We start from the raw sequence: 57671 nt of genomic DNA, 5'->3' as shown, positions 1-57671 counted from the left end.
TTGCACAAACAGGGAAGGAAAACTATTGCCACCGATTGAGCGTGCAAATTGGATTTCAGCTAATAGGGCTTCTTGTGTCGTGTCATGCTGCAAGTCTGTGCTGAATTTAGTCTTATCTAATCCAAGAGTGTCGGCTAAATCGATTAACACAGGGTTGTCACTAGGATTACGTGCCTGTAGGTAATAGGCCTTTTGTATGGCATTTAACATCAAGATTTCAGCCTGTTGGGCGCGAGCGGCGAGTATGGCTCGGCAGGCCGGATAGGTTGCGCGTCTTGGTGTGTTGAGCGTCCAAAATTCGTGATTAAATTCAGTGCCCAGCAGGGTTTCTATTTTGTGCCAATAAGCGGCAATTTGCTTTTGCATCGCAATGGGCATTGGCTGGTCGCTATCTGGCGCAAGTCCGCCAAGCAGATACACTATTTCGATGTCACCTGATAGCGCTTGCTCGATTTTCTCCCAGGTTGGTTTGAATCCCCAGCACCAGGAGCACATAGGATCGTAAACATAATACAATTTATTCATATCAGGTGATTTATCTTCCGAAATAAGATGGACACTATCAAGATTCAAAGCCATTGAATTGATAACAGCTTTGCTGCGAATATGCGAGCTAAGCTTATTGTTAATGTGGGCGCAATACTCGCGTGCCACTATGATAGTCAGTATATGATAGTCGGGAATGATGGTCGGGAATGTTAGCCGAGAATGACAGCCGGGAATAATAGTCGGTTTTCGCTATAGGGATGAACAGTCCGCCGCTGCTCATCGATTCGAATCGACATTCTTCTTACCTAGGCTAACACTGTCTCTAACATATTCTTTTATTGAGTTTTTTCTCATGCAGCCCCAGACAGAGTCTGCTTTACTCTAACTGAGGGCACGTGAGTGGCTTTTTCGGCTAGGCTGCGTGGGGATAAACCCTGGGACATTCGCGGCTCCTGGGTTCACATCCAGGCTGAGTCGGGGTAGAGTACGCGGCATTAAGTAGAGCCTGTTTGCAGGCGGATAAGATGAGAAGCAAAGTCATGAGTGATGATAAGACTGTAATCGATAACCTGGACGATTTAGCCAGCTTTCTGTTGGCGGTGGAGAATGGTGGTTTGGGACTGGAAGGCGTAGAAGGTGTTGGCATGGCGACGAATAATGCCGATGGCCGTCATTTTGTGGCCATATTCGATAAGAACCACAAACTCTTGCATGCCCGCTGGATCACAGATGAAGTGTTTGAGCAGGGTAAAGAGATGGTGCGTAAAGGCGTCTCACGTCACTAAGATGTTGGTATAAAAAATTAAGCCCGCGGCATGACACCGCAGGCTTAATTAAATGGCCCCTGTATGAGTTTTAGGGGCCTCTCAGAGGTAAACCATCATGCCCAGTATTTAAGTTATTAGTATCGATTTAGCTACTTAAACAAAACCACAGGCATTTTTATTGGTTTACCAGATCTTCACGCGTTGATCTTCAGGCAGGTACAGGGCGTCTCCTGGCTTAACATCGAATGCCTTATACCAAGCATCGTGGTTACGCGGTGCAAGAGCGCGGTAACGTCCAGGCGCATGGGTGCCGCCGCGAAGCTGGTTAAGCATGCTCTGTTCGGTGCGCTTCTCTTTCCATACCTGAGCCCACGCTAAGAAGAAACGTTGATCGCCGGTCAGGCCGTCGATAACGGGAGCTTCTTTACCATTAAGGCTCAGTTTGTAAGCGTGATAGGCCATCGCCAGACCACCCACGTCACCTATGTTTTCCCCTAAGCTGTTACGGCCATTAACGAAGTTGCCTTCGATTGGCTCATACTTGCTGTACTGGGCCGCTAGTTGATCGGCTTTGGTTTCAAATGCTGCGCGATCGGCATCTGTCCACCAGTTACGTTGGATACCGTTAGCGTCAGACTTAGAACCCTGGTCATCGAAACCGTGTCCCATTTCATGGCCTATCACAGCGCCGATACCGCCATAGTTAACGGCTGGATCGGCATTAGGATCGAAAAATGGTGGTTGCAGAATGGCCGCAGGGAACACAATTTCGTTAAACGAGCTGTTGTAGTAAGCATTAACGCGCTGTGGTGTCATGCCCCAACGGTTGCGATCAGTTTTTTGCAGCTCTTTGGCGACGCTGTCTTCACGGAAGAAGGTTCTTAGATTCTTAATGTTACCCACTAAGTCGTTGTTGCTGATGGTCAGGCCATCAAACTCTTGCCAAACATCAGGGTAACCAATTTTAGGATTGAAAGAGGCCAGTTTTGCGTGAGCATTGACTTTGGTTTCTTCACCCATCCAATCTAAGCCATCGATACGCTGCCCCATGGCGGTGCGCAGGTTTTCCACCAGCTCAGCCATCTGCTGCTTCGATGATTCTGGGAAGTAACGTTTGACGTAAACTTTACCTATGGCAAAGCCTAATGACTGGGTACCTGACATCTGCTCTACTGCGCGCTTCCAGCGTGGACGAGGCTCTTGCTGTCCGTTTAATGTCTTGCCGTAGAAGTCGAAGTAAGTGGTGTAGATCTCATCTGACAAGAGTTCGGCGTTATCACTGACGGCGTGGAATGTCAGGTAATCCTGCCAAACCGTTAACGCCTCATTATTGATCAGTTCGATCATCGCCTTAATCGGTTCTGGCTGAGAGATGTTAAGCTGAGGGACTTTGTAACCTGTCTCTGCGAAATAGATATCCCAGTTAAAACCTGGATACTCAGTGCTGAGTTGATCACGCTTGATCTGGTTTAAGGTGAGGTCGCGGTTACGGCGTTTCTCACGTGGCCAATGGCCTTCAGCGATTTTGGTTTCTAACGCTAAGATAGCCTCTGCACGAGGAGCCGCATCTTTAACACCAGCAAATTCAAGCATTTTGATGATGTGGGCTAAGTAAGCTTCGCGAATCTTGACGAAACGTTCACTGTCTTCCAAATAGTAAGAGCGATCCGGGAGACCCAAGCCACCGGCACCGATAGACATCTCATATTGATCAGGATTGAGGCGGTTAAACCACATACCACCACCAATAGGCGCGCTAATTCCCTCTAACCAGGCATTACCAAAGACTTTAGTAAGATCATCGGTCGATTTGATAGCGGCAATTTGATCTAAGGTTGGCTGAACCGGGCTGATACCCAGTTTGTTGATGGTATCGATATCCATGTAAGCCTTGTAGAAGTTAGCGATTAGTTGCTCTTCTGCATTAAGCTCCTGACGGCTGGCGATATCATCAATAATCTCTTTTACCTGAACTTCACTGCGCTCAGCCAAGGCATTAAAGGCGCCGTAACGGGTTTTGTCAGCCGGCATGACGAAGTTGTCATACCAAGTACCGCTGGCATACATGAAGAAATCGTCGCCCGGTTTGACATCAAGGTTACGGGCTGTGAGATCGACACCAAAACTGCCTAATTCGGCTTTGGCCTGAGATGGGGCGACCACTTCTGATGAAGCAGCATTGTTAGAACGGGTATCTTGGTTGCTGCAGCCACCGAGAACGGCGGTGGTTAAGGCTATAGCGATTAGGGATTTTTTCATTGGTGCTCTCTTCCTTACTGAGTTATTTTTTTGGTTTTAAAGGTACGGCGGTAGAAGCTTACCAAGCTGAACAACAAAGTTAAAACGGTTATCAGCGAGACAATTGTAATAAAAGAATACACAGCTTAATGTCAGGCTGGCCGAAATTGGAAGTTACCGCCCAGTTTGAGGCTGAGTATCTACGCAGAGATGTCTTGGTGTTGGTCTTGGCGTTGGTCACAGCCTTAGATGACAAGATAAGTTAGTCTAAGAGCAATGCCCGCCCTGTTAGGGGGCGTTAGGCTTAGAACTGCAGGATATAGAGAATAAGGAGTCGCTATGCAGGGCGCGGATTACTTCATTAAAGAGCTTGAGTTAGAGCAGCATGTCGAAGGGGGTTATTACCGCTCTTCCTACCGGGCGCTGGAGCAGTTTGACGACAAACGTCAGCTGTGGACCAGTATCTATTTTCTACTGCGTACTGGCGAAGTGTCTCATTTTCACCGTTTGACCGCCGATGAGATGTGGTATTTCCATGGTGGTGAGCCCTTGACCATTTATATGATCGATGAGGAGGGCTGCTTAACCACGGCTCAGCTGGGGCTAGATGTCGCCGCTGGGCAGCGGCCACAATTTCTGGTGCCTAAGGGTTGTATCTTCGGCTCGGCCATGAATAACCCGGGGTTTTCCTTGGTAGGTTGTATGGTATCACCTGGGTTTACCTTCGAGGATTTTGAGCTGTTCGAGAGGCAAACTCTGCTAAATGCCTATCCCCAGCACAGACAGATCATCGAGCGTCTGACTCGATAAGTCATAAAGGACTGCTTAAAGGCATTTTTGGGGATTATTCCCACATCACATTCTGGTTGTTGCTGGCCGCCGATTCGAATAGCTCGATAAGGGGCAATGCGCGCTGCCTGAGACTGACAAAGGGCCCTTGGTCTTCATCGTCTTCTGCCTGTGGTGGCTCTGTTGGCGCATTGGCTACCGCTTGTTGCAGCCGGGTGAGGGCGGCTGGTACATCTTCGGCACGTATCGCGCCCGGCACAGATGTACTGTGGCCGAGTATTGTTAAGAAGGTTTGTGCTACATCGCCAAACAGTGTGATATCGGCGTAGTGCTTGGTTTTAAAGGTGACTAGCATTGTGTTATTCCTTATTTGGAGTTGCATTTGGCGCTGAGTTCAATCCTCTAAAGGAGCCTTGGCTGTATGATTTAGCCTGGGAGATGCTAGCTTGAAAGGAGTGATCCAGTATATCAGATCTCGTGTCATTAAAATTATAACCTATTGTCTCTTGGCCTGACTTTTACCGAGCAACTTGATAACGGCTAACCAGGATAGTTAGCCCCTCTGTCTGAAGGGCTAAATCTAACTAACTTAGGGCTACTACTTAATTTTCGTCTGCTTTAGCTTGGCCATGGCTTGGTAGCAATAGGGCTTGGTAGCAATAGGTCTTGGTATTAATCGTTGACGGCTCTGTGCTCAGCTGGCTGAGTTGGGCTTTGGGTTTCGGCCACGACTCGGTTTCGGCCGCAGTGTTTGGCCTGATAGAGGGCATTGTCGGCGCGGTTGATCAGCGACTTGGTGGTGTCATCACTCCTTAATGCAGATACGCCGACGCTGATGGTTAGCGACTGGGCGGCAAACTTTTGGCTTGCCACATCTTGGCGTAATTGTTCAGCCAGTTTCATTGCCTGGGGCAGTGTGGTGTCTGGCAGTATGATCACAAACTCCTCTCCACCCCAGCGGGCAAGAAAGTCACCTTGACGGATCAGGCTCTTAAGGCTGTCGGCCAGCTGGCACAGTACCTGATCCCCAGCCAGGTGGCCGTAGGCATCATTAATCTGCTTGAAGTAATCTACATCGAGAATCAGTAGGCTAAGGGGCATTTGTTGATGATGGCTTTGCTGTACGCCTTGCTCTAGCGTTAAGTCGAGCTTCTCCCTGTTGTAGAGACCGGTCAGCTTGTCGGTTTCCGCCAGCTTCTGGATCTTGGCGTTGCGCTCGGCCAGTTGACGATAGGCCGAGGAGCGGGTGCCCTCGTAGAAACGAAACAACATAATATGGGCAATCGATACCTCGATAACATTGAATAGCGAGCCCATGCCGAAGGTGACGGGCTTAGCCTCCTGGATCTGGCCATAGACTATATAGGCGCACACACCGAAGGCGATAAGGCAAATTAGGCTGCCTCTTTGACGGCCAAGGAGGAAGAAAGCGAACGGCGGGATCAGGGTGGCCCAATAGAGAGAATGGGCATAGCCACCCACCGAGGCAACAAATAGCAGGATTAATCCCGTGACCATCAGGGTCACCGCCCAGGAGGCGAGGTTAACGTTGGCGGTTCTGTTAAAGAACAGCAGGATCGATAGGGAGATTAGGAAGCCGCTGGCGTCTAAGGCGGCGTACTCATAGCTTTCAAAATAGAAGATATTGAGCAGAGTCAGCACCAGGAAGAAGGAGCTGCTAAGCAGCAGAGTATGACCTATTAAACGAGTTCGCCAATAGTCTCTGTGTCCCGGTGGATATTGGGCAAAGTCTTTGTACCAATACTTGAGCATGATGTCCCTTTCTTCTTTGCGTATGAGAATTATTACCCAAATTTACCGCGATTAACAGTGGCTTATCTGGTGATTTCCAGTACCTTTTTAGTTAGGTAAGCTTAATTTTGCTGCAATTAGGGAGTGTGACGCCTTGTTTGAGTCTATGTTAGGGTTAGCGCACAGGAGAAGACGTTGATTTTCTGGCAGTTGGCGTTTTAGCTTTATAGAGGATGAAAAGCAATGACAGCATTCTTACTACAGAGGTGGAGTGAGGATTAACGTTGGCAGTTGGCGTTTTAGCTTTATAGAGGATGAAAAGCAATGACAGCATTCTTACTACAGAGGTGGAGTGAGGATTAACGTTGGCAGTTGGCGTTTTAGCTTTATAGAGGATGAAAAGCAATGACAGCATTCTTACTACAGAGGTGGAGTGAGGATTAACGTTGGCAGTTGGCGTTTTAGCTTTATAGAGGATGAAAAGCAATGACAGCATTCTTACTACAGAGGTGGAGTGAGGATTAACGTTGGCAGTTGGCGTTTTAGCTTTATAGAGGATGAAAAGCAATGACAGCATTCTTACTACAGAGGTGGAGTGAGGATTAACGTTGGCAGTTGGCGTTTTAGCTTTATAGAGGATGAAAAGCAATGACAGCATTCTTACTACAGAGGTGGAGTGAGGATTAACGTTGGCAGTTGGCGTTTTAGCTTTATAGAGGATGAAAAGCAATGACAGCATTCTTACTACAGAGGTGGAGTGAGGATTAACGTTGGCAGTTGGCGTTTTAGCTTTATAGAGGATGAAAAGCAATGACAGCATTCTTACTACAGAGGTGGAGTGAGGATTAACGTTGGCAGCTAGTGTCTTGGGGGGATGAAGAAACTATGACAGCATTCTTACTACAGAGGTGGAGTGAGGATTAACGTTGGCAGTTGGCGTTTTAGCTTTATGGGGGATGAAAAGCAATGACAGCATTCTTACTACAGAGATGGAGTGAGATTGAGTGGCAGCTTGATGTCGCTCAGGTGCTTGCCATGGCATTGCTGGCGCTTTGGTTGTGGGCTATTTGGCCCAGTGAAGATGTGAAGAGCCTGCTTAAAGACAAGGCTCTGCAAACTCGGCTGCTGTTGGCTATCTTCTTCATCAACGCCCTGTGGCTGATTGATGCCAGCATCACGCCGGGAATTCACGCACATTTTCTTGGTCTGGTGACCCTAATGCTGATGTTTGGCTGGCGTTTGGCCACCTTAGCACTGCTGTTACCCGTGGCCTTTTTTGCTACTTTTATGCTCAAACTGCCGCTGGACTTTGCCATCTATGGCCTGGTGGCGATAGCTCTCCCCCTGTTTCTCTGTTATGTGGTCTACAGCCAGGTATTTAAGTATCTGCCGCACCACCTGTTTGTCTATATCTTTTGCGGCGCCTTTCTTAACGCCTTCTTATGTATCATCTTTCATATTCTCTGTTGGTCGACCTGGCTCTATCTCAGTACAGACTATGATTGGGCTTACCTTGTCGATAACTATATTTTGCTGATCCCTTTATTGGCTTTTCCTGAGGCCTTGCTCAATGGTATGGCGGTGACCTTGATGGTGGTTTATCGCCCCGAATGGCTTTATGACTATTCGGATAGAACCTACTTTTAGATTGATTTTCAGACCTATTGAGTGTCATCTCTCTGTCGCATTGGCGGGGTAAGTTAGGCTCACGGATCAGCAGTGTTAACCTGGGGATATGAGCCGGTTTTCCTTCGAGCATGCTTTTGAAATCGATACCCTTAAGCGGTTAATCGCCCAACATCAGGCGCATTTTCGTCATCGCTCCTTACTGGATTTCTATTATCGTGGCGAACCGCTGTCGGTGACCGCAATCGAGCTGGGTTCACAAGAGAGTCACGCGCCTTGTGTACTGTTTGTAGGCGGCGTACACGGCGTCGAGCGCATCGGTGCCCAGGTGGTGCTGGCCTTTCTGGGCAGTTTACTCAATCGTCTGCCATGGGACACCCATTTGCAGGCGCTGCTTAACAAGGTGCGTTTGGCCTTTGTCCCCATAGTGAACCCTGCAGGATTTTTACGTGGCAGTCGCGGTAATGGTCAAAATGTGGATTTGATGCGTAACGCCCCTATTGAGGCGCAGCAGAGCGTCACCTTTTTGGTTGGCGGCCAGCGTATCTCAAAACATTTACCTTGGTATCGTGGCGAGGGGATGGAAGGTGAGACTCGGGCGCTGGTGGATTATGTTAAGGTACTGCATAGTCGCAGTAGCAGTTTGCTGGCCTTAGATGCGCACTCGGGTTTTGGTCTTAAGGATCATCTCTGGTTCCCTCATGCCCACACCTGCGATCCCTTTGGCGGTATCGGTTACGTGTATCAATTGCATAAGTTGTTCGAGACCAGCTATCCCTATCACGGGCACTATCAATTGGCGCCCCAGAGTCATTTTTATACTACCCATGGGGATATTTGGGATCATCTAGTGGCGAGTTCTGACTGCAAGGTGCCTTTTGTGCCGCTAACCTTAGAGATGGGGTCGTGGGCCTGGGTGCGAAAAAATCCTCGCCAGCTTCTGAATTTCGCCGGCTATTTTAACCCTCAGGCATCCCACAGGCATCACAGGATCTTGCGCCGTCATCTGGTGTTAATGCAGTTTCTGCTCAATGCCGCTTATGGCGAGGTACTTGAGCAGATCACCCCGCCTGAGCTGATTCGACTGACCGACGAAGGGTTAAGGCTTTGGTTTAATCGAGGAGTAAGATGAGAACCTTAGTATTGCTTAGAGGCTTGATGCGTGACGAGCGTCACTGGCAAGGGTTCGCCGAGCGATTAATGGCTGCTGGCGAGCAGGTGGTTTGTGTCGATCTCCCGGGGAACGGCCGTCTTGCCGACGAGATTAGCCCGATGACTATCGACGGCTATTGTGACAGGGTGTGGTCTCAGGTCACGCCTCACATCAGTCCCTTTAAGGGCAAGTCTGTGGTGCTGATTGGTCTTTCTATGGGCGGCATGACGGCGCTCGCGCTGGCCAGGCGTTACCCTGACTGTATCCGTCAGGTGGTGCTGCTCAATAGCAGCGCGGCTAACCTCTCGCCTTGGTATCGGCGCTTTCGTTTGTTGCCGCTGCTTGGGGCGTTGCTGGGAGCCATACGACTCAAGCTGACACAGTTGAGCCGCCGCCTCAGCCTGGTGGAGACCTGTGTGCTGCAATACACCAGCCACTATCATGGCGACAATTTGGTATTGATCGCTAACTGGAGCCGCTGGCGAAATGAGCGACATACCAGCCTGGTAAATGGTATTCGCCAGCTTATCGCCTGCGCGCGTTTCAAGGCGCCAAAGTTTGAGAGTATTCCTGTGGTGGTGCTGTGCGGCGCCGAGGATAAGCTCGCCGACCCAAGTTGCGCCCGTTCGCTGGCAAGTTTTTATCGCACCCAAGCATTGGTGTTGCCCGATTGTGGACATGATATGAGTTTGGATGCACCCGAGGTGTTACTGGCCTGCTTGCAGTCCAAACTGCTTTAAGTCGGCCTGCGGCAAATTGTCATATTAATTAGGTCTAACTGTCATCTGTACTGACTAGTATCCCTGCGCAAATATTGTTAATTGAGGGGATAATCGAGTGCCAAATCAAACAGCTAATCTTATGGCCTTAGCGGGCATACTATTGGGCAGCTTTAGCCTGACAGCATGTAACAGTAGTGATGATGACAATCAGGTCGAGAACAATCCGCTCGCCGCCGTAATGGGGATCGACAAGCAGGTGTCGGCTCAGGTGGGACTCAGACCTCTTTTTCTGGTGGAGCAGATGGTCGATGGGGAACTCAAGAGCCAGCTGGAGCAATGTCGTCAGGGGCCTTTCTATCGTAGCGACTTTTCTATTGGGCATCGCGGTGCCGCCATGCAGTTTCCAGAGCATACTAAAGAGTCTTATCAGGCCGCCATCGATTCAGGCGCTGGCGTAGTGGAGTGTGACGTGACCTTTACTGCCGACAAGGCGTTGGTGTGTCGCCACTCTCAGTGCGATCTGGCGACCACTACTAATATCTTGGCCATCGATGATATCGCGGCTAAGTGCAGCGTACCCTTTACCCCGGCCGATCCTGTTAATGGCGTGAGTGCCAGCGCAACCTGTTGTACCAGCGATATCACCCTGGCGGATTTCAGGCGCCTCAAAGGCAAGATGGATGGCGCTAACCCCAATGCCACCACGGTAGAAGCCTATATGGCGGGCACCGCCAACTGGCGCACGGATCTCTACGCCGGAGACGGCACTCTGATGACCCATGCCGAGAGTATCGCGATGTTTAAGGCCGCCGGGGTCAAGATGACTCCCGAACTCAAGGCGCCGAGTGTGGCTATGCCGTTCGATGGTATGACACAAGAAGATTATGCTCAGATGATGTTGGATGAATATCAGGCGGCTGGAGTTTCGCCATCAAGCGTCTATCCCCAGTCTTTCAATCTGGCGGATGTAAAGTATTGGATTGCCAATGCGCCTGAGTTTGGTCAACAGGCGGTTTATCTCGATGACAGATACGATTTGAGCGATTTCGATCCGCAAGACAGCGCCACCTGGTCGCCGAGCATGGACAGCCTGGCGGCTGATGGCGTGCAGATCATCGCACCGCCACTGTGGGTATTGGTTACGCTGGACGATGAGGGCAAGATAGTGCCTTCTGAATATGCCAAGGCCGCCAACGCCGCCGGGCTAAAGATCATCACCTGGACTTTGGAGCGCTCTGGTCTGCTGACTCAAGGGGGTGGCTGGTACTATCAGAGCATCACCGAGGCGATCAAGGATGAAGGCAAGGCTTTCGAGTTGTTGGATGTGCTCGCAAAAGAGGTTGGGGTGATCGGCGTATTCAGTGACTGGCCGGCGACTGTGACCTACTACGCCAACTGCATGGCGAAATAGCTAGGATTATCTATGGCGAGATAAACAAAAGGCGCGCTCTTGATTGGGCGCGCCTTTTGTTTCTGTGGGGATCTTTATCGGGGAGGGGCCCCTTTAGCCGAGCGACAATTCCCTTGCCCTACGTGCTGCGCTATCCATTGCCCTGGCGACTAACTCATCTAGCTCGCCGTGCTGAAAGGCCAGTACGGCCTGCTCAGTGGTCCCTTTAGGTGAAGTCACCTGATGGCGCAGAGTTGACAGGTTTTCCTGACTGGCGATCGCCATAGAAACGGCGCCCATAGCGCTCTGCAGCACCGCCTTGCTGGCGGTTTTTGGCGGTAAGCCCTGTGCAATCGCGGCCTTTTCCATCGCTTCTAAAAACAGGAAGAAGTAGGCGGGTGAACTACCGGCCGTCGCCACTATGCTGGACATCTGGCTTTCATCATCGAGCCAAACTGTGTCGCCAACGGCGTTCATCAGTTTATCGGCGTCGCTAAACGCCATCCTATCTTCCTGGTTAGGAACAAAGAGGCCGGTTAACCCTTTACCTATCGCCGTCGGTAGATTAGGCATTGCGCAGACTAGCTTGGAGCCCTGAGGCAGCTTGTCTGTAATGCTGGCATGGGTCAGCCCTGCCGCGATAGAGATGAGCAGTTTTTGCTGACACAGCGGCGCCAGTGCCGGGCGCAGTTCATCACACACTAAGGGCACGATAAAGGGTTTTACCGCCAAGATAATGATGTCGGCAAAGGCCACTGCAGCACTGTTATCTGAGTGCACCTTGACGTTAAAGCGTTTTACCAAGGCGCTGCGGGTTTTCTGGCTCGGCGCACAGACGAGGATCTGCTCGCTACGATGGCCATGTTTGATCAGGCCGCGAATAATGGCTTGGGCCATGTTGCCACCGCCGATGAAGGCGATGCGCAACTGGGGATTTAAGCCTGTGTCTTGATAAGAGATAGAAGGCCTCCTCTTGGTGAGTTTGCTCGTTGGGTTTATCTTAGGCGCGGATCTGTCCGTCGCCTTCGACCAGATATTTTTCTGTGGTCAGCGACTCCAGTCCCATAGGGCCATAGGCGTGTAGCTTGGTGGTGGCAATGCCAATTTCGGCGCCTAAGCCTAACTCGCCACCATCTGAGAAGCGTGACGAGGCATTGACCATGACCACAGAGGCATCAACCGTTCGCTGAAAGCGTTTGGCCGTCAGCTCATTCTCGGTGCAGATCACCTCGGTATGGTTACTGCCGAAACGGCGAATATGATCGACGGCGTGGTCGAAATCGCTCACCTGGCGCACGGCAAGTTCTAGATCCAGATACTCCTGACCAAACTCCTCCTCTTGCAACACCTGGGCATCACTGAAGTACTGCTGAGTCTCATGACAGCAGTTGATCTTCACCTTATGCTTAGCCAGTGCCGTCGAGGCCATGGCAAGAAACTGAGGAGCAACATCTCTGTGGACTAACAAGCCTTCGAGGGCGTTACACACACCGGTACGCTGGGTCTTGCCGTTAAGCAACAGGGCCAGGGCCTTATCCAGATCGGCATCTTTGTCGACATACAGGTGACAAACACCTTTAAAGTGCTGAATAACTGGGATTTTACTATTCTCAGTCACAAAGTTAATCAGGCCTTCTCCACCTCGGGGGATAATGACATCGATAAAATCACGCTGCTGCATCAGTTCCATCATCAGATCTCTATCTGGATCGGGAACCACGGCGATTAGCGCCGCTGGCAGGCCATATTGCTTAAGGACTTTTTGTAAGATGGCGGCGATCACCTTGCTGGTATTCAGCGCCTCTTTACCACCCCTTAGCACCACGGCATTACCGGATTTAAAACAAAGTGCTCCGGCATCGGCGGTAACGTTAGGTCGCGCCTCGTAAATCATGCAGACCACCCCGAGAGGAACGCGCATCTTGCTGATGTTCAGTCCGTTAGGACGGGTACTCAGTGGACGCTGCTCGCCGATCGGATCGGGCAGTGAAGCTATGTTCTCAATCCCCTGGGCCATAGCCTCGATACGCTCGACATTAAGCGTGAGCCTGTCCATCATGGCTGCGCTAAGTCCAGCTTTTTCGGCATTGGCAAGATCGATAAGGTTGGCACTACGGATCTCAAAACTGTTGTCGCGTAGGGATCGCGCCATATCCAGCAGTATGGTGTTTTTGGTCTGGGCGTCGACTAGGGCCAGTGCCTGTGCCGCCTTAGCGGCATCTTGTGATAACGTTTTAATAATGCTCATATTTACTCCAATATGGCGATGTTCTTATCGCTGAGGATCGGGCCGGTTTGCTGTTCCACATCGTGGGCAAACTCCCTGTCTTCCTGTTTTGCGATGAAATTCAGTAAACAACTGCTGTAGTTGGCTTGTGCCTTGGCCAGTTTAGTGCCATCGCCTTTGCGCACTAATACTGTATCGCCGACGGAAAAGTTGCCTTTTACGGCCACTACATCGTCACTGGTCAGTTGTGTTTCATGTTCGTCCAAGGGCCCATCGAAGTTATTTTCGACAATCAGTTCCCCCTGGGCCTGTGAGGTATGGGTCATCCAGTGCACATGCTCTTGCATTGGCTGTTCAAACGGGGTGAACAGCGTGCCCGGGTTTTGCCCCTTTAATAGTTGGTTAAAGGCATCTGGGTCGAAGCCATTGACGATCACCGTCTCAATGCCGTGGGCGATCGCCTTTTCGGCCGCCTCAATCTTAGTGCGCATGCCGCCGGTACCGACCTGACTGGTGGCGCCGCCTGCCATGGCGTAGATATCAGCGTTGATCTCTGTTACCTGCTTGATCAGCTTGGCATCGTCGTGCAGCTGAGGGTTCTTGGTATAGAGCCCCTTAACGTCCGAACAGATGATTAAGGCATCGGCATCGGACGCTGCTGCAACCATAGCCGACAGGTTGTCGTTGTCGCCCACCCGTAAGGTGTCTGTGGTCACTGCGTCGTTTTCATTGACTATGGGCAATAGGCCGTGATCCAGCAGGCTGAATAGGGTGTTTTTAATGCTGATATAGCGCTCGCGGTCCCTGAGATCCCCGTGGGTAACCAGTAGCTGGGCCGAGGGAAAGTCAAACAACTTATCCCAAGTGGCCATCATGTCAGCCTGACCGGCGGCCGCCATCGCTTTCTTTTGCGATACGCTAGGCTGGTCGACATTGCCCAGCCTGTGCCAACCTGCAGCGACAGAGCCTGAGGAGACCAGGACAACCTGGACTCCCTGGGCGCGACAGTTCGCAATAAATTGGGCGATACCCAGTAGGTAATGACTACTGCATCCTTGTTTGTGGGGAGCAATCAAGGCACTTCCCACCTTAACGACGATGCGTTTCCAGTGTATGTTTGCCATGTTTGCCTCGCTTTATCTTTGTTCTGCTAGTTGTCGTCCGGCTTCATCGAAGGTTTCTATGGTGTCTTGGCAAGGGTCGCCATCTAAGGCGCTCACCACCCAGATCATCAGGCTGCTGGTCATAAAGCCAGGGATCATCTCATAGAGGACTGAACTTAATGCCTTACCCTCAGGTAGCACTGGCGCATAAATCCAAAACAGTACCGTGGCTGCCCCCGAGACAATACCGGCAACGGCTGCCTTGTGGGTAAGGTTCTTCTTGTACAGACTAAATAGTACCAGCGGACCGAAGGCGGCACCAAAGCCTGCCCAGGCATTACTTACCAAGGACAAGATGCTGTTAGAGCGATCCAGTGCCAGTAGACTGGCGACAATGGCTACCCCGGCAACACCGAAGCGTCCAAGTTTCACCATCTCCTCTTCGCTGGCCTCTTTTTTCGAGACAACGCGGTAGATATCTTCGGTCAGCGAGCTAGATGACACCAACAGCTGAGATGAGATAGTACTCATGATGGCTGCTAGAATCGCCGCTAACAGGAAGCCACTGATCAAAGGATGAAATAGTAGCTCTGAGAAGACGATAAAGATGGTCTCAGGATCGGTTAGTTTCATATTAAACTTGTTTGCATAGGCAATACCTACAAGACCTGTACCCAAGGCACCTATGATGGTGACCGTCATCCAGCTCATGCCGATATTCTTAGCGGTCTTGATATCAGACACGCTGCGGATCGCCATGAAGCGCACTATGATGTGGGGCTGACCAAAGTAGCCCAAGCCCCAGCTGAGCGCCGAGATGAGTCCCAATAGGGTGACATTTTGCATCGCCTCACCAAAATGGGGGATAGACTCATAGGCAAAGTTCATCATCTTGTCGGCACTTGTAAACTCCTGATAGGCCACCACGGGTACCAAGATCAGCGCGACAAACATGATGCAACCCTGCACAAAGTCGGTCAGGCTTACGGCCAAAAAACCGCCCAACAGGGTGTAAGACACCACGACACCTAAGGTGATCGCCAGTCCCAGCTCGTAATTAACCTCAAAAGCTGACTCAAACAACTTACCACCGGCCACTAGACCTGCCGAGGTGTAGAGGGTAAAGAAGATCACTATGATCGCCGCCGATATGATGCGGACATTGCTGCTGGAATCGTGAAAACGCTTGGCAAAAAATTCAGGGATCGTCAGGGCGTTGTTAGCCACCTCGGTATAGACCCTAAGCTTTGGCGCCACGACCAGATAGTTAACCAAGGCACCCAACAAGAGGCCTAGCGCGATATAGATGGTCTCAAATCCCACTAAAAACATTGCTCCGGGTAACCCCATAAGCATCCAGCCGCTCATGTCGGAGGCGCCAGCGGAAAGTGCCGTGACCTGAGGGCTTACTTGTCTGCCACCTAAAATGTAGCCAGAAACATCGCTGGTTGAGCGGCGATAGGCAAACAGACCAATGGCCAACATCGCCATAAAGTAGATAGCGAGTGAGATGTAGGTTAGGTAATGCATGTGTTTAGTGGCCTCCTAACGCTTTGTTATTATGAATCCCGCCGGGTTTCAACATGACAAAAAGATAGGTACTTAAGATGGCGAAGAGACAGGTTAACTGCATCGCATAAGTGGCCTTGCTCTTTAGCTTGCGCCACATTAGTGAGATGAGATTTTCTTCCGTTGCATTGTCTGACGACATTGTGCCCTCCTGAGCAGTTATAAAAAATTAATTAGAAAGCTGATAGTTAGTGCTCGAACTATATTAGCATCGTTTTGATCCATTTTTCCACCCCAAATCAGGCTTAAGCGACTGTGTTGCCTGTAGTTTGTGGGCTTGTATCCATTGCTGTTACTGGGCTTGTTGTAACTTGATGTATGCAGAAAATAAAATTTAAAAAAGGTAATAAGCCTAATTTAATTAAGGTTTATAACGAGTTTTTTGTATGATAAATCATCAGTTGATGTGAGGATTTTGCATGAGTGCACTCAGTTTTGGCGCTGATGTCAGTCATAAATACGCCTATATTAGGCATTGGGTTAAAACCGTTTTTGGTTATACCTGTAACTACCTGTTGGCGTGTCTTCTTGTTGTGCTTTTGCTAGTTGTTGGTATACCTAAGTCAGGTCGCAGGTGCTCAGTAGGGTTAGTAAAGGAGGTGGCGGTTTTAAGTAAACCGCTAGACGCATGTTGAAGTGGTCGCTGCGTTGCAGATGCTAATTATTGCAGTGTTAGCGAAGTGTTTGAATTTGATGCCTAAATCACGCTTTTCGTCCCGACTGTTATACTCAATGAATGGCAAGTATTAGGGGGAATGGCATGAGCTGGCAGGATATTAAGGAGATCTTATCTTTCGTTCTTTTCACCTATGGTGATTCGTCGATCACTGTGTCTCAGGTGTTGCAAGTGCCGCTGCTTCTTTTGCTGGCCTGGTTTATCGTCACCCGAATCGGCAAACTTATCCGCCGTACCCTGTTAGTGCGTAAGGTCGCCCCTGATGCCGTGCATCTGTTTTCCCGTATCTACCTGGTAATCGCAATTGCCATCATCTTGGTTACCAGCCTTGAGATCCTTAATATTCCTATCAAAGCCTTTGCCTTTGTGTCGGGGGCAGTGGCTATTGGTGTCGGTTTTGGTGCACAAAACATTATCAACAATTTCATCAGCGGCTGGATCTTGATGTGGGAGCGGCCGATCCGTATTGGTGATTTTCTGGAGATTGGCGACACCAAAGGGGTAGTGGAGAGCATCAATACCCGCTCAACCCTGATCCGCCGTAATGATGGTGTGCATATGTTGGTACCCAACAGCCACCTGCTGGAAAATACCGTCACCAACTGGACCCTGATCGACAATACTGCCCGTTCCACCGTTAGGGTTGGAGTTGCCTATGGTTCCGATGTGGAGCGAGTTGCCCAGATCATCAAGCAGACCCTAGATGATCATGATGAGATCTTAGATACGCCCGCGCCCATTTCCATCTTTGAAGATTTTGGTGACAACGCGCTGATCTTCGATGGCATCTTCTGGGTGTGCGCCAATACAGAAGCGGATATTCGCCGTATTCGCAGCGATATCCGTTTTCGTATCTACAAGCTATTTACTGAGGCGGGTATAGTGATCGCCTTTCCTCAGCGGGATCTGCATCTGGACGGCGAGCTTAAGATCACTAGCACGCCGCCAAGTACCTCTGAAAAGCAGGCCCTTGAGGAGTAGAGCTTAAAGAATCAGCAGGGTTGCCAATCCTAAGAAGGAGAAGAAACCCACCACATCTGTGACCGTGGTAAGCACTACACCGCCCGCCAATGCAGGGTCTATTCCTATGCGCTTAAGTAGCGGTGGTATGCTGGCCCCCGCTAATACGCCAGTGATCAGGACAATGATCATGGCGAGTCCAAACACCAGCCCAAGTTGCCAATCACCAAACCATTTAAGCGCGATAACGGCGACCAGTGATGCCCACAAGATGGCGTTGAGTGCGCCAATACTGAATTCATGACCAATCAACTTAATAATGTTATTACGATTAATCTGATTCAATGCCAGGCCTCGTGTGACCAGGGTGAGAGTTTGACTGCCAGCGACCCCGCCCATGCTGGCGACCACTGGCATGAGCACCGCCAAGGCCACAATTTTTTCGATGGCGGCCTCGAATAGACCTATGACCCAGGCCGCGAGAAAGGCCGTCAGTAGGTTGATACCCAACCAAAGTGCACGTCGGGTGGCACTTTGGACTATGGGGGCAAACATGTCGGGATGATTGTTCAGACCCGCCTGAGAGTAAAGCGCCTTGTCGGCTTCATCTTGAATCACGTCGATCACATCATCCACCGTGATGCGGCCTATTAATCTGTGTTCATGGTCCACTACGGGCGCGGATAGCAGATCTTTGTCTTTAAAGGTTTGGGCGACGCTGGTGGCGGGCATTTCGGGGGTAAAGCTAGTGACCTGGGTTGACATGATCTCCCGCACGCTGGTGTCCATCTCGGTGGAGACCAATAGGCTTAAGGGGACTATGCCCAGTAGGGTATTGTCTCGGTCGACTACCATCAAGCTATCCAGGTGCTCTGGCAATGTGCCCTCGCGTTGGCGAAGGCGGCGCAGAAAACGCAGCGCGGCTTTTATCGATACGTCGGCACGCAGAGCGCTGATATCCACATCCATCAAGCCGCCAGCGCTTTGGTCTGGATAGTCTCTGACCCGCTCGTATCGCTGCCTGCGTTGGGCGTCCATCGCCTGCACCATGGCCGACACCACAGGGATGGGGAGATCGGCATCGATATCCGCCAGTTCATCCATCTCCATCTGGCTGAGGCCGATAATCAGCTTAGCTTCATCGGTTTGCTCGATCAGCGCGCGGCGCAGTGGCTGGGGGAGCGCCAACAGTACCTTGGCGCAGCGTTTAGGAGTGACCTGAGGCCAGACTCTCAGACGTTCTCTAGGTGGCAGCGACTCAAGCAGACGCGCAGTTTCAGCGCTGCTCGCCTGGAGCAATATTGCTTGAATGACACTCTGATCGCCTTGGCTGATGGCGTTGTCGAGTCTGTCTGCAAGCTGCTGAAATTTATCGGTCATTCAATATCCTTAACTACATAGGCTGGGCTATTCGGCTTGTCAGGTTGGGGGCTCAAGCAGGCATAGCAATTGTTAACCTGGACCTTCCAAGCTTAGTTTACTCTAACGAATTTAGATTCTTAGTGACAGTTACATTCTTTAAGGTCTCAGTTAAAGGTTTCAACTAAAGGTGCTAGTTGGTGGCCTTAGTAAGGACATTTAAAGTGAGATGAAACATGATGAGTGGAGCACCTATATTGCCTCTCTCCAGTCGAGGTGTACACCCGTAAGATTGGCGTTAAGGGCAAGCGCGATGTTTTTATTGTCTAAACTCATCTGCCATATATGGTTGGATGTAAGGCTCTAATAGCCTGAGCCAGCTGCGTGAGATGGCTGAGTATTATTCGGATGCAAAGCTCGGCTCTTTCTTCCCCTAGCAGCCCTTCCCTGACGATGGCGACATACTTGTCGGGGGCGCTGCCGTAGACGTGACATAGGGTTGTAAATGTTCCCGACATTTATCGGCATTTCCTCCTTCCGTGGAGGTCAGATGAAATCGTAGAGCGGCCAAGGATGGTTTCACAGCGTGTCATAGGCGTATCTGCACATCCCTCGCCGGGCAGGCGATAGGTCACATTGAAGGTAAGAATTTCAAATCGGTATATAAGTCTATTAGGACGTTTGTTTTATATCGAATAAGGAAGCTTTAAACCGGTTGGCGGAGAGGGTTAACAATCACCCCCTTTGAACACTTAGGCCAGATCTTAGCATCACGTCCGATACAAGACTTTCACCACATGCCAGCCGAATTTGGTCTTCACCAGATGAGGTGTGATCAATTCGCCGGTGAAGCAAACCTTATCGAAGGCGGGCACCATCTGACCTTTCTTAAATTCCCCCAGGCTGCCGCCTTTCTTACCCGAGGGGCAAGTGGAGTGTTTTTTGGCGAGTTGGTCGAACTTAGCGCCTTTATTCAGCTTGTCGATGATCTCTTCGGCGAGTTCTTTATGTCTAACGAGTATGTGAAGCGCCGCTGCGGTTCTTGCCATCTAATGTTGCCTCTTGGCCAGTAGGTTGGATCTCATGCTGGTTATTATACTGTGTTAGCTCGTGTGCGCCCAAGGGGGATTAAGTTTCAGCATAATTTTAGCTGGTAAGGCTGTTTGCAGTCGTTGGCCAAGGGCCTTCGGGGTGAAGGCCCTAAGTCTGCTCAGTGAACAGATATTCAGGCGGTGGAGAGTTAGTCAACGGAGCGCAGGTTTACTTTTCGATGCGCATAATGATTATTGATTTGCAGATTTTCAGATAGGGTCATGGCGGCAGTCGACACCAGCTCACCATCTTGTTGAAACTTGTTGACTTTATTATTAACAAAGTCAACAACATAAACTGATTGGCTCTCTTGCTTGGCAAGTACCTTAGTGGCTTGCTGCTGCGCAGCGGCTGCTGAGCAATCATTACATTCAACGGCATTTAAGTTAGCGTAAGTTGCGCCTGAAAGTGTCGATGAGAGCAGCAGGAGCAGGGTAGGGGCCATCTTTTTCATTATTATCTTCCTTATATAAATGTGATGTGCGTCACATTTATATTGCTGTGCAAATTATCGTTTGTCTAGTTTTTGTCCTAAAAAACCGTACCTTGCTTGGTGCTAAATTAGTGATTGCTATAGGGTTGTTGATGGGGGCAATGAAGCTCAGTGCACAAGTTAGGGATAGGAGATAAATTAAAGCCTTGGGGGTGGCGGGGCCTAATGGCTAGCATTTATCGGTGCTGATGAGGAATTTATTGATTGAGCGCAAGCTTAATGAGGTAAGATAGCTACCTGACACAGTTGGTTTTGTTATAATTCCTATCTATTTCTAATCGGTTTTTTCGAGGCTTTTGATGGCGCGTAGTCTAGGCACAGAACTTGAGCTCATCCATCTTTTTGTGCACCTGGTCAATGCGGGTGGTTTTTCCCAGGTGGCTAAAGAGCTGGGTATGCCGGTGGCGACAGTGAGCCGTAAGCTGACTAAGCTGGAAAGCTTGCTTGATACTCAGCTGATCATGCGAAGCACCCGCAAGCTGAGATTGACCGAAGAGGGCGCAGAGCTATTTAGTCGTTATCAAGATGTGGTCGCTCAGTTTGATAGCTGCAGTGATACTCGTATCGAAAAACCCGAGGGGACGCTGCGTATTGCCGCGCCCGTGTCGATTATCTCAATGATTTTTATTGGGGTGATCAACGACTTTTCTAAGGCCTACCCGGATATTCAACTGCATATTACCCAAAATAACTCCAGCATAGATCTGATTGATGAAGGGGTCGATGTGGCAATTGTGGGCGGTGCGCAGCCAGATTCATCTTGGGTGTCTAAGTCACTGGGTGTCCTCGACTATGGACTGTTTGCCTCGCCGGGGTATCTTGCCTGTGCGGGTAGCCCCCATCATCCGGATCACTTGGTGGAGCATTCGCTGATCAAGGTATGGCCGCTGTTTAACTGGTCGATGAAGCATGTTAGTGGTGAAGATTTTTACTACGAAGGCCCGGCCAAGTTGACCCTTGGTGATTTAAATGGAGCCGTGCGAGCGGCAGTCGATGATGGCGGTATTCTCTATGGCCCCGAGCTATTTGTTAAGTCAGAGCTGGCGACAGGGGAGCTACGCCGGGTGTTGCCCGATTGGCATGGCGAGCAGCGCCGCATCTCGCTCTTATATCATCAGCGTACCCACCAACCCCTCAAGGTCAAGCTGTTCATCGAATTCATGCAAGACAGAGCCAGTTGCCTGTTCCACTAAGGAGCAAGGCGCGAGGAACTGTATCGCCTTTTCACTGGGGGATCATCAAGGTCTCAGACCACTTTCTAAGGTTAAGCTGTCATTGGCTCAATGCAAGATAGCGCTGTAACCTGTCTCATTTAGCGGTTTTCCATTTTTCAGTCAAAAAAAAGCCACCCTGTAAAAGCGGTGGCTGAGCAGTTTGAGGCTGCGAAATAGGGTGTTGCTGTTAGATCAGATACACATTCAGACTACAGGCGCCATGGGCACCGACCACCAGAGCCTGCTCGATATCGGCCGTCTTAGAGGGGCCGGCGATAAAGACGCCGAACTCACCGCTTTCCAGACCAATCTGCTTGATAGCCTGGTGCATGTTGGCAACTACCTTGTCTGCGCTCACCACCAAAAATAGGTTTTCACAGATGAAAGGGGTAACCCTATGACCTAAGTGTTGGTTGTTGACCCAGATGGCACCGTTTTCGGCAACGGCTAAGTCACCAGGGATCACCGCAAAGTCGATATCTCTTAGCTCATGAGCCGTCTCAGGCGCGTTGCGGTTACCCGTGACGCCTTCAACTTGTGAGATCACCTGCTTACCTTCTTTGACCAGTTCATCGACCTTGGCTTGCAAGGCGGCTAGACCACCTTCTTTGTGCAGAGTCCCCGCCACTGTGCCCAGGTTAGTTTCAAACTGACCAATTACATCATCCAGACGTGGACTGACATTGATTGACGGCATAGCCTGAGGTTCAACCGCGACGCTTTTTAATGCATTGAGAATAGATTGCTTGCTCGACATTTTATTGACCTCTGTTTTTGTTAAACCAAGCTTCGAAGCTGGACTTAGGCGCTACGGGCAGTTCTCTGTATTTACCCCAGGCACCCGTGAATGGCTTCAGCAGTGAGCCAGGTAGAATACGCAGCGCAGTACGAGCGACGCTCATAGAGCAGTTCAACATGGTTTCGCTGGCCATAAAGTTGCCCACAAGTGGCATATAGTTGCGCTTGCCGTAAGGCAGTTTGCCCGCCTTGGCCTTGAGGCGACGGTGATGGTGGATGATCTTATCCAATGGCACCTTAGTTGGGCAGACATAGGTACAGCTGCCGCACAGGGTACAAGCCCAAGGGATTGAGTGAGTATCATCGGCCTGGGCACCCACGGCGATACCGATAGGGCCTGGAATGGTGTAGTTGTAGCTGAAACCACCTGAGCGACGATAAACAGGACAAGTGTTCAGGCAGCCACCGCAGCGGATACATTTGAGCGACTCGGCTAGAATCTTGTCTTGCAGCATGTCGGTACGGCCGTTGTCGACGATGATCACATGCATTTCGCCGTCAGTCTGTGGACCGCGGTAGAAGCTGCTGTAGGTCGTGACAGGCTGGCCTGTGGCGTTACGTGCCAGGGTACGCAGCAGCACGGCGGCGCTGTCGAGATCCGGCACTATCTTATCTATGCCCATAGAGTGCAGTTGTAACTTGGGCAGGTTGGCGCCCATGTCAGCATTACCTTCGTTGGTGCAGACCACCACGGCGCCTTTGTCGGCGATCGCCATGTTCACCCCTGTCATGGCGGCATCGGCCGTCAGGAACTGTTCGCGCAGGTGAGCACGGGCGGCTCGGGTCAGATAGAGTGGATCAGAAGCGCCTGCTTTTGTCCCTAATTTGTCATGGAAGAGGTCGCCCACTTCCTCTTTTTTTAGGTGGATAGCCGGTACCACGATATGTGATGGTGGCTGCTTGGCCAGCTGGATGATGCGCTCACCCAAGTCGGTGTCGATCACCTCAATACCTTTGCTTTCAAGGTATGGGTTAAGGTGACACTCTTCGGTCAGCATAGACTTGGATTTCACCAGCTTTTTCACCTGATGTTTGGCCAGGATGCTGTGTACTATCTGGTTGTGCTCGGCGCCATCTTTGGCCCAGTGCACTACGATACCGTTGGCTTGACAGTTTTTCTCGAAGGTTTCCAGGTATTCGCCCAGATGAGTCAGAGTGTGTAGCTTCATCTCTGAGCCGATCTCACGTAGCTGTTCCCATTCTGGTAGGCTACCGGCGGCGCGGTCGCGTTTTTCACGCAGGGTCCAAAGCGCCTTAGAGTGCCAATCGACGCGAGCTTCATCTTTGCAAAAAATGTCGGCCTTTTTAGCGTGCACACCTGAGTTGATGGCTGTGGTTTGACTAGACATGGTCTGCTCCTTATAGGGCTGCGTTGATGACTTCGGCGATATGACGGGTCGAGATCGGTAGTAGCTGGCGGCGGATCATGCCGTCCAGATGCAGCAAGCATGAGGGATCGAAGCCAACGGCGTAGGTTGCACCGGTAGCAGCATGGGCTTGTGCCTTGTCTTTACCCATCTTGGCCGAAACGGCGCCTTCATCAACGGCGAAGGTACCACCGAAACCACAGCACTCATCGCGGCGATCCGGGTAGACGATCTCGATGCCAGGAATACGACTCAGAACGGCCTCGACCTTATTGGTACGTGGGCCCATCTGCTCACTTGGCGTCGCCAGATCCAACATACGGATGCCGTGGCAGCTAAGTTGTAGGCTGACCTTAAACTTGAATGGCTTGTTGAAAGCGGGAACTGGGGCAACGTCGTGCAGAAACTCGGTTAGTTCATAGAGTTTGTCGATCACCGCCTGGGCTTCTGGGCTGTTGTCGAACTCATGGAAGTTTTCTTTGGCAGCAACCAGGCAAGAAGCTGCCGGGCAGACGATAGCGTCGCACTCAACGCCTTTGAAAGCGTTTAGCAGTTTTAGGGTGGTCTTCTTGGCTTCATCAAAACAGCCCGAGTTAGTCATGGGCTGACCACAACAGGTCTGGCCCTTGGGCAGTATGACCTGATGGCCGAGTTTTTCGAGGAGTTCGACGGTGGCGATGCCAACATGGGGCATCATCTGGTTCACCAGACACGGAATAAATAGGGCTATCTTCATGAAGCACTCTCTTATCTGAAGGCTGCATGTGGGCGAATGCGCTGGCTTATTGTGCCGCTACAGGTGGCATAAGCTTGGTATTTGTCCCATATTGCAGGGTTGTTTGTGATGATAATTTAAGCCTATATCCACATAATAAGTAGTGCTAATTTAGTAAATATATATGCTCATTTTTTCATTTTTGAAATAGAGTGATTTTGGTCTCTTATTGTCAAAAAAAGTCTCTGATCTAGGTCAATAAAGGTCTGATTCAAACAAATATATGAAACAGGTGTTTAAATTTTTTATTTGAGCGTACACTTGTAACCTTTTGAAAAGCCAGATATTAATTTTTAGTTGTGTTTGTAACTGTAAAATAAAGCATTTTTTTACAGTTAGAATGTTTGATCTAATTTCTTTTTTGTGACGTAATGCACACTAGGTTTCCTGGTCGGATGAGTCTGAAAGATGAGTATTAGAACAACATTTAAAAAAGTACTGCCGAGTATATCTACCACTGAACAAGAGGCGCTCGATGCCGGTGATGTCTGGTTAGAGGGATCTATTTATCAGGGGTTACCAGATTTTGATGCCCTGCGTCAGATCCCAGGAGCTAGCCTGTCCGATGAAGAGCAGGCCTTTCTCGATGGTCCAGTACAGACCTTAATTGAGATGGTGGATGATTTTGCCATTCAAAACAGCCTGCATCTGCCAGACAATATTCTGAATTTCCTAAAAGAGCATAAGTTTTTCTCGCTGATCATTCCTAAAGCCTTCGGCGGTCTGGAATTTAGCCCTTATGCCAACTCAACGATTGTTGCCACCATTGCCGCTAAGAGTTCGGCAGTGGCTGTTACTGTCATGGTGCCTAACTCCTTAGGCCCTGGCGAGCTGCTGATGCATTACGGTACGCAGGCGCAGCAAGATTTTTGGCTGCCTCGTCTGGCGAACGGCCAAGAGATCCCTTGCTTCGCCCTAACCAGCCCAGAGGCGGGCTCGGATGCCGGCGGCATTCCCGATGTCGGTACTGTCACCATGGGTGAATATCAAGGCGAGCAGGTGCTTGGTCTGTCGGTCACCTGGGATAAACGTTATATCACCTTAGCCCCTATCGCGACCGTACTGGGTTTGGCCTTTAAGGTCGAAGATCCTCAAGGTCTGCTGGGCGGCAAAGAGCAGCTTGGTATAACCTGCGCTCTGATCCCTAAGTCGCATCCTGGTGTTGAGCTGGGTAATCGCCATGATCCTATGGGTTGTCGTTTCTACAACGGTACCACTCGTGGCGAGAATGTGTTTATTCCGATGGAGTTTATTATCGGTGGTCAGCAGAATATCGGTCGTGGCTGGCAGATGCTGGTGGCCTGCTTGGGTGCCGGTCGCGGTATCTCGTTACCCGCCCTAGGGGTCTCGGTGAGCCAGGCATCTTTTAAGTCGTCGGCTGAATACGCCGCAGTGCGTGAGCAGTTTGGTTTAGCGATTGGTAAGTTTGAGGGGATTCAGGAGAAGCTGGCGGATATCGCCGGTAAAACTTACCTGCAAGAAGCGATGCGCGTGCTGACCACAGAAGGTTTGGGATTAGGACTTAAGCCCTCAGTCGTAACAGCGATTGCTAAATACCATATGACAGAGATTGGCCGTGATGTGCTGAACTCCGCCATGGATATCCAGGCCGGTAAGGCGATTCAGCGTGGTCCGCAAAATACCTTGGCTTCTGGTTATATGGCTCAGCCAATTGCCATCACGGTGGAAGGAGCCAACATTCTGACCCGCAACCTGATGATCTTTGGTCAAGGGGTCATGCGTTGTCATCCACATCTGCAGAGCATGGTTGAGGCGATTCACAGCGATGATAAAGATGCCGACAAGACCTTTAATCGCATCTTCAGACAGACAGTGGGTTACAGTGTGGGCAACAGCCTGCGCGCCTTCCGCTTAGGCCTGCTGCCTTTCACTGCCGCTGCCAAGTCTGAACTTAGCGAAGTGGTGGAATATGAGAAGGCGGTACACAAGCTGGCGGCTAAGCTGGCTGTCTATGCCGATTTCTCCTTGTTGGTGCTTGGCGGTAAGCTCAAGCAGGCCGAGATGTTGTCAGCGCGTCTTGGGGATGTCATGAGCTACCTTTACGCGGCTATGGCATCGATTCGCTACTACGAGCAGAAGGTGAGTAGCGAACATCGTGCCCAGGCCAAGCCTTACTTTGAATATGCTACACGTTGGGCTTTGGTGAATGCCGAAAAAGCACTGCTGAGCTTCCTGGATAACTTCCCTTCAGCACCGACGCGTCAGTTGATGAAACTGATCACTGTTACCTATTCGCCTAAGATGAAGAAAATCAATGACGATTTAGTGCGTGAACTGGCGCATCAGGCGCAGCTCAACACTCATATCAAGCGTCAGCTGACTCATCTGGTGAAACCTGTGCCGGGCGATGGTAATGATATCAATCAGCAGGCCTACCTGGCTAAGATTGCCTGTCTGCCGCTGCTGGCCAAGGTGAAGAAGGGTCTGAAGCAGGGTTACTTTAAATCGGGTGTCAGATTTTCCGAGACCTTGGACAGGGCTCGTGCCGCTAAGATCATCACAGAAGGCGAGCACAAGCAGCTGCTTGACTATAACCTCAAGCGTGAGCGGGCCATTCGCGTCGATGAGTTTGACTTTGACATGCAGTTGGTCGATGACAGAGTGGCGTTGAAGATAGCCTAACGTTACGCTGAATGCTTAGCTAAAAGCCGCCCTCGGGCGGTTTTTTTATGCTAGATATTAATCCACAGGGAATGAAACCGCCGCAGCGCTTAGGTTAACCTGCTAATAGCTGGCGCTGCTGCTTAAGACAAAATAGGTTATGATGGCCCAAGTTATCGAGCAAAGGCAGATCAGTGCTAAAACGACATCATTATCAGCGTCAGGGGCCAGACTATCGCTGCGGCGAGCAGGTAAGCTTTCATGATATCAAAGAGGTCTTTGGCCTAAATCATATTCGTCTTGGCAGCTGGGTCGAGGAGGAGGAAAAGCATAAGGCGGCCAATCTTATCTTCGACGCCTTTGCCGACCTTGCCTTTATGCTAAAGCTGCCGCCTAAGGCCATGGGGCTGAGACAGACGCTGAATTTGGCTTTTGGTACCGGTGGGCAGATGGGCGTACAGGCGCACTACATGCCTGCGCAGCGGGAGTTGGCATTGGCCAAAAATGCGGGGGCGGGGGCCCTGGCGCACGAGTTCTGGCATGCCTTCGATCACTATATTGCCGCCAAGACATTTGATATCCCGTCGACGGGCATTGCCTTTGCCAGCCAGTGTTGGCTCGCCGATCACACACCTATTGTGCATCCACTCAACGATCGTCTGATGCAGGTGTTTGCCACCACCTTGCTGAGCATAGACGGGCAGGACAGTCATGACTATGTGCGCCGCGCCGTAGCGCTGGATAGGCAGCAGGGCAGGCAGTATTTCTCCAAACCTACAGAGCTGATGGCCAGGGCATTTGAGGCCTGTATCGAATCTCACCCGGAGATCCAAAATCCCTACTTAGTCAACGAGACTCTGGATTCGCCACTGGCGAAGGCGGGTGGTTATCCTAGCCTGGCGCACAGGCAAAGCATCTATCAGCAGCTGCTGGCTTATTTTGGCCCCCTGGGTGATGCCCTGGGACGCGAAGCCTAAACCGAAGTCGTTACTCCACCCAATGGAGTACATCGCGAATGATGGACCATCTGGGTTTGGTTTCGCTGGCCCCCTGACCCAGCATCCAGTAGTTGTAGAGCTTCTGCTGGTGGCCATCGACCTTACGCAGTTTCTGCCAGTTGTTGACATAGTTAAGCAGCGACTGGTTATCCTGGGCCACGGCGTAAGCGACAGGATATTTGACCTTATATTCCAGCGGCGCGATGCCATAGCCGGGGAAGAAGAGGGTCCAGGCGGAGCCAGCCTCGGCGCTGATCACCACGGCGTCATATTTATCGCCCTTCTGACGGAAGAAGTTTTTATAGCCCTTTATCTTGACGAAGTTGAGGTTGGGGTAAAACGCCTTGGCATCTTCTATGATATCGCTGTGCTCTACATAGGCGATGGTCACATCCTGCATCGCCTTGATTGACTGGTTGCTCTTAAATCCATTGACCTTATGGTCTTTGGTGGCAATAGCCAGGTTGAGCAGCAGTACAGGCTCCACATAGCTCAGCTTGTCCATCTGCTCGATATCCATCGCCAAGCCCGACATGGCGATATCGAAGAAACCTGCATCTAATGACGCGGCCAGCTTCTCCTTCTCAAAGGGGATAAACTCCACCTGCACACCGAGATCGTCTGCCAGACGATTCGCCATGGCGCTGTCAAAGCCCACCAGTTGCCCGGCATTGTTGTAGTAGCTAAAGGGGACATTGCTGGGGATATAGCCGACTCTCAGCACGCCCCTGCTGCGGATGGCGTTAACGTCGGCGACGGGGCGACTCGGTGTCTGGCCGAGGATCGGGAACTGCTTGTTCACCTTAGTGGGCACCTTATCGGCGACCTGCATATTGGCGATCACACCGCTGGTCACCTCTGGGCTATGGATAAACAGCCCCATACCGATACGGCAAACCAGTAAGGTGACCGCCACACTAGCGCCTATGCCTATGCCCATCTTTAGCAGATGGTGCGGCCTGAGTCTCAGGCGTTTCTCAAATAACGCTACCGTGAGTAGCGTCAGGGCAAATAGGTTCATGACGGCGGCGATGGAGTTGAACTTACCTGTGATAAAGCCTGACATCACAAACAGCTGAAACAGATCCTGAGGCAGGTGCACCAGATCCAGCATAAAGGGGATCGCCACATAGACGCTGCCAAACAGCGATAGCAGACCGCTGATGGAGAGCGACGGGAGCGCACTCAGTTCTACTGGCGTACCGTTAAACCAGCCAGCAAACAGCACGAAGAGGATAACCGTCAGTTTGCCTATGTTGGGGAAGGTGAAGGCAATAGGCACCAAAATTTCAACTAAGGTTTCGGCATCATCACTCAGGCTCTGATGCTCGCGCATGATCTGCTTACACTCTTCGACAATCACAGGAATTACGATAAAAATGTTGCCGGTGGCAAAGGCGGTGACCAGGCTGGACTTACTGATCCGCAGCGCCTGAGCGAAGGTCACCGGAGTGAGTGAGGCGACGATCCAGGGGAGCACCCAGAAGGTTAGCAGCAGACAGAGGACAAAATAGCTGATGAGATAAACCTGCATGCTGGCAAACTCATCCACTCCCATGGTGCCGGCTGCCGAGGCCGACATGGCGAAGATCCCTATGGGTAAGACTTTGACCAGCGCCTGGGTGATCTTGGAGAAGATCTCACTGCAGGTGTGCATAAAGTTGATGATCAGCTGCTTGTTGTCGCCCTCCATGCCAATCAGGGCCAGCCCCATGGCGATGGCGAAGATCACCATGGCGGGTACATAGCCTTCGGCCATAGATTGGAACGGATTGGAGGGGATATAGAGCTTAAAGTAGTCGATGGCCGCGGCTGGCTCTATGGAGCTGGTACTGAAAAAGGAGGCGGTTTCGACAAAGGGAAAGGACAATGGCATCAGCGCCACTAATACCAGGCCAACTGCCCAGAGCAATAGCATGATCACGCCTGCGCGGCTAAAGATCAGGCTGGCGGTGGCACGCTTGAGTTTGCCTATGCCGCCCACGAGAGAGACCAGAATGTAGGGCAGTACCGTCATCTGCATCAGCAGGATCACACTGGTCCCTATGTTACTCATCCAGCCGACGGACTCACCAAAAAACAGCCCCACCGCAAAACCGATAAACATGGCGACGAGCATCTGAGTCGAACTGCTCATGGAGAAAAGTTGCTTTAGCACGACAATAGTTCCCTTATGTGACACATACCTGTGATGGCTGGGCATCATAGATTGGTTATCAGATTATAGAAGGGGGGATAGCGAGGTAAAAGGCTTGATTGTCAATCTGTTGCGGTTAAGCACAGTTTTTGGTCATGTTAGTGTGATTTAAGGGATTGCTGCCAGTCGGCTCAGCTTGAGCCGACGCAGTTTAGTGGACTCTTATTATGGACTTAGAGAGAAAGCACAGTGTGTGAGGCCTTGGGGATGGCGCGTTCGGCTTCAGGGTCGAAGACACAGATGCGATCCCGTCCGGTTTCCTTCGACTGATACATGGCGCTGTCGGCGTCGTTGATCAGCCGCTCCAGTTTAAATCCTGACATCTGAGTGTCTGTGATCCCAAAGCTGGCGGTGACCTCAAAATCATGACCCGTTTCGCTGCAATCTATGTTGGCAATTGCCTTACGGCAGCACTCCGCTAGTTTGATGGCGGTTTGCAGATCGCATCCCGGCAACGCGATACAAAATTCCTCGCCGCCGATACGGGCGAAGATATCGTTCTTTCGTCCTTGGGCCTGACAAGCCTTGGCGACCTTTTTCAGTACCCAGTCACCAACGGCATGACCATATTTATCATTGATCTGCTTGAAGTTATCCAGATCGAACAGGATGTAACTTAAATCCACATCACTGCTTTCACAGTAGGCCAATGCGCTTTGTGCTACCTGAGTGAAATGGCCGCGATTAAATACATGGGTCAGGGCATCAAATTCAGCCAGCTGCTTGAGGCGCTTCTGAATGGTCCATGACTTATAGGCCCAAAACCCCAGTAGTGTGATGATGGCGATCAGCAGCGAAATAAACAGGCGGGTATTTTCCGCCTGGGTCTTCGCCAGTTGCTGCTCTGTCAGTAGCAGATTGTTTTGTCTGTCGAGCAGGGCGATACGGCTCTTCTGCTCCGCCGCTTGATGCTCGGCGAGCTGGAAGGCTAGATGCTTGGTCTTGATATCGTCTAGGTAAGCCTTGTCGGCCTGGGCGTATTTGACGTGATAATCCAGCGCCGCCTGGTAATCATTTCTAGCCAAATTCGTCTGATATAAGATGTGATAGGCGATCACGCTTGATTCATCGTTCCCCATATGCATTGAGGTTGCCACCGCTTGGGATGCATAAGTTTCTGCTTTGCTGGCTTGGTCTAATGCGTGGTAGCCTTGCGCAAGCCGTGAATACAAACGAGAAGAAACAGGTGCATAGTTAAATGCGTGGATTGTGTCTAACTGTGCTTCTAGAAGTTGTATTGCTTGTTGGTTTTTGTGTTGCTCCAATAAAAGCTCGGCTACATACATATTGATAATGGCACTTATCAGCGCTTCGTCGTTCTTTTCGCAAACAGCTATGCTGTTATTAATTTCAGGGCTATTTTCGTTTAGCTGATGTAGTTTGAGTTTGGCTTCTATGGTGAGTTGAAGAGCTAAACAAGCATTGCGATCCTCATTGACTATAGATTCGAGCTTATTCGCGTAACGCAAACCCAGCTCGTATTGGCCCAGTTGGTTGTAAAACAGTGCCGCAACCAGTAATCCCAACTGTTGAAATTCAGGTTCGGCGATCTCTGGTAACATCTCAAGGTTTTTCGAGAGGTAGGATAGACCCTCAGTCCAATTTTTAGAGATGGCAAAGATGTTGATAATAGATAAATTTGATCTGAATTGAATGATTTGGGGGCTGGCAGGGACAAAGTTTTCTTTGTAGAGTGCAACCGCCTTATCAAACTCTCCCTTAAAGGAAAGTTGGTAAGCTTTCAGATAGTTATAATAATATTTTTGTTCTTCGGATAATTTGTCTACTTCTTCATCCAAGGACGCCAGAAGTTCCCCAAATTTTTGAGGCTCGCTGCTTCGCAGTTGATCTGCCGCAACCAGTTTTTCATTTAATATATCCACCTCATCGGCCCAAGTGGGGGCGATGAGGCAGAATATTAGAATGAGTTTTGTAATTTTGATAAACAAAACGAGTGTCTCAATATCGAATTATTTTTCTTCTTGTTGGGTGTCATTCTCATCTTGTTCTTCTGGTTCATCCTCTGCAGGCAACATTGCGCAGACAACATCGGCACACACATCAAGTTCGCGGGCGAGATTTTTTACGTCTCTCTCTAACAACATCTTTTTTAAATCATCTGAAAGGTTTGAGTTGAGAACTGCTTGACTGAAACTTTCTTGAGTTTGAAGTTCAGCATTGTTTCCAATTTGCTCTAGTAATTCGATGACGTTTGACATTGTTCGTCCTTATTGTTGTTGGTAGTTAGTTTTAGTGTGTTAGGGATTACTTACTTGTTGAGCCGCTTCTAATTTAGCCAGCTTATCCAAGATGGTTGGATTCGGTCGCATTTTCTCGCTCGGCGGGATCACCAAGGTGGTGTGCATAAAGATCTCGGCATCGGCCAGTTTACCTAGCGTCAAAGATTGCTTACGTACCTTATCAATAGGGAGTACGGCGGCCTCGTAGAGGATCACCTGGTGATCTAAGGGATAAGTCTCTGCCAGCAGCTCTATCAGTACCTGACGATGGGCCTTGCCGGTGGCGAATTTGGTCATGCTCTTGTCACCGGCCAAGCCTATCTGCCAGAGGATCAAGTAACTGGAGGGGTCGAAGCGGCGCTGATAAAACATAAACTGGCTGGCTTCAAATTGCTGGAAACCAAATTGGCCTGGGTCTATGCCAAGATCGGCGATGAGGCAATCTTCGGCCGAGATGCCGGGCACCATAACCGCCTCAAAGCCTTCGGCGCGCGCCGCCTCAATAGAGCGGTGGGGCGCCTGGGCGAAAACTCCGGGATGACCATAGAAGGCGCCGACGACTTTCTTGCCTTGCCTGACTTCAGGCATGATGGCGTCGACCATCTCTCGATAGGTGATATGGCGCGACTTTCCCTCGTCGTAGAAGATCTGCAGCGAGCGCACATCAGAGTGCATCTCCTGTAGCCAGAGTTCCACTATACCGTTGGAGACACCCGAAAAAACCACGTCGGCTTGTTCAATATAGCTGCGTGCCAAGGGGCAGATGTGGGCACCTAAGGTCATCCCTATGCCTACGCAGGCTAGGCTTCCCGCCATGAAATAGAGTCCTGATAATACGTATGTTAAATAAGGGTTAAAGTTAACAGTAATTTGGTGGATATTAAACTCTTAATTATTTTGTTTGTCAGGTTTTTATCGAGGTTTTTAGACCAAGGTCAAAAAGTATTCCAATTGGCTCTCGAAGGCTTTATCTGTGCTTTCTTGAACAGGATGGCTAGATGGGCGCTGCTTGAATCCTAGCTTCTTAACAATTCTTTTTGTTGCAAGGTTTTTTGTCGAAAAAATTGCTTTAATTTCTATAAGTTGCAGTGCTTTTTTACTGTGTGCTATCAAGGCTATGACGGCTTCGTCGGCAAGTAGCTTACCTTGAGCCTTAGGGAGCATCATTATGCCAATCTCTGCTGTATCCGGTTGTGCCTTGTCCCAATTGAGTCCGATCACACCCAATGTTACACCAGAAGTCTTATTCACTATTACCCAGAGCATGTAGCTAGGTGGTGTCTCAGGGTGTTGTATTGCCTTGCTCGTTGCCTTAAGTGACGTGTCAAATGCCTTATCAGCTTCGGTTGGTGAAAAAGGCTGGCAGATATGACGCATCACCCGCTCATCACAATAGAGGCGGTGATACAACTCCCTGTCCGTTGCCGATATAGGGCGCATGGTCAGGCGCTCACTACAAAAACTGTGTTTGGGCAGATATTTGGTTAACCGTGATGGGAGTAGCGAGTTACTTGGCAAGTTGCGCCTCCGATATGGCCAGGGGGCTTTGCTCGGCAAAGCGAATCACTCCCTTGTCATCCACCGAGCGGTCAAATATCACATAGTAGCCACTCATCAGTGGTAGGCCCAAGATAGATTGATTTGGCCAGTTGGGCAGCTGTGAGAGCAACTTAAAGCAGGCCTTGCCTTTGGTTGGCGTATTGATTTGCCAGTAGTGCTGGGGCGTGACGCGGATGGCTACTGGCTCACAACCCAGCGGGCAGCTGGGGTCATCACAAGTGGTCGCCGCGTGCAGTTCGCTCCGTGGGCCAATAAAGTAGAAGGTGAGATCCGGCCATTGTTCCAGTTGCAGGGCCTCCATGTCGATGCCGGTTTGCTGAAAGGCGATCTCGCTAAAGGGGGCAATCTGCTCAGTAAATAGCGGGTTGATCGCGTCTAGCGCCTGTTTCATGGCATCAAATAGATGACGGGTGAGCACGATGGCGGAGGCGCCTGTGTCGATAATGGCGTTGCTTTGACCGCGCAGGGTGTCACAGATATGTACTCCGTGCGTGTGCAGATGTTGGCCATTGTGACATAGGGCGCTACTTGGCGGAGCCTCTTGGGTCAGTTCGTTTGCGGCCTGGGCTTGCTGTTGCGCCTGAGTTAGCAGGCTGGGGATCATCTCATTGTCGCCGATACTCAGCCCCAGCAGATTAACGTTGTAATACTTGTTTTCAATCACAGCTATGGTTTTAAACTCACCTTGATAGAGCTCGGTATGTTCTTCACCGCCCCCTAAAATCAACCAGCCTTGGTTGAGAGGATCCTGGCCTAAGAAGGCGAAGTCGTTGGCGCTGTTGGGTGCCACCACTTCTTGGCTCCTTACATGTATGCTGGAGCGGCGGGCAAAGAAGGCAAACTTATTCGGTGTGAGGCCGTGGGTGGTTAAATTGTTGAAGTAGGGCGGCAGACTATCTGTGGGCTGGGTGCGCAAGAAGCGCTTAAACTGGCGCAAATCTTCGCTGTTGAAACTCTGGTCTGTTGCCTGATGCCAAAGGATGTCCGCTGCTTGATCTATCGAGAAGTCGCTGCTGGCTTGATTGAGGATCGGGCGATAATGCTGGCTGGAGAGATGGATCTCTTCATCAAAGGGCCAGGGAAAAGTGAGCGCGGGCGCTATGCCATAGTGATTGAAATAATCTTTTAGATCATAGACCTTGTTGAGGCTGTCATAAGCCAGCCCCAGAATGCCATCGGCGTCGGCGAAGCTAGTTTCCTGAGTTAAAGAGGAGACTACGGCGACGGCGCATCGCTCCAGCACTATGGGCTGATGGGCCTGGGGGAGATGCTCGTCATGAATATCGAAATCTATCTCATCTTCGCGAATACCCACCCGGGTATAGACTACAGGGCCGTCCCAACCGCCGATGCCGTAAAGCACCTCTTGTGCCAAGCTGGTGGGGACTAAGGCGTTGTCGCGCTCTTCGACATAATCGCTGCCGGATACCACTAAGGTGCTGCTGCCCGTATCTAAGATCAGGTTCAGCGGATGTTTCTCTGCGCCGATGCGCAGTTGGGCGCTGTAACCGCCTTTGGCATACACATTGACCAGGGGAACTTTTAGGGTGCGAGGCGTGGCCTTAGGTGAACTCATCGATGACCTTTTGGGTTGAGGGAATTCGTTTTGTTTTTATATAAGCCATTGTTTTACCCTATCCGCAGAAGGGGATCAATCCAAGGTAAACCCGTGGCAAATAGCGAGGAGGAGAGGGTGTCACATTAGGTGAGAAGCATTGTTTAATGTCAGCAACAGAAAAAGAGCAGCGCGGCCCCTTTTCACATATAGGTTTTGACTGCAGGCCTTAGCCGGCGGTCACCCGAACTCTTTCTATTTCAGTTTTTGGCGCCGACATCATGAAGTCCAGTTGTACCTTGGCCTGCTTAACGCCGTTAGCTGAAGATTGGTATCGCCATTGAGACAGGGCTTTAACGGCTTCGCTGTCAAACATACCTGCCGGAGACGACTTGATCACCGAGACATTACTGACATTGCCTTGCTTGTCGATATCAAACTGTAGCTGGACATACCCCTCGATATGGTTCTCGGCGGCCTCGACGGGATAGCTTGGCTCGATCCGCATGACCGGGCTCGGCGCCTTGGTTTCATCATGGTGTTTGTCACCCGCATTAGCGCTTTGGTTGATTAAGGCTCCCGATAATCCCAGTGTCAGTGCCAGGCCTAGAATGGCAAGGGGACGCTTGGTGTGTGTTCTCTTCATTTGCATGATCCGCTCCTTGAGGATGGTCTTGTTTCCATAGTGAGTGTGTAGCATGCCCAATTGGGCCTGCTGGGAGTACGCCAGTAGCGTTTGGCTATAGGCAATTCTTTGTTGTTTATTCATCCTCTGGGTGACCTCTGCATCGCAGGAAAGCTCCTGATCGTCACGAAAGCGGCGATAGGCCAGCCAAAAGACGGGGTTAAACCAAAACAGTGACACCAGCAGGTAACCAAACAGGTTGGCCTGGATATCCAGACGCTTTTGATGATTCAGCTCATGGCTGATCACCGCCGCCTGCTGGCTTATTGCTAGATGTTCAAAACTGCCTGGTACTAAGATCACCGATTTATAGAGTCCGGCTAGCATGGGTGAGTCTATGCCGTTGTGACGCCTAATTTGTATGGGGGGATTTGACTCGGCGTTAGTGTCTAGATGAATCGGCTGACTCTCTTGTATCAGTTGTCTGAGCCGGTAGGCGTGATAGATGAGTGCGCCCAGCAGCATCAGGCTGCCCACAAGCCAGGTGCTGGTTAATGTCAGCTTGAGCCAGCTGAATTGGCTCTGAGCTAACAGCTCGCTGGCTAACACGCGGTAATGCTGAAGTTGTTGCAGTGAGGCACTGTTGATATTGCCAGGGGAGAGCTGCCCGTAAACAGTGCCAATCAGCAGCAGTGGGACGCTGCTCCACAAGGCATAGGTGTTATGGGCGCCAAGGCGTGCCAGTAGCGGTTTGTGCAGCAGTATTAGGGCAGTGCATAACAGCGTCAGTGGCAGCATGATGTTAAGCAGTAAGGTCATCATGACGATTGATCCTCTTCCCAGTGCTCGATGAGGGCCTTCAGCTCGGCAATGTCTTCTGGACTGAGTTGCTTCTGCTTGGCAAAGCCTGCCACCAGAGGAGCGACTTTACCGGCGAACACTCGCTCGACAAAAGATTGGCTCTCCTTGAGTTGGTACTCGCTCTGATCGATTAACGGGTAATAACGATAGGCGCGCCCCTGTTTTTCAAAGCCTATGGCCTGTTTTTTTACCAGACGGTTGAGCAAGGTTTTGACGGTTTTTTCGTGCATGCCCAGGCTGCTGGCTAGCGCTTCGACGACTTCACTGGCGCCTAAGGGGGAGTTGCGCCATAAGATGTTGAGTACCGATAGTTCGGCGTTGCTGATCTCTTTCATCATGTCTGTTCTATTTGTCTGTTAGTTTGATTACAGTTGTAATTTTAAATTAAGATTACATATGTAATCTAATGCGTCAAGTCATTTTTTGAACGCTATTTTTTGTAAATGGCGCAGCTTTTTGTCGTCCCTTTGTAGTAATATCTGCTGGATATCACTCTGTTTTAGTGATTTTAACTGCATGCAGGCATTGATTAGCGAGCAATTCGTTTACGTGAGCGTGTGTCGCATGGTTGAGGATGAGGTATATAAAAATGGATTTTTTACGACCCGGTTTATCTAAGATGTTGGCGCGGCGGTTAGGTTTGGCACTGCTGGTTATGCCACTAAGTGTTGCGGCTAACAATGGTGGTCCATCGGCTCCACAAGCCAGTCAATTAACGATTTTCAAACAGCAGCTCGGGCTGCATTTCCCATCAAGATGGCGCCTGGCCTACAGTGAGCAGCAGGGGGATATGTTTTCTGCCGAGTTTGTGCCAGCAGAAGAGCTATTGGCCCATTGGTCTTCCCTCTATTGTGTACAAGGGTTTAAAGGGATGGCTGGCCGTATCGGTCCCGAAGATTTTCTTGATACTTTTGCCGAGCAATATCGCAATATCTGTGAGGGAGAGATGCAATATCAGAAGCTCGGGGCAAGCGATATTAGCGGCAAGGCAAGCTATAGTGCCATGCTGACCTGTGACAAGATACCTCTGACGCATCGCGGTGAGGATGGGGTGAATAAGCCTATAGGTGAGATTGGCCACTACACAGTTATCGCCGGTGAGGAAGATCTGTTTCTGCTGCATCAATCGGCTCGGGGAGAAGCATTATTATCTCTCTCTACCTTGCCGACAATTGCGCCGCCAATAGAGCGCGTTGCCAATATGGCGAGTCTGCGTTAACGCCACCGCAGGTCTCTAGATTTGCGAATTCCCGATAACCCTGGTTTACCAGGGTTTCTTTTCTGGTTGTTTTTACAACAATTTGTTGTCATGTTATTGAGGTTTAAGCGTTCGCCTGAGCGGTTAGCCAGTGATTCGCTGTGTCTGTTAACCGCCGGTGAGCATATTTTAGTCCAGAGATGATAAACGGGTCATAATGAAAAATAATAAGCTGCTTCCCCTTGCCGCCATGACGGCGATCTTTCTATCTCACTCCCTTAGCGCAGCGGAGGTCACAGTGATCCATGCCGGTATTTTACTGGCCGACCCCGCTGCCAAGCCTGCTTCTGAGCAAACCTTAGTGATCACCGACGGCAAGATAAGCCAAGTGGCCGCCGGGTATCAGAGTGTCGAGACTATTGCCCCAGGCGCACACTATGTCGATTTGAAGCAGGCTTTTGTAATGCCTGGTCTGATGGATATGCATGTGCATCTACAAGGCGAACTTGGGCCTAATAATGACAGTCAGCGACTGCGTATGTCTGATGCCGATGTGGCGATGCAGAGTGCCTATTTTGCTAAGAAGACGCTGATGGCGGGCTTTACGACGGTGCGGGATCTTGGTGCTAAGCCTGAGCAGATCTATGCCCTGCGTGATGCGATCGATAAGGGCTGGCTCGATGGGCCGCGTATTATCGCCTCGGGTGGAGTGTCGGTGACAGGCGGACATGGTGATGTGGATGGTATGAGCCCGGATCTCTTGGATAAGTTTACTACTAAGACGATTTGTGATGGTCCTTATGATTGCCGCCGTGCTACCCGACGTGCCATCAAGTTTGGCGCCGATGTTATTAAAATCACCTCCACCGGCGGCGTCTTGTCTGACACCAACACAGGCACAGGGCAGCAGATGAATGACGATGAGATTAAAGAGATTGTCGAGACAGCCCATGCCCTAGGACGCAAGGTGGCCAGCCATGCCCATGCAACTGAAGGGATCAATGCCGCTTTGCGCGCCGGGGTTGATAGCATAGAACATGGTAGCTATGCCGATAAGGAAAGCATTAAGCTACTGAAGAAAAATGGTGCCTTCTTAGTTCCTACCTTGTTGGCTGGCGATACCGTGGTGCATATGGCCGAAGAGTCCAACTTTATGTCGTCAGCGATAAAGCAAAAAGCGACCCGGGTGGGCGCCGATATGACAGCCAACTTTACCCGCGCCTATAAGGCGGGCGTTAAGATTGCCTATGGTACAGACAGCGGTGTGTCGGCTCACGGCATTAATGCCCGCGAGGCGGTGCTGATGAGTCAGGCGGGCATGAGTAATCAGGATGTGTTGATCTCGGCCACCATAAACGGCGCCGCGCTTATCAATATGTCAGATAGCTTGGGTACCCTGGCGGTAGGCAAGCAGGCTGACATTATTGCGACCCAGGGAAATCCCCTCGAAGATATCTCGGCCCTGCTGGATGTTGGCTTTGTGATGAAAGGGGGTAAGGTGGTCAAATCCGGGTTAGAGAGTCAGATGCAGTGATATTAGACATTTATACGTGTAGACGTCTATAATGCCCGCGCTTTGTCATCTATCTTGTTGGCGACATACCTGCGTTGTCGTGAGTCGGTCAGCTTGCGCGTTTAGGTCGACACAGAGCAACCAAATTTAGTCAACCTTATGTGGTGCCCTGGCCAAAATGGCGCAAGGGATAATCGGGAAGCCAGTGAAAATCTGGCACTGCCCCCGCAACGGTGAAAGGTGAGAGCTGGATGCGCTAGTGCGTTAACAATCCTTGCTCGTCGTTTAAACAGCTTGTTTAGACTTAGCCTCAGTCCGGAGACCGGCCCTTAAGGTGATTTTGAGATTTCGGTGGGCAGATCTCAAAATGCGACCCTGGCGGTTTTATGGACTGCGCCCAGTCGTGACACCTTGCCCTGTTTCCCTTTTAGGAGTTAAAGGAAATGGGTACACAACCTAGTAAAATCGCGTTACTACTTGGCGCATGTTTGGCTGGCAGTATGCCTGCCATGGCGGCAAACTCAGGCACCCCTGGGCCTGTGGATGAGACCATCACAGTTATCGGCCGCAGTGAAAACACCCCTATTAATATTGCGGCCAACGTCAATGTGATTGATGCTGCCGCCATTGAGCTCAGCGGCGCCACCAATCTCACCGACTTGCTGCGCGGACAGAGCGGTATTCAAGTTTCAGACTCAAATTCGGGCGCGGTCTTTGCCATGCGCGGTTTCGGTGCCGGTCAGGCTGCCAACAACACCTTGATTCTTATCGATGGCCGCCGTCTCAATAATATCGATATCGCTGCCCCCAGCATCAATGCAATTGGTCTCAATCAGGTAGAGCGAGTCGAGATCCTCTCAGGCAGTGCCGGTGTGCTCTATGGCGATCAGGCGGTTGGCGGGGTGATAAATATTGTCACTAAGGCGCCTAAAGATAACGGTGGTAGCGTGCAGGTCTCGGGCGGTAGCTTCGATACTTACGAAGCTAAGGCCGATGGCTCGGTAGCCATCAACGACAACTGGCGTCTCTATGGCGCGGCCAATTACCTTAAGAGTGATAACTATCGCAAGCACAATGCCAGCGAGACCAGCTCTGTGCTGGGACGCTTGCAATATGACGATGCGGCGCAGCAGTTCTTCGCCGAGGCGAGCTACTATGACAACCATCGCGAGTTAGCTCCGGCGCTTACCGAAGCGCAGATTAAAGAAGACCCTAGGCAGGCGGGCGATCTGTTTGTCGATGCCTATCTGCATGAGATGACTACGGCGGCCCGCAGCGGTTATCAGCGCCAGCTTAACGAGGCTTGGTCACTGGGCGCGGATCTTAACTATAGTGACACCCTGATAACCGGGCTCAGCACCTGGGCGACTAACCGCCGCGATACCCGCTCCTTGCTGGAGTTTAAACCTAAGGCTGTGGCCAATATCAAGACGGATAATGGCGAGCTCAAGCTGGTGACCGGTTTAGATCTGAGCCGAGGAGAGTCGGTATTTAGTAATGGCCGCAGTAATGTGCAGAAGCTGGCGAGCGCCTACTTGCAGGCGACAGTGCCGCTAACTGATACCTTCAGCTATGTGGTGGGTGGACGTTACGCCGAGGTGACCGATGAGCTGGTTGACGGCAAAGCCTATCCAAATGGGATCGATCTCGATCAGGATGCCCATGCCTTCGAGCTTGGCATCAACTATCGCCCTAACCAGCAGCAGCGCTTGTATCTGCGCGCCGATGATAACTTCCGCTTCGCCAAGGTGGATGAGCAGGCCTATACCCCGGCCAGCATTCAGGGACTCAAGCCACAGACGGGTCGTTCCTATGAAGCGGGCTGGGATCTGCTGCTTGAACATAACACGCTGCGTCTGAGTGCTTACCGCCTGGATCTGGAAGATGAGATCGTCTTCGACCCGAGCGCCGAGACGCCGATTGGTGGCAGCTTCCCCGGTGCCAATGTTAATGCCGATGCTTCGCGCCGTTATGGGGCGAGTGTCGATTGGGACTGGCAGGTGAGCAAAGCGGTGCAGCTTGGGCTTGAATATAATTACATAGACGCCGAATTTACCGAAGGCGCCAATGAGGGCAAGGCGCTCTCTTGGGTGGCCAAAAACAGCGGCCGTGGTTATGTCAGTTTTGATGTTTATGCGCATCTACAGCTATTCGTCGAGGCGGTCTACACGGGCGAGCGCTATATGGAGGGTGACAATGCCAATCAAGGGGATAAGCTCGATGCCTATACCTTGGCGAACATCTCGGTGAATTATTCCCGCGATGCTTGGCTGGCTAGCCTGAGAGTGGATAACCTGTTGGATGAGGAGTATGTCAGCTCCGGCTATTTCAGCACTTGGGGTAGTGGTTATTACCCTGGCACTGGCCGCTCGCTGCGTCTGACCGCCAGCTATCGTTTCTAAGCCTGCCTTGTTTAGGAGAGCCAGTCAGATCTGACTGGCTTTTTTATTACCAGCTGTTCATCATGGATGGCTTATGAGTAATAAGGGAGCTAAAAGATTGAAGTTGAAATGGTTGTTGTTGCCCGTGGTTCTGTTGTTGGTTGTCTGGCTGTGGCCTGAGCGTGGACCGTCATTATCGCCACTGCCGCTCGATGCCAAGATACTCGCTTTTGGCGATAGTTTGACCCAAGGGGTTGGTGCCAGTCGCGAGCTGGATTATCCCAGTCAGTTGAGTAAGCTGACTGGTCGCGAGGTGATCAATGCCGGGATTTCGGGGGAGACCACAGCCCAAGGTCGGTTACGTTTTGCCCGCGTGCTGGATGAGACAAGGCCGGATCTTGTCATACTCCTTGAAGGGGGCAACGATTTTTTACGTAACGTCAGCGAGCAGCAGGTAGCCGCCAATCTCGACGCCATGTTGAGCCTAGCGCGTCAGCGCAATATCCCTGTAGTGCTGGTTGGTGTACCTAAGAAGAGCCTATGGCTGGAAACGGCGCCCCTCTATAAAGTGTTGGCTGAGCAATATCAGCTGCTATTTATTGAGGATTTTTTGACAGAGCTGCTAAAATTACCAGAAGTAAAATCTGATGCTATTCACCTTAACGACGAAGGCTATCGCCGACTCGCCGAGCACCTATATCAGCGTCTGCAACAGGCCGGTGCCCTATAACCGAAAACGGTGCGAACAGCCCAGAGATACAGGGTGTCACTTGCTTGTTAAGTGGCAGAAATTTGTCGTTTAGCCTGGCCCAACGGGCAAGCGCGAGTGGCAAGATGAATTTATTTAGGTTAATGTCCGTTTTTACCCCAAATCGACTTGACCCAGATGGGCTTTTTATGGGTAAATTCTCGGATAACAAATGGCGCCGTGCCAATAATAAATCAGGTTAATAACTTCTCATGACAGATCTTGAGCATCAGGTATTCACTCAAGTACGCGCAATTATTGCGAATGAAGAACAGGTCATCGGACGACGGGGCATTCTTATCCCGTTGAAAAAAGCCATTATTGCCGATGGCGATATCCGAAATGTGATTGACATTGTCTCCTCTGACCCCGCCTTAGCGGCACATCTGCTGTGGCGCAGCAATTCGGCGGCTAACGCGGGTGGTATCGTCTCATCGAAAAACCGTTCGTTAAAAGATGCCTTGGTGCGTTTAGGTCAGGTCAATATCTATCGTTACGCCTTTACCTTCTATCTGAAGGAGCGTTTGGACGAGTTGCCACAGCCCTATAAGAAGTTAGTCTATGGTTACTGGGCGCTGACCGAGAGTATTGCTACCGATGCCGTCGATAGCCTGCATCATATGGAAGGAGTCGACATCAGTCCGGATGAGGTGCAGACCCTGGCGCTGTTTAGCGTGTTTGGCGAGATAATCGCCCTGACTGCCTTTGCTTATCTAAACGCCGAGTCGGAGCAGTCGTTCCCGCTCTCTATCATTAAATCATTGATCGATAACCAGAAGCAGACATTAACTCTGGAGGCGTTTGAGTCTCTCGGCCTTGACGAGGAGTTAAGGGAAGAGTTTATGATTGCCCATAACCTGCGTCAGACCCGCAATCCTAATTCGCCAGGTCTGGTGCTACGCCGGGTGCTCTCTATGCGTAATCAGCTGCTCAACCCGCTATAGGCGTTTTGCCCAGCTAAAAGAAAACCTGCCAAGTGCAGGTTTTTTTGTGTCTAGAGTTTGAAAGCTTGAGTTCGGCTTTCTTGCTTACCGGTTACAGCTTGTCGGTTGAGCGGCCGTCAATATCGGGTGTCGCCACCAGACGGCCAAAGAATTGGCTGAGACCATGGACTTTGCGAATATATTCGGCCCAGATGATACCCAAAAGCGCGCCCATGGCTAAGCCTAAAAGTGGCGCGGTTAGGCTAGACGGCGACTGTTGCATGCTAAATAGGCCGCCGCTAAGCAGGCCTAATAAGCAAGGGGATAAGACGATACCAAACCAGAGACAGGCTTGAACAAAAAAGTTCCACAAGTTTCATACTAATCCTTTAGTGTTTCTCGAGCGATAACACCAGTCTACCTCTAGCTCACTGCTTGTATACTCGGCTCAGTGCCCCTGACGTTCCAGCCCCTAGATTCAGCCACTGCTGGGCGAGACGCGCGCTGCTTCCATTACTGCGATAGGCGCCGAACAGAGGGCGTTTTAGCCCTTTCAGGGCCCAGTTTTACTGCTTTGAGCGACAGACCATGTGCCTCATTGATGGACCAACTCGGCAGGGCTGCGACGCCATCCTTACAGGCGATGCGTTGCAGCAACATGGCGGTAAGATCGCAGCGGATCTGCTTGGCGACCGGTACGCCTGCTGGCTCCATGAAGTGGCGATAGATATCCAGTCTGTCTAATGGAACTGGGTAGGTGAGCAGTGTCTGCTCGCTAAGCTCTGCTGGCGTGACATAGGGCGCATCGGCCAGCGGATGGTCTTTGGCGACCAGGAGTTTGACCTCGAAATCGAACAGGTGCTGGTAGGCGATATCATGATCTGGGATAGGATCTGAAGTGAGCACCACATCCAGTTGCCCCTGCTTGAGCGCGGTCAGCGAATCGAATAGATGACGGCTCGATAACTCAAGGTTAGTGTGGGGAAAGCTGGCATTAAACTGCGAGATCACCGGCATCAGCCAGCGAAAGCAGCTGTGACACTCTATGCCCACAAAGAGATCTTTCACCTCGCCGCCCAGACCGTTTTTCAGATCGATCTCAGTTTCTATCACCTTAGGTAAGATCTCTTCGGCCAGATTGAGTAGGCGAGCTCCCTCCTGAGTAAAAGAGAGGGGTTTGCTCTTACGCACGAATATTGCCGAGTTGATGCGGGTCTCTAATTCCTTGATCTGGTGGGATAAGGCTGACTGGGTGACAAAGCGCTTCTTGGCTGCGCCCGCGAGACTGCCGCTCTCTTTCAGGGCGACCAATGTACGTAAATGCCTAAGCTCTATCATTTTTTACCTCACATGAATTTGGCTCATGTTGCTCGTGAAATCAATTCGATTGCGAGACAACAGACTAGCACAATAAACTTCTAGACGTCCAGACGCCTGTTTATGTTTGTTGTGCAATTTCAGTTATCACACCTGGATTGCGATGACAGCGAAGGGCGCTAACCATGAATTTCGCTCATCTTAATGCAAAAGGTATACAATATGCAAACTCTAGATATTGCTTCATTAGGCTTTCCCCGTATCGGCCGTCAACGGGAACTTAAATTTGCCCTGGAAAAGTATTGGCGCGAAGAGATAGATCAGGCTCAGCTGCAATCGGTCGCCCGCGAGCTGCGTCAAACCCACTGGCAGTGGCAGCAAGAGTCTGGGGTAAGCCAGGTGCCTGTTGGGGATTTTGCCTTCTACGATCAGGTGCTCACCCTGAGCGCCACCATTAACGCTATCCCGTCCCGCCATCGCAGTGGCGAGCAGGTGGATCTCGACACTCTGTTTCGCGTGGCCCGTGGCCGTGCTCCAACGGGAGAGGCGAGCCGCGCCGCCCAGATGAAAAAGTATTTCAACACTAACTATCACTACATAGTGCCCGAGCTCACGGCAGGCCAACGCTTCGAGATCGCCTATGAGCAGCTGTTCGACGAGGTGGACGAGGCTAAAGCGCTGGGTCATCAGCCAAAGCCTGTGTTGCTGGGGCCTGTCAGTTATCTTTATCTTGCCAAGTGTGAAGGTGAGCTTTTCGATAAGCTGAGCCTGTTGCCTGAGCTGATTAAGGTGTATCAAGCCATCTTAACGCGCTTCGCAGACCAAGGGGTGAGCTGGGTACAGCTCGACGAGCCTATCTTGGCGCTGGAGCTTGACGGTGAGTGGCAGGCGGCGTTCGAGCCGACTTACAAAGAGCTCAGTGGTCTGGGCGTTAAGCTGCTGCTGGCGAGCTACTACGGCTCAGTGGCCCATCATCATGAGGTGATTCGCGATCTCAAGGTCGATGGACTTCATCTGGATCTGGTGAGCGCTCCTGAGCAGCTTACCCTCTTTGCGGCAACGCTTAGGCCTGATCAGGTACTCAGCCTTGGGGTGATCAATGGCCGTAACGTGTGGGCGGCGGATCTCGATATCTTGGCAGAACGCCTGCATGGCGTGGTGGCGGATCTTGGTGAGCGAGTTTGGCTGGCGCCCTCCTGTTCGCTTTTGCATGTGCCTGTGGATCTGAGTAGCGAAACTGAGTTGGCCCCCGAGCTTGCCAATCAACTCAGTTTTGCCAAGCAGAAGCTTGATGAATTGGCGCAGCTAGGTACCTTGCTGGTCTCGCCACAGAGCGATGAGGCGCAGGCGATAACTGGGCGTTGTCAGGCGAGGCGTCAGGCCCGTGAACAGGCGGCGAATACTGAGGTGCAGGCAAGACTCAAGGCATTAACCTCTGCGGATTTTGAGCGCCATAGCGATTTTGGCGAGCGACGCCTCAAGCAACAGGCCCGCTTTCGTCTGCCGCTGCTGCCCACCACCACAATTGGCTCCTTCCCGCAGACGCCAGCTATTCGCGGCTTGCGCAGCCGCTGGCGCAAGGGGGAGTTGACCGAACAGGCCTATGTTGCGCAGCTTGAGGCGGTGACTCGTGACAGTATCGCCCGTCAGCTCAAGTTGGGGATCGATGTCTTGGTCCATGGTGAGGCCGAGCGTAACGACATGGTGGAGTATTTCGGTGAGCAGCTCGAAGGCGTGGGCTTTACCCAGTTTGCCTGGGTGCAGAGCTATGGCTCGCGCTGCGTCAAGCCGCCGCTTATCTATGGCGATGTATCCCGTCGTCAGCCGATGACGCTCCAGTGGGCAAGCTTTGCCCAGAGTCTGACCGACAGACCGGTGAAAGGCATGTTGACCGGCCCTGTAACCATACTGCACTGGTCCTTTGCCCGGGAAGATATTGGTCGCGAGGAGATCGCCAATCAGCTTGCCTTAGCAATTCGTGATGAGGTGACCGATCTGCAGGCCGCAGGTATAGGCATCATACAGATAGATGAACCTGCCTTTCGTGAAGGCCTGCCACTGAAGGCCAGTGAGTGGCAGCACTATCTCGATTGGGCTGTGGCCGCCTTTAAGCTCAGCGCGGCAGGCGTGGAGGATGAGACTCAGATCCACACCCATATGTGCTATAGCGAGTTCAACGCCACCATAGATGCCATCGCCGCCATGGACGCCGATGTGATCACTATAGAAACCTCGCGCTCTCACATGGAACTGCTCAATGCCTTCGAAGACTTCGAGTATCCCAATGAGATAGGGCCCGGCGTATATGACATCCACAGCCCGAATATACCTAGCGTCGAGGAGATGGTGGGCTTAATCGAGAAGGCGGCGACTAAGATCCCCGTGGGACAGCTTTGGGTGAATCCCGACTGTGGACTGAAGACGCGCACCTGGGATGAGGTGGAGCCCGCACTGCAAAACATGGTGAAGGCCACTAAGGAGCTGAGAAGACGCCTGGGATAATGACTCTGGCGACTCTTTGCCTTTAGATTAAGTGGGTGGCCAGATCTCTGGCCGCCCTTTGTCTTTTGAGTCTTGGTTATGGTGTGTTATTGCTAGCAGCACTCAGGTTAGCGGCGATCTCGGCTCGTCGCTCATCGAGTCGCTGCTCAAACAGTGCCTGCTCGGCCTCGCTAAAGCCTTGCTTGAGGCTGGCTAAGCTAATCTCCATCTCACCGGTGGGCAGAAAATAGAACTTATCTTCTAAGGCTATCTGCGCCCAGATGGCGGCATCGACCCTTTGTCCCAGCTCTGCGCAGGTCTGATGTAGAGGTTCCAGCGCCAGGTTTTCACCTGTGAGTGCAGCGCGCTCCAGATAAGGGATCGCTTCTCTCGGGTGGCATCGCCCTCTATCATCTTCATGGAGCAGACGTAGCCCATGGGTAAGGTCTATGCTGGCCTGCTGAGATTGGCTTATCGGGTGCTGGGTCAGAAATTGCTGATACAGGCTGTCCGCCTGCTCCTTCTCATATTCACCCATCTTGGTACTCAAGTCGTTGACCCGCGCCAAGTGGTAGGGGGCTGGGTCGATGGCCGCTAAGCGATAGTAAGATAGGGCCGTAGGCAGATGGCGGCGGGTGCCCAGTCCATCTTCATGGGCCTTGCCCAGGAGGAAGAGGGCGTCTGTCCACCACTGCTCGGCCAGAGGCGTCAGCAGGGCGATCGCCTCAATGTGGCTGTCGCAGTCAAGTTTATGATTGAGTAGCAGCTCGCCCAGGTGGTAGGTAGCGCTGTCATTATCCATGGCGATGGCTTGTCGCAGACACTCCTCCGCCTTGGAGATATCCTGGGGCAGCTCTTTGCCTTGCTGATAGAGGCGGGCCAGCTCGATGAGGGCAAAGTCATTATCCTGGGCCAGTTCGCGCATCAAACGCTCGGCCTCACGGGGCTCGGCAGGGCCGCCTTCACCACTAAGTAGCATTCTCGCCAGCAGACTCTTGGCGTTGGTATCGCTATCAATAATCTCTTGTAGCAGTGCTCGGGCCTTGGCGGAGTCAGGCTCGCCATGGCGCGGTGAGAGCCAGAGGTTGGCGAGATCGTACTTTGCTTCAACCTCTCCCGCCTCAGCGGCCTGGGTCAGGTAATGCAGTGCCTGAATACCCTCCGGGTCGAGTAACGGACTCTCCTGATAGAGCTTACCAAGTTCTGCCTGATGCTGGCTATTGCCCTGGTCAGCACCGGGTTTCAACATGGTTTCCAGCTGTGAGCTGTTGCCTTCCAGGGTGGGGTGAACATTAAATTTCAGCATCTGGCGCTGAAGCTGAGCAAATTGCTCATCGAGTTCGGCAGCTTTTTTAAACCAGTCGTTGGCCTTGGCCTGGTTAAACAGATGGGTATCTTCGAGGTTGTAGAGTTCGCCGAGGAACTGCGCCGCATGGGCCATTCCCATGGCCGCTGCTCGTTCCAGGTAATCGACAGCCTGTGCTTCTCGACCGCTGTGCAGCAGCTGGTTTGCCAGAAAAATCACTTGTTCGGGGCCGCCGATGACTTCGATTGGTTGTTTATTACGCCAGGTGATGTAGAGCGAAACTAAGGTAATGAACAGCAGGGCTAAGAATATAAATAAAATAACGGTTTGCATTGTGATCCTTCACATTGTCTATGGCTGACATGAGACGAGCGTTGAACTTGGGCTATGGGTTGTCCTAAGAGCTTCGGCGGCAAGTGTGCACTTTTTTATCTTGTTAAACAAGTCTTTACTAGTTATGGATTTGTCTTGAGCTTAAGAGGCTTGGCCCGCCTCTTCGTAGAGGAGGCGCGCTGTGAAGGTGTTGCCTATGGCTTTAAATCGGTGTCACGCCAGCGTAGGGAATGCCGGAGAGCCTGGCCATCTCGCTGTGCCAGGTGGCCAGATCATCCAAGTTGAACTGGCTTAGCTTATGGTGACCACAAGCTCTGGCCATCACCTGCATCAGCTCGGTAGAGGCAGCCATAAAGTTAGCCAGTTGCTGGGCCGATTTGTCGATATTGAGCCGCTGACGCAGATCGGCGTTTTGGGTGGCGATACCGGCGGGACAGTTATTGGTATTACAGATTCGTGCAGCCACGCAGCCGATCGCCTGCATGGCACTATTGGCTAGGGCGACGCCGTCGGCACCTAGTGCCATCGCCTTAACAAAGTCCATGGGCAATCTGAGCCCGCCTGTGATGATGATCGTCACTCGGCCACTGGCGCCCTGCTGGTCGAGATAACGCCGGGCCCGCGCCAAGGCTGGGATGGTGGGTACACTGATGTGATCGCGAAAAATCTGCGGCGCTGCGCCCGTACCGCCGCCTCGGCCATCGAGTATGATGTAGTCGGCGCTGGCATCCAGGGCAAACTGAATATCCCGTTCGATATGATTGGCGCTCAGCTTAAAGCCGATAGGCACGCCGCCGCTGAGTTCCCGCACCCTGTCGGCGAAGCGTTTAAAATCGGCCACTGAGTTGAGGTCTTTTAACCTGGGGGGAGAGATGGCGTCCTGACCCGCGGGAATACCGCGGATTTCGGCTATCTTGCCTTGATTCTTACTGCCCGGTAGGTGACCGCCTGTGCCTGTCTTGGCTCCTTGTCCTCCCTTGAAGTGAAACGCCTGTATCTTACTCATCAAGGCTTCCTGATAGCCAAATTGAGCGCTGGCCAGCTCATAGAAGTAGCGCGAATTGGCCGCCTGCTCCTCGGGCAGCATGCCACCTTCACCAGAGCAGATCCCTGTGCCCGCCAGCTCGGCGCCCTTGGCCAGGGCAACTTTTGCCTCCTGCGAAAGTGCGCCGAAGCTCATGTCTGACACCAATAGGGGGATCTTGAGTCGCAGGGGCTTTCGTGCCTCGGGCCCAATAATCAGCTCGGTGTCTACCGCTTCTTCTTCAAAGAGTGGCTTGCTGGCCATCTGGGCCGTCATGATCTGAATTTCATCCCAGCTGGGGAGCTGACATCTGGGCACCCCCATAGCGACCATAGGGCCGTGGTGTCCGAGATTTTTCAGTCCCTCTCTGGCCAGTTGATGGATGAGTTCTACGCTGGGCTCCTCTTTTGTCGCTGCGGCCTTGGGCGGTTTATCAGCATCATCTTTGCCCATGGCCTCTCGGCCTGGACCCTCTTTGCCCACCTGCTCTGAATCAAACTGCTTATGGGTGCCATCGCAGTATGGGGCGTTGCCTGTGTGTTTACAGGCGCACAGGTAGGCTTCGCCAGTGTCCTCGGGGGTAAAGGCTTTGGGGGTCAGGCCCGTACCCTTATGGGAACCATCGCAAAAGGGCTGACTGTTTGAGCGGCCACAGACGCAAAAATAGTACTCCTTTCCTTTGGTTAACTCGACTTTCTTAGGTTTGTTATCGGCGATGACAGGTTTTGTCATGGGAGATCCTTAAAGCGCAGTTGAGCAAGTTTATCTTCTAGTCTAGGTGCTTTTGTGACTCATTGCCGCTGCGACGGTTTTTGTGGGATCGCTCTGGGTGTTGACCCGGCGCGCCGAAAAATTCACACTCAATTGAATCCATTTGGCTTCAACTTAGGTCTTATAACAGGCGATGCAGCGAGAGCCGGGCGCAGGCTAAAGGCGAACAAGGTGACAGGGCGAGGGAAGAAGATGGCAACAGAGTATGCCTATGAGAGCGGGTTGGATCGGCGGGCGTTTCTTGCCCGTAGCGGCGCACTGGCGTTCTTGTTAACGGCGAAACCCCAGTTTAGCTGGGCGAATGATGAGAGCTTTTCACTCGCTACTCGGCCGCTAGATTTTGACGTGATCAACCGCGCCATCATAGAGAGCGTGCAATTGCATCTGTTTCCCGATGATGGTGATGGTCCATCGGCCAAGGATCTCAATGCCTATAGCTATCTTTTGTGGGCCATGGAAGATCCGGATAATCGCGCCGATGACGATAGGCAGTTTGTTTTACAGGGGGCTGCCTGGTTAGAGGACCTGGCCGACACTGAGCTGAAACGCAGTTTTTTGGTACTGAGCTGGGATGAGCAGGAGGCGATGCTAGCACGTATCGCCAAGAGCCGCGCCGGTGAAAACTGGCTCTCCTTGCTGCTCTACTACCTGATTGAGGCACTGACCCTAGACCCGGTTTATGGCGGCAATCCCGATCAGATTGGTTGGCGCTGGCTTGAGCATCAACCTGGTTTTCCACGCCCTGTACCGGGTAAGACCTATCTCGATTTTTAACCTTGCAGAACAGGATGATTGGCTATGGGTTTAGCGCGCGCGGGTGAAACACAAGAGCAAGAGCCCTTTGAGGTATGTATTGTTGGCAGCGGCGCCGGCGCTGGGCCCATCGCTTATGAGCTAGCCAAGGCGGGGATTAATGTGGTCGTGCTGGAGAAGGGCGATTGGTATACCGAGCAGGATTTTGTCAAAGATGAGCAGTTGCCACGTCACCGGGTGTTTCGCTCGCAGTTCGATGAGGAGCGTCATGTGCTGGAGCTTCCCGACGGTGAGGGTGGCTGGCGCCGCGAGACCACGGCGCAGTTTTGGGGCGGTAATATTGTAGGCGGCGCCTCTAACTTTATGAGTGGCTATTTTCATCGTCTCAAACCAACGGATTTTCGTCTTGCTTCTAGCTTCCCTGCTATCCCTGGAGCCAACACGGTCGATTGGCCCATCAGTTATGAGGAGCTTGAGCCTTATTACGCCAAGGTGGAGCAGATTGTCGGCGTCAGCGGCAAGGTAGTAAAACATCCACTGCTAGAGCCGAGATCGACGCCTGACTTTCCTTTTCCTCCGACCTTAGAGCACCCCATCGCTGCCCGTTTCGATAATGCCTGTCAGCAGCTCAAACTGACCCCCTTACCTATGGCGAGGGCCATTCTGTCAAAGCCTTTTAAGCAACGCATGAGCTGCGAATACTCAGGTTATTGTGGCAGTTATGGCTGTCACTCGGGGGCTAAGGGGAGCTCGCGTGCAGCCCTGCTGAATGACGCGGTGGCCAGCGGCCATTGCCGCATTATTACCCGTGCCAAGGTGTATCGCCTTAATAGCGATGCCAAGGGACGGGTCAGTTCGGTCGACTATTTCGATACCAGTGGCAAGAGCCAGCGTATCCAGGCCAAGATATTCGTGGTGGCCTGCTATGCCATCGAGAGCGTCCGTTTGCTGCTGGCCAGCCCTGGCGAGAAACACCCTAAGGGGATAGGCAATCGTTTTGGTCAGGTGGGCAAAAACTTGCACTGCTGCGCAGGTGGTACGGGTCACGGGGTGTTTAAGCTCAATAAGCTAGCAGCGGAGACGGCGGCCGGGCTTAAGGTGCGCGGCCCCTTCTTTAACCGCGCCCTGCAGGATTGGTATGTGATTGATGACAAAGCGGCGTTCGATAAGCCGGTGAAGGGCGGTACCTTAGATTTTGTGTTCGATCCTCCTTCGCCGACCAGTGAGGCTAATGGACTCAAGTGGCAGGAGGGCAATCTCTTGTGGGGCACGCCGCTTAAGCAGAAGATCAAGGCGCATTTTACCCAGTCGCGGGATTTTAAATTTGAGGTTTTCTGTGATTGGCTGACCAATGATGATTGTTACGTCACTCTGGACGATGAAGAGCAAGACAAGTGGGGGCAGCCTGTGGCCAAGGTGCGCGCCGGTTTTCATCCCCATGATCTTAAGGTGGCACAGTATTTAGTCGATCGGGGTGTAGAGGTGATGAAGGCGATGGGGGCCGATGAAGCCTGGGGGAATGTGTTTAGCGATCCGACCTCAAACTTAGTGGCGGGCGGATGCCGTTTCGGTGACGATCCACGCACCTCTGTGCTCAACAGAGACTGCCGGGTGCATGATTGTGACAACCTGTATGTAACCGATGGTGCCTTTATGCCCAATGGCGGCAGTGTTACACCGACGTTTACTATTTATGCCAATGCCTTTCGGGTAGCCGATCGGTTGCTTGAGCGCTTAAAGCCTATCTAATGCTGTAGTGATTTTGCGCATGGCGCCACAGGAGATGAAAAGCTTTCCTATACTCAAGGGGATACCGATTTGCTACAGGAGATCCACCATGAGTCATACCTATAAGATCATCGAACTCGTCGGTTCCTCACCCATAAGCTCGGATGAGGCGATTAAAAATGCCATCGAAACCGCTAGCCAGTCCTTGCACCACCTGCGCTGGTTTCAGGTGGTCGAGACTCGCGGCCATCTTGAGGCTGGATTGATCGCCCATTGGCAGGTGACGGTGAAGGTGGGATTTACCTTAGACTAATCTCTGTTGGGGGCTAGGCATCTCGGGCCAGTCCCTTTTCTACCGCGCGGATCACTCGCTGGGTCTTACGATTGGGCTGGTCGCCACCGTTTGCCTGGCGAGCCAGTGCCCAGTCGATATGTTCGCGCACCATCTCATCGACCTCTTCACTGTCTCTGCGTGTCTCGAGCGCCGCGACTATCTCCTTTGATGCCGGTGCATTACCCAGGGCGACGGCGATGTTTCGCAGCCAGCGCTTGTGGCCGATACGGCGGATGGCGCTGCCCTCAGTAAACTTGAGAAACTCCGCCTCACTCCAGGCGAAGAGGGTTAATAGCTGTGGGTATTTGAGTGGATCCCGGGTATGGAAGTCGCTTTCATTGGTAAGCGGCGCCTCACTGTTGACCGGGCAGACCAGCTGGCAGTCGTCACAGCCGTAGATACGATTGCCCATCAGCGGCCTGAACTCTTCAGGGATCGCTCCTTGAAGTTCTATGGTGAGGTAGGAGATGCAGCGCCTGCCATCGACCACATAGGGTTCGACGATAGCGTTAGTTGGGCAAGACTTGATGCAGGCCACGCAGGTGTTGCAGTCTGCCTTTACTGGGATGTCTACTGGAAGGGGGAGATCGATTAACAGCTCACCCAGGAAAAACCAGCTACCTGCCTCATGATTAAGCAGCAGGCTATGTTTACCTGTCCAGCCAAGTCCGGCTTTGTCGGCCAGAGGTCGCTCCAAAATGGGGGCTGAATCGACAAAAGGGCGATAGTTGGGGCGCTCAAGACCTAAGCTGGTCAGCTCGGCCTCTATCTGTTGGCCCAGCTTTTTTAGCCGGTTGCGGATCATCTTGTGGTAATCACGGCCACCGGCATAGCGAGAGATGTAGGCCAGATTAGGATCTTTCAGGTGAGTGGCAAACCCCGCTTCTGGCGGCAGGTAGTCCATGCGAGCCGAGATCACTCGTGTGGTGCCAGGGTGCAGCTCAGCGGGCCGGGCGCGCATCATGCCGTGACTGGCCATATAGTTCATCTCACCATGGTAGCCCTTGTCGAGCCAGGCCTGCAGCTTAGCCTCTTCTGCGCTGAGATCGGTATCGCAGATGCCTATCTGGGCAAAACCTAGCGCTTTACCCCACTGTTTTATCTTAAGGGCGAGTTGCTGCAATGCCTGGGGCGATAACGAACTGGGGTGAGACATTAGTGGTAACTAAGGGTGAGCGATGGCGCCATGATAACAGTTTTGGCCAAGTGAACAAATCCCACAGCGTCTAGACCTCCGCTCTCTTGCCTCGCTATTGCTTTTTAACCTTTGGCTATTTATGTTGAACCTAAGGTCTGTGGCTTACCTCATCATGGGCTAGCATCTTTCTAGGGCCGCTCATTTTCTCGGGGAATCGTTTGATTAAGCATAGCTTGTGGTTTTTTTCGTTGTTGATTTTGTCGCTGCCCTGTACGGCGGCGTCGCTGCGCATGCTGACCGAGGAGTGGGCGCCGATGAGCTATCAGGAGGATGGCGTTCCCAAAGGCTACGGCGTCACTCTGGTGCAGCGGCTTGCCGAGAAGCTTGGGGAGCCGGCCAATATCGAAGTCTTGCCCTGGGCGAGGGCATATGCCATTGCAGATAGTGAGCCCAATATCTTGTTATTTGCGACCTCTCAAAATCAGCAACGCAACAGGCTGTTTGATTTTGTCGGCCCTATCGCCACCACTCGTATCTCTATCTACGCGAAAACGGCAGATGAACTCAGCCCAGGTTCAGTGGCTGAGCTCGATGCGCTTGAGAGTATTGGCGTGTATAGGGGCTCATTAGGTGAGTCTATGCTGAGTGAGCAAGGGGTCAACCATCTGACTGTGGCCAGTTTTCCACAGCAATCGGCGCGTCAACTTAAGCACGATAGAATACGTTTCTGGTGTCAGGCTGACTTAGCGGTCACTCGCTTGTTGGCGGAAGTGAATATGGGGATAGAAGAGGTGTATCCGGTATTTGAACTGGCGCAGATCGATCTGTATTTGGCTTTTTCTAAAGGCACTTCGCCAGAGGTGGTGAACCGTTGGCTGGACGCCTTGTCTAGCCTGCAAGCATCGGGTGAGTTAGCGCGTCTCTATCAGGAATGGTTTCCCAGCTTCACAGCCCCCCAGCAGATCGAGCTTATCTCACGCCAGGATTAAGGGCTAGGCTTGGTCTAAGATCGCGCAGTTACGACCCGATGATTTGGCTTTGTAGAGAGCATCATCGGCGCGTTTGAGTAGATGCTCAAAACTCTTGTCACCATCTGTACTGGCAATACCGGCACTGATAGTGAGTTTGAAGTTGATATAGATATCGTCGAAGTTGCTGCTCTCTACCGTGGTCACCAGGCGCTGAGCAATATTAAGGGCCTGCTCGGCTGTCGTGCCGGGTAAGAGCACCAAAAACTCCTCGCCACCGACGCGGCCAACCAGATCCTGCTTACGCATCAAGCCGTTACTAATATTAGCCAGCGCGATCAGTACCTTGTCACCTATATCGTGACCATATTTATCATTGACCTTCTTAAAGTGGTCGGCGTCAAACAGGATAATTGATAGCGGCTGATGGGCCTCATCTTTAGATTTGAAGTAATTCTCCCCCTTGGAATAGGTGTATCGTCGGTTGGGGAGCTGGGTCAGATGATCGGTCAGGGCCAGAATCGACAATAGCTTAGACTTTTGTGATTGCTTGTAGGCGACAATGGAAAGAATGATCATTATGATGCAGCCAAGCACTATCACAGTCAGCTCCAAATATTTGTTCTGTTTGAGAATAATTAGCTCGTTTTCTTTGACCTTTTGCAGTTCAATCAGCTGTTGGTTTTCACGTTCTATCTGCTCGGTATTAAAGCGGGTACGCATCTCTGTGGTGCGATTAGTCTGCAGGGTGGCATCCAGTGACTTGTGGGTCTGAATATAACTTAGTAGCGCCTCATAGGCTTGTTTCCAATTCTGCTCGGCGACGAAGATCTGGCTGTGCACCATATGCAGTTGTTCCAGACCGCGAGCATTTTTGATCTGCTGAAAGCTTTCCTTGGCCATATCGATATAGTCTAGCGCCTCCTGATAACGGCCTTCGTTTAAGGCCGATTGCGCTTGATAGAGGCGCATAAAGCTGTAGCTGGCACCAACCTCAGGCGTGATGAACCTTTGTGCCAATTCAAGATAGGGTTTGGCTTCCGCTTGACGGTGGAGCTGAATCAGCATGCCGGCGACATTGACGGCAGTATGGGCGCTGATCTCTTCACCTAAGGTATCTCGCCAATGTTGGTAGGCTGCTTTATGGTTGGAAAGTGCGGCCTCATATTCACCCAGCTCCTCCAGGGCATAAGCTATCTCAGTCTTGATGGAGTAAGCACCGTCTTTATCACCTGTCTTTTCGTACTGTTTTTCTAGCTTGTTATAGTATTTGATGGCGGTTTGTGGGTCGCCGAAGCGGCGGTAGCTGGTGGCCAGTTCAGTGAGATTGTAGATAGCCCAGTGTTGTAGGTTGAGCGATTCATACAGGTTTTGGGCCGTGATGAGATCTTCCAAAGCCAGGGCAAAATTGCCCTGAAAGGAGTAGATCGAGCCGCGAAGAGAACGTGAGTCAGCGATCAATTTGGGAGATTCTATCAGGTAAGCCTCGGCGACAACCTTGTTGTACCCATATATGGACACCTCGATAGATTCAATAG

General features: G+C 51.5%; 48 protein-coding genes, 1 pseudogene and 1 riboswitch (1 of these 50 running past the window's edge). Of the genes and pseudogenes, 20 read left to right on the top strand and 29 right to left on the bottom strand.

Translation table 11 applies throughout. The features are described from left to right. A protein-coding gene (locus NY07_RS12450; protein ID WP_235363925.1) for a DsbA family protein crosses the window boundary here: on the bottom strand, positions 1-654 show its 5' portion. The gene continues 87 nt to the left of window position 1, outside the view; 654 of the gene's 741 nt are visible here — the first part of the coding sequence; the start codon lies at positions 652-654; its stop codon lies off the left edge, out of view. Between the two features lie 374 nt (positions 655-1028). Between NY07_RS12450 and NY07_RS12445 the strand changes: the two genes are divergently transcribed. Then, positions 1029-1274, top strand: coding sequence for a hypothetical protein (locus tag NY07_RS12445; protein ID WP_033539751.1), 246 nt, complete (start codon positions 1029-1031; stop codon positions 1272-1274). A 165-nt stretch (positions 1275-1439) separates the two neighbouring features. Here NY07_RS12445 and NY07_RS12440 read toward each other — a convergent pair whose 3' ends face one another. Then, on the bottom strand, positions 1440-3515 hold the full coding sequence (locus NY07_RS12440; RefSeq protein ID WP_033539683.1) for a M13 family metallopeptidase: 2076 nt from the start codon (positions 3513-3515) through the stop codon (positions 1440-1442). Positions 3516-3833: 318 nt separating this feature from the next. Here NY07_RS12440 and NY07_RS12435 point away from each other — a divergent pair, with 318 nt between their 5' ends. Beyond that, positions 3834-4304: a cupin domain-containing protein gene (locus NY07_RS12435; protein ID WP_033539682.1), complete on the top strand. Its 471-nt coding sequence runs from the start codon at positions 3834-3836 to the stop codon at positions 4302-4304. Positions 4305-4338: 34 nt separating this feature from the next. Here the strand turns inward: NY07_RS12435 and NY07_RS12430 are convergent, their stop codons facing one another. The 3 genes from NY07_RS12430 to NY07_RS19440 form a co-directional block, all read right to left on the bottom strand. Next, positions 4339-4638 carry a DUF1840 domain-containing protein gene (locus tag NY07_RS12430; protein WP_033539681.1) on the bottom strand — a complete coding sequence of 100 codons (300 nt, stop codon included), beginning with the start codon at positions 4636-4638 and terminating at the stop codon, positions 4339-4341. Between the two features lie 317 nt (positions 4639-4955). Further along, positions 4956-6056 (bottom strand): GGDEF domain-containing protein, encoded by a 1101-nt coding sequence (locus NY07_RS12425; RefSeq protein WP_033539680.1) that lies wholly within the window; start codon positions 6054-6056, stop codon positions 4956-4958. A 154-nt stretch (positions 6057-6210) separates the two neighbouring features. Then, positions 6211-6855 carry a hypothetical protein gene (locus NY07_RS19440; protein ID WP_152603593.1) on the bottom strand — a complete coding sequence of 215 codons (645 nt, stop codon included), beginning with the start codon at positions 6853-6855 and terminating at the stop codon, positions 6211-6213. 146 nt (positions 6856-7001) lie between these two features. Between NY07_RS19440 and NY07_RS12420 the strand changes: the two genes are divergently transcribed. From NY07_RS12420 to NY07_RS12405, 4 genes are all read left to right on the top strand, one after another. Further along, positions 7002-7682, top strand: coding sequence for an energy-coupling factor ABC transporter permease (locus tag NY07_RS12420; RefSeq protein WP_033539679.1), 681 nt, complete (start codon positions 7002-7004; stop codon positions 7680-7682). A gap of 88 nt (positions 7683-7770) precedes the next feature. Continuing rightward, positions 7771-8793: a DUF2817 domain-containing protein gene (locus NY07_RS12415; RefSeq protein ID WP_033539678.1), complete on the top strand. Its 1023-nt coding sequence runs from the start codon at positions 7771-7773 to the stop codon at positions 8791-8793. Further along, positions 8790-9554 carry an alpha/beta fold hydrolase gene (locus NY07_RS12410; RefSeq protein ID WP_033539677.1) on the top strand — a complete coding sequence of 255 codons (765 nt, stop codon included), beginning with the start codon at positions 8790-8792 and terminating at the stop codon, positions 9552-9554. The genes NY07_RS12415 and NY07_RS12410 overlap by 4 nt, the downstream gene beginning before the upstream one ends. Before the next feature lie 121 nt (positions 9555-9675). Continuing rightward, entirely contained in the window at positions 9676-10947 is a 1272-nt protein-coding gene (locus NY07_RS12405; protein WP_033539676.1) for a glycerophosphodiester phosphodiesterase family protein, read from the top strand. A 93-nt stretch (positions 10948-11040) separates the two neighbouring features. Here the strand turns inward: NY07_RS12405 and proC are convergent, their stop codons facing one another. The 4 genes from proC to putP all read right to left on the bottom strand — a co-directional run bounded on the left by proC (position 11041) and on the right by putP (position 15786). Continuing rightward, positions 11041-11853 (bottom strand): pyrroline-5-carboxylate reductase, encoded by an 813-nt coding sequence (gene proC, locus NY07_RS12400; RefSeq protein ID WP_033539675.1) that lies wholly within the window; start codon positions 11851-11853, stop codon positions 11041-11043. 73 nt (positions 11854-11926) lie between these two features. Then, entirely contained in the window at positions 11927-13174 is a 1248-nt protein-coding gene (locus NY07_RS12395) for a glutamate-5-semialdehyde dehydrogenase (protein WP_033539674.1), read from the bottom strand. A 2-nt stretch (positions 13175-13176) separates the two neighbouring features. Further along, positions 13177-14277, bottom strand: a complete 1101-nt coding sequence (proB, locus tag NY07_RS12390) for a glutamate 5-kinase (protein WP_033539673.1) — start codon at positions 14275-14277, stop codon at positions 13177-13179. Positions 14278-14289: 12 nt separating this feature from the next. Further along, entirely contained in the window at positions 14290-15786 is a 1497-nt protein-coding gene (putP, locus tag NY07_RS12385) for a sodium/proline symporter PutP (RefSeq protein ID WP_033539672.1), read from the bottom strand. A 799-nt stretch (positions 15787-16585) separates the two neighbouring features. Between putP and NY07_RS12380 the strand changes: the two genes are divergently transcribed. Then, a complete protein-coding gene (locus tag NY07_RS12380) occupies positions 16586-17482 on the top strand; it encodes a mechanosensitive ion channel family protein (protein ID WP_033539671.1) in 897 nt (298 codons plus the stop codon). 3 nt (positions 17483-17485) lie between these two features. Here NY07_RS12380 and mgtE read toward each other — a convergent pair whose 3' ends face one another. The 3 genes from mgtE to NY07_RS12360 all read right to left on the bottom strand — a co-directional run bounded on the left by mgtE (position 17486) and on the right by NY07_RS12360 (position 20366). Then, entirely contained in the window at positions 17486-18841 is a 1356-nt protein-coding gene (gene mgtE, locus NY07_RS12375; protein ID WP_033539670.1) for a magnesium transporter, read from the bottom strand. A gap of 749 nt (positions 18842-19590) precedes the next feature. Further along, positions 19591-19869: a peptidylprolyl isomerase PpiC gene (gene ppiC, locus NY07_RS12365; protein WP_033539668.1), complete on the bottom strand. Its 279-nt coding sequence runs from the start codon at positions 19867-19869 to the stop codon at positions 19591-19593. A gap of 191 nt (positions 19870-20060) precedes the next feature. Continuing rightward, the gene (locus tag NY07_RS12360) at positions 20061-20366 is read right to left on the bottom strand and encodes a hypothetical protein (RefSeq protein WP_052125662.1); all 306 of its coding nucleotides are present in this window, start codon (positions 20364-20366) and stop codon (positions 20061-20063) included. 338 nt (positions 20367-20704) lie between these two features. Between NY07_RS12360 and NY07_RS12355 the strand changes: the two genes are divergently transcribed. Next, positions 20705-21598 carry a LysR family transcriptional regulator gene (locus NY07_RS12355; RefSeq protein WP_033539667.1) on the top strand — a complete coding sequence of 298 codons (894 nt, stop codon included), beginning with the start codon at positions 20705-20707 and terminating at the stop codon, positions 21596-21598. Positions 21599-21806: 208 nt separating this feature from the next. Here NY07_RS12355 and NY07_RS12350 read toward each other — a convergent pair whose 3' ends face one another. Genes NY07_RS12350 through NY07_RS12340 form a run of 3 tightly spaced genes read right to left on the bottom strand, consistent with a single transcriptional unit; the run spans position 21807 to position 24520 of the window. Then, positions 21807-22376, bottom strand: a complete 570-nt coding sequence (locus NY07_RS12350) for a LutC/YkgG family protein (RefSeq protein WP_033539666.1) — start codon at positions 22374-22376, stop codon at positions 21807-21809. A gap of 1 nt (position 22377) precedes the next feature. Next, on the bottom strand, positions 22378-23766 hold the full coding sequence (locus NY07_RS12345) for a lactate utilization protein B (RefSeq protein ID WP_033539665.1): 1389 nt from the start codon (positions 23764-23766) through the stop codon (positions 22378-22380). Between the two features lie 10 nt (positions 23767-23776). Further along, entirely contained in the window at positions 23777-24520 is a 744-nt protein-coding gene (locus NY07_RS12340) for a (Fe-S)-binding protein (RefSeq protein ID WP_033539664.1), read from the bottom strand. 447 nt (positions 24521-24967) lie between these two features. Here NY07_RS12340 and NY07_RS12335 point away from each other — a divergent pair, with 447 nt between their 5' ends. Continuing rightward, on the top strand, positions 24968-27202 hold the full coding sequence (locus tag NY07_RS12335) for an acyl-CoA dehydrogenase (protein WP_033539663.1): 2235 nt from the start codon (positions 24968-24970) through the stop codon (positions 27200-27202). Positions 27203-27375: 173 nt separating this feature from the next. Then, positions 27376-28158, top strand: a complete 783-nt coding sequence (locus NY07_RS12330; protein WP_033539662.1) for a CLCA_X family protein — start codon at positions 27376-27378, stop codon at positions 28156-28158. Positions 28159-28168: 10 nt separating this feature from the next. Here the strand turns inward: NY07_RS12330 and NY07_RS12325 are convergent, their stop codons facing one another. The 8 genes from NY07_RS12325 to NY07_RS12290 form a co-directional block, all read right to left on the bottom strand. Then, entirely contained in the window at positions 28169-30337 is a 2169-nt protein-coding gene (locus NY07_RS12325) for a cation:dicarboxylate symporter family transporter (protein ID WP_033539661.1), read from the bottom strand. 212 nt (positions 30338-30549) lie between these two features. After that, the gene (locus NY07_RS12320) at positions 30550-32259 is read right to left on the bottom strand and encodes a tetratricopeptide repeat-containing diguanylate cyclase (protein ID WP_235363924.1); all 1710 of its coding nucleotides are present in this window, start codon (positions 32257-32259) and stop codon (positions 30550-30552) included. Between the two features lie 87 nt (positions 32260-32346). Beyond that, positions 32347-32595 (bottom strand): hypothetical protein, encoded by a 249-nt coding sequence (locus NY07_RS12315; protein WP_033539659.1) that lies wholly within the window; start codon positions 32593-32595, stop codon positions 32347-32349. Between the two features lie 39 nt (positions 32596-32634). After that, positions 32635-33432, bottom strand: a complete 798-nt coding sequence (locus NY07_RS12310; protein ID WP_033539658.1) for an SAM-dependent methyltransferase — start codon at positions 33430-33432, stop codon at positions 32635-32637. Positions 33433-33540: 108 nt separating this feature from the next. Then, entirely contained in the window at positions 33541-34056 is a 516-nt protein-coding gene (locus NY07_RS12305) for a GNAT family N-acetyltransferase (protein ID WP_081953831.1), read from the bottom strand. Between the two features lie 67 nt (positions 34057-34123). Then, entirely contained in the window at positions 34124-35752 is a 1629-nt protein-coding gene (locus NY07_RS18905; RefSeq protein ID WP_037404297.1) for a pepsin-like aspartic protease, read from the bottom strand. A gap of 208 nt (positions 35753-35960) precedes the next feature. Beyond that, positions 35961-37178: a M56 family metallopeptidase gene (locus NY07_RS12295; RefSeq protein WP_033539657.1), complete on the bottom strand. Its 1218-nt coding sequence runs from the start codon at positions 37176-37178 to the stop codon at positions 35961-35963. Next, positions 37175-37552 carry a BlaI/MecI/CopY family transcriptional regulator gene (locus tag NY07_RS12290; protein WP_033539747.1) on the bottom strand — a complete coding sequence of 126 codons (378 nt, stop codon included), beginning with the start codon at positions 37550-37552 and terminating at the stop codon, positions 37175-37177. The genes NY07_RS12295 and NY07_RS12290 overlap by 4 nt, the downstream gene beginning before the upstream one ends. Before the next feature lie 254 nt (positions 37553-37806). On the opposite strand from NY07_RS12290, the gene NY07_RS12285 reads away from it, so the two are divergent. The 5 genes from NY07_RS12285 to NY07_RS12265 all read left to right on the top strand — a co-directional run bounded on the left by NY07_RS12285 (position 37807) and on the right by NY07_RS12265 (position 44001). After that, complete coding sequence (locus NY07_RS12285; protein ID WP_140946866.1) at positions 37807-38436, top strand: hypothetical protein; 630 nt, start codon at positions 37807-37809, stop codon at positions 38434-38436. 196 nt (positions 38437-38632) lie between these two features. After that, a complete protein-coding gene (locus tag NY07_RS12280) occupies positions 38633-39949 on the top strand; it encodes a metal-dependent hydrolase family protein (protein ID WP_033539656.1) in 1317 nt (438 codons plus the stop codon). A 123-nt stretch (positions 39950-40072) separates the two neighbouring features. After that, positions 40073-40273: riboswitch (cobalamin riboswitch) on the top strand. A 98-nt stretch (positions 40274-40371) separates the two neighbouring features. Further along, positions 40372-42330 (top strand): TonB-dependent receptor, encoded by a 1959-nt coding sequence (locus NY07_RS12275; protein ID WP_033539655.1) that lies wholly within the window; start codon positions 40372-40374, stop codon positions 42328-42330. Positions 42331-42427: 97 nt separating this feature from the next. Beyond that, positions 42428-43039, top strand: a complete 612-nt coding sequence (locus NY07_RS12270; RefSeq protein WP_081953834.1) for an arylesterase — start codon at positions 42428-42430, stop codon at positions 43037-43039. A 230-nt stretch (positions 43040-43269) separates the two neighbouring features. After that, positions 43270-44001 (top strand): HDOD domain-containing protein, encoded by a 732-nt coding sequence (locus NY07_RS12265; protein WP_033539653.1) that lies wholly within the window; start codon positions 43270-43272, stop codon positions 43999-44001. 91 nt (positions 44002-44092) lie between these two features. Here NY07_RS12265 and NY07_RS12260 read toward each other — a convergent pair whose 3' ends face one another. Both NY07_RS12260 and NY07_RS18900 read right to left on the bottom strand, forming a co-directional pair. Further along, on the bottom strand, positions 44093-44353 hold the full coding sequence (locus NY07_RS12260; protein WP_033539652.1) for a hypothetical protein: 261 nt from the start codon (positions 44351-44353) through the stop codon (positions 44093-44095). Positions 44354-44408: 55 nt separating this feature from the next. Next, positions 44409-45318, bottom strand: a pseudogene (locus tag NY07_RS18900) (LysR substrate-binding domain-containing protein). A gap of 201 nt (positions 45319-45519) precedes the next feature. Between NY07_RS18900 and metE the strand changes: the two are divergent. Next, positions 45520-47799 (top strand): 5-methyltetrahydropteroyltriglutamate--homocysteine S-methyltransferase, encoded by a 2280-nt coding sequence (metE, locus tag NY07_RS12250; protein WP_033539651.1) that lies wholly within the window; start codon positions 45520-45522, stop codon positions 47797-47799. Between the two features lie 76 nt (positions 47800-47875). Here the strand turns inward: metE and NY07_RS12245 are convergent, their stop codons facing one another. Continuing rightward, entirely contained in the window at positions 47876-49417 is a 1542-nt protein-coding gene (locus tag NY07_RS12245; protein ID WP_033539650.1) for a tetratricopeptide repeat protein, read from the bottom strand. 202 nt (positions 49418-49619) lie between these two features. Beyond that, the gene (locus NY07_RS12240; RefSeq protein WP_033539649.1) at positions 49620-51173 is read right to left on the bottom strand and encodes a glutamate synthase-related protein; all 1554 of its coding nucleotides are present in this window, start codon (positions 51171-51173) and stop codon (positions 49620-49622) included. 231 nt (positions 51174-51404) lie between these two features. On the opposite strand from NY07_RS12240, the gene NY07_RS12235 reads away from it, so the two are divergent. The 3 genes from NY07_RS12235 (at position 51405) to NY07_RS12225 (ending at position 54006) form a co-directional block, all read left to right on the top strand. Then, the gene (locus NY07_RS12235; RefSeq protein WP_081953830.1) at positions 51405-51986 is read left to right on the top strand and encodes a gluconate 2-dehydrogenase subunit 3 family protein; all 582 of its coding nucleotides are present in this window, start codon (positions 51405-51407) and stop codon (positions 51984-51986) included. Between the two features lie 24 nt (positions 51987-52010). Next, entirely contained in the window at positions 52011-53714 is a 1704-nt protein-coding gene (locus NY07_RS12230; RefSeq protein WP_052125655.1) for a GMC family oxidoreductase, read from the top strand. Positions 53715-53802: 88 nt separating this feature from the next. Further along, a complete protein-coding gene (locus NY07_RS12225; RefSeq protein ID WP_033539648.1) occupies positions 53803-54006 on the top strand; it encodes a dodecin in 204 nt (67 codons plus the stop codon). Positions 54007-54019: 13 nt separating this feature from the next. Here the strand turns inward: NY07_RS12225 and queG are convergent, their stop codons facing one another. Beyond that, on the bottom strand, positions 54020-55183 hold the full coding sequence (gene queG / locus NY07_RS12220) for a tRNA epoxyqueuosine(34) reductase QueG (protein WP_033539647.1): 1164 nt from the start codon (positions 55181-55183) through the stop codon (positions 54020-54022). Positions 55184-55383: 200 nt separating this feature from the next. On the opposite strand from queG, the gene NY07_RS12215 reads away from it, so the two are divergent. After that, complete coding sequence (locus tag NY07_RS12215; protein WP_033539646.1) at positions 55384-56154, top strand: substrate-binding periplasmic protein; 771 nt, start codon at positions 55384-55386, stop codon at positions 56152-56154. 3 nt (positions 56155-56157) lie between these two features. Here NY07_RS12215 and NY07_RS12210 read toward each other — a convergent pair. Further along, positions 56158-57671, bottom strand: a 1514-nt coding sequence (locus tag NY07_RS12210) for a sensor domain-containing diguanylate cyclase (RefSeq protein WP_033539645.1), incomplete at its 5' end; no start/stop codon positions are given.

Source organism: Shewanella sp. ECSMB14101 (genome assembly GCF_000773485.1).
Lineage (GTDB): Bacteria > Pseudomonadota > Gammaproteobacteria > Enterobacterales > Shewanellaceae > Shewanella > Shewanella marisflavi.
This window is presented reverse-complemented; position numbering and strand designations above follow the sequence as displayed.

Coding starts and splice junctions, on each gene's coding strand:
- NY07_RS12445 (WP_033539751.1), top strand. CDS start 1,029: ATGAGTGATGATAAGACTGTAATCGATAACCTGGACGATTTAGCCAGC.
- proB (WP_033539673.1), bottom strand. CDS start 14,277: ATGGCAAACATACACTGGAAACGCATCGTCGTTAAGGTGGGAAGTGCC.
- NY07_RS12245 (WP_033539650.1), bottom strand. CDS start 49,417: ATGCAAACCGTTATTTTATTTATATTCTTAGCCCTGCTGTTCATTACC.
- NY07_RS12355 (WP_033539667.1), top strand. CDS start 20,705: ATGGCGCGTAGTCTAGGCACAGAACTTGAGCTCATCCATCTTTTTGTG.
- mgtE (WP_033539670.1), bottom strand. CDS start 18,841: ATGACCGATAAATTTCAGCAGCTTGCAGACAGACTCGACAACGCCATC.
- NY07_RS12315 (WP_033539659.1), bottom strand. CDS start 32,595: ATGTCAAACGTCATCGAATTACTAGAGCAAATTGGAAACAATGCTGAA.
- NY07_RS12275 (WP_033539655.1), top strand. CDS start 40,372: ATGGGTACACAACCTAGTAAAATCGCGTTACTACTTGGCGCATGTTTG.
- NY07_RS12290 (WP_033539747.1), bottom strand. CDS start 37,552: ATGAAAGAGATCAGCAACGCCGAACTATCGGTACTCAACATCTTATGG.
- NY07_RS12345 (WP_033539665.1), bottom strand. CDS start 23,766: ATGTCTAGTCAAACCACAGCCATCAACTCAGGTGTGCACGCTAAAAAG.
- NY07_RS12440 (WP_033539683.1), bottom strand. CDS start 3,515: ATGAAAAAATCCCTAATCGCTATAGCCTTAACCACCGCCGTTCTCGGT.
- NY07_RS12410 (WP_033539677.1), top strand. CDS start 8,790: ATGAGAACCTTAGTATTGCTTAGAGGCTTGATGCGTGACGAGCGTCAC.
- NY07_RS12285 (WP_140946866.1), top strand. CDS start 37,807: ATGGATTTTTTACGACCCGGTTTATCTAAGATGTTGGCGCGGCGGTTA.
- NY07_RS12335 (WP_033539663.1), top strand. CDS start 24,968: ATGAGTATTAGAACAACATTTAAAAAAGTACTGCCGAGTATATCTACC.
- NY07_RS18905 (WP_037404297.1), bottom strand. CDS start 35,752: ATGAGTTCACCTAAGGCCACGCCTCGCACCCTAAAAGTTCCCCTGGTC.
- NY07_RS12265 (WP_033539653.1), top strand. CDS start 43,270: ATGACAGATCTTGAGCATCAGGTATTCACTCAAGTACGCGCAATTATT.
- NY07_RS12430 (WP_033539681.1), bottom strand. CDS start 4,638: ATGCTAGTCACCTTTAAAACCAAGCACTACGCCGATATCACACTGTTT.
- queG (WP_033539647.1), bottom strand. CDS start 55,183: ATGTCTCACCCCAGTTCGTTATCGCCCCAGGCATTGCAGCAACTCGCC.
- NY07_RS12230 (WP_052125655.1), top strand. CDS start 52,011: ATGGGTTTAGCGCGCGCGGGTGAAACACAAGAGCAAGAGCCCTTTGAG.
- NY07_RS12340 (WP_033539664.1), bottom strand. CDS start 24,520: ATGAAGATAGCCCTATTTATTCCGTGTCTGGTGAACCAGATGATGCCC.
- metE (WP_033539651.1), top strand. CDS start 45,520: ATGCAAACTCTAGATATTGCTTCATTAGGCTTTCCCCGTATCGGCCGT.
- NY07_RS12435 (WP_033539682.1), top strand. CDS start 3,834: ATGCAGGGCGCGGATTACTTCATTAAAGAGCTTGAGTTAGAGCAGCAT.
- NY07_RS12240 (WP_033539649.1), bottom strand. CDS start 51,173: ATGACAAAACCTGTCATCGCCGATAACAAACCTAAGAAAGTCGAGTTA.
- NY07_RS12310 (WP_033539658.1), bottom strand. CDS start 33,432: ATGGCGGGAAGCCTAGCCTGCGTAGGCATAGGGATGACCTTAGGTGCC.
- NY07_RS12415 (WP_033539678.1), top strand. CDS start 7,771: ATGAGCCGGTTTTCCTTCGAGCATGCTTTTGAAATCGATACCCTTAAG.
- NY07_RS12295 (WP_033539657.1), bottom strand. CDS start 37,178: ATGATGACCTTACTGCTTAACATCATGCTGCCACTGACGCTGTTATGC.
- NY07_RS12225 (WP_033539648.1), top strand. CDS start 53,803: ATGAGTCATACCTATAAGATCATCGAACTCGTCGGTTCCTCACCCATA.
- putP (WP_033539672.1), bottom strand. CDS start 15,786: ATGCATTACCTAACCTACATCTCACTCGCTATCTACTTTATGGCGATG.
- NY07_RS12395 (WP_033539674.1), bottom strand. CDS start 13,174: ATGAGCATTATTAAAACGTTATCACAAGATGCCGCTAAGGCGGCACAG.
- NY07_RS12305 (WP_081953831.1), bottom strand. CDS start 34,056: ATGCGCCCTATATCGGCAACGGACAGGGAGTTGTATCACCGCCTCTAT.
- NY07_RS12405 (WP_033539676.1), top strand. CDS start 9,676: ATGGCCTTAGCGGGCATACTATTGGGCAGCTTTAGCCTGACAGCATGT.
- NY07_RS19440 (WP_152603593.1), bottom strand. CDS start 6,855: ATGCTGTCATTGCTTTTCATCCTCTATAAAGCTAAAACGCCAACTGCC.
- NY07_RS12360 (WP_052125662.1), bottom strand. CDS start 20,366: ATGAAAAAGATGGCCCCTACCCTGCTCCTGCTGCTCTCATCGACACTT.
- NY07_RS12235 (WP_081953830.1), top strand. CDS start 51,405: ATGGCAACAGAGTATGCCTATGAGAGCGGGTTGGATCGGCGGGCGTTT.
- NY07_RS12350 (WP_033539666.1), bottom strand. CDS start 22,376: ATGTCGAGCAAGCAATCTATTCTCAATGCATTAAAAAGCGTCGCGGTT.
- NY07_RS12280 (WP_033539656.1), top strand. CDS start 38,633: ATGAAAAATAATAAGCTGCTTCCCCTTGCCGCCATGACGGCGATCTTT.
- ppiC (WP_033539668.1), bottom strand. CDS start 19,869: ATGGCAAGAACCGCAGCGGCGCTTCACATACTCGTTAGACATAAAGAA.
- NY07_RS12420 (WP_033539679.1), top strand. CDS start 7,002: ATGACAGCATTCTTACTACAGAGATGGAGTGAGATTGAGTGGCAGCTT.
- NY07_RS12425 (WP_033539680.1), bottom strand. CDS start 6,056: ATGCTCAAGTATTGGTACAAAGACTTTGCCCAATATCCACCGGGACAC.
- NY07_RS12380 (WP_033539671.1), top strand. CDS start 16,586: ATGAGCTGGCAGGATATTAAGGAGATCTTATCTTTCGTTCTTTTCACC.